This window comes from Segetibacter koreensis DSM 18137 (genome assembly GCF_000374045.1).
Taxonomy (GTDB): domain Bacteria; phylum Bacteroidota; class Bacteroidia; order Chitinophagales; family Chitinophagaceae; genus Segetibacter; species Segetibacter koreensis.
Genome location: NZ_KB893332.1, coordinates 1 through 57,671 on the forward strand (window position 1 = coordinate 1; position 57,671 = coordinate 57,671).

The following is a 57,671-nucleotide window of genomic DNA, read 5'->3' on the forward strand; positions in this document are numbered from 1 at the left end:
AATGCAGCCAATGCGATAGGGAATTTAAAAGAAACACCGCTTTCCAATTTTTTCAACCGGATCAACTACCGAAAAGGAAGAGTGTCAGCGATCAGTGCAACAGCAAGAAAGCTGGCAGTGATTATATGGAATATGGTGATAAAAAAGCAACCATATAACAACGAACACGGCTATGAATTCTTAGATCAAAAGCGCAAAAGAAAAGTGCAGGAAATGAGAAAGCTTATTCATAAGTTTGATATAAAGACTGATGAATTAGGGCTGCAATTCAACTGCTTATAAAACGTTAGTCAGAATGTATTGTGCGTAGCGCACAAATTAAAATTGTAAGCTGGCTTTTGCCGGTTGGTTTAATGAACGAAAAAGATCAAATGTTACAAATACCTCTAAAATCTTTAGTATTTCGAAACACGATTTTTTGATGATAATACGTAGTCTTCAGGAATTTCGATTATTCATTTCTGAAATGATCTTTTCCTGTATTTTAATAAATTCTTCTTTAGAGAGTGTAAGTTTATCTTTTCCCAAATTCATATCGCTTAAGTGATTTGTTGGCACCAGGTGCACATGGGCATGAGGCACTTCGAGACCGACTGTTATTATATTAACCCGGTTGCAGTTAAAAGTTTTTTCTATTGCTTTTGCAATTGGTTTAGCAAATAAAAGCAAGTCAGCCAGGTATTCATCCGGAACGTCAAAGATTTTATCTACTTCTATTTTTGGTATAACGAGTGTATGTCCTTTTTTTATAGGATAAATGTCCAGAAATGCAAAGAATTTATCGCTTTCCGCAATTTTGTAAGAAGGAATTTCACCTGCTATTATTTTTGAAAATATTGTCATTTGTTTTAGTTTTTTAGTGGAATGTGGAAAATGATTTATTTAAATAAAAAAACCAGCTATCAGAGCTGGCTCTTTTATTTAAAAATCAATAGTTTATACGGTAATATCTACCACTTTAAATTTCAAAACTCCCGTGGGGGCCTGCACTTCAGCAATTTCTCCTTTTACTTTGCCAATCAGGCCTTTGCCTATAGGTGATGATGCAGATATCTTTCCTGCCTTAAGGTCGGCTTCTTTTTCACCCACAATCTGGTAAGTGACGGTTTTTTTCGTAGCCATATTTGTAATGGTTACTCGAGTTAAGATAGTAACCTTACTTGTATCAATCGTTGATGTATCAACAATCTTAGCAGTGGCAATTGCACCTTCCAGTTGTTTTATTTTAGCTTCCAGCATTCCTTGCGATTCCTTTGCGGCATCATATTCTGCATTCTCCTTAAGGTCGCCTTTTTCACGGGCTTCTGCAATAGCACGAGATGCTGCAGGTCTTTCAACACTTTTAAGGTGATGAAGTTCATGCTTCATAGATTCAAAAGTCTCCATGGTCACGTAATTGATCTCACTCATATTCATTTTGTTTTTAACAGATCACAAAAAAATACAACGCTACAGAGATTTTGCAGCGTTGCATTTAACAAAATTAAGAAATTCTATAAATATATTCTTTTTTTGTAAATTCTTATACAAATAATAATTTATATAACATTGCTAAAAGATTTAACATTGTTTTTTATACATTGGCGCATTAATTGAAATGAAACGGGCAAATATTCTCACATGATAACCTTTACAAGCCCCTCAAAAAGCCGGGCTTCAGTTATTGCATTTGGCTTTAAAGAAATTGGTCCATACTATTGGGTTGGCAATTGCAAAAACGTTGATTACTATGCCGGTCAAACTTTTCGTGCTCCGGCTCATGGTATTTTAAAAAGCATTAAACTATTTTCATCTGTAGTGTCTGGCTCAGCCGATGCCACATTAAGTTTATACGAATTTGATGAAATAAATTTTACATGGAAGGAAAAGCGGGCGGAGACTACAAAGTATATTACGAAAGAACAGGAGAGCCAATGGATAGAGTTCGATTTTCCTGATGTAGAAGTTAAAAAAGACGGATATTATGCCTTTAAAGTTTCCTGTAAAGGAGGCGGAATGGTAGCTATAGCCGAATGTCCATGGAACATAACAAACCCTTACCCTGAAGGAGTAGAATGGGTTGGAACCTCTTTTTTAAAGGAAGGAAACTTTCATAAAGACTTCGACCTTGCCTTTGAAGGTGAAATTGAAGAATTATCTAATGCCAAGTTTATCTAATAATATTTTTGCCATCTTATAAAAAGCCTCCTCGGAATAGCCGGCTATGTGCGGCGTTATTATAACATTAGTTCTGGCTAACAGATTACTTAATTGTTGCTGCTCTTCCTTCGTATAGGTATGAAGTTTTTCATTTTCTAAAACGTCAAGAGCAGCGCCTTTTATGTAACCTGCATCTAACGCATTAATTACAGCTTGTGTGTCTGTAACCTTTCCACGACAACAGGTTATAAAATAGGGTTTGTTTGTAAGCGACTGAAAAAAACTGTCATTTGCAAAATGGTATGTTTCTTCAGTAAGGGGAATGTTTAAACTCACTACATCACTGTATTTGCAAACCTGCTCGAGGCTTGCCTCCCTTACATAATCCTTTGCAAAATCAAACTTGTATTTATCATACGCAAGCACTGTAACACCAAACGATTGAAGAAGTTTCGCAAACGCGCTTCCGGTATTTCCATAACCTATAATACCGACTGTTTTACCCGATAGCTCGATACCCCTGTTTTCATTGCGCAAATAAATATAGCGCTTAATTTCATCAAAACTTTTACTGATGTTATTCATAAGATTCAGCAAAAGACCAAGCGAATGTTCTGCAACAGCATTTCGGTTTCCTTCAGGACTACTTACGCACTTAATTCCTTTGCTTTCTGCATACGCTACATCTATCAGTTCCATTCCGCTGCCAAGCCTTCCTATCCACCGAAGTTTAGGAGCAGCATCAATAATAGTTTTGTCTATCTTTAGTCTTGTAGTTACAATTATACCTTCAACCTTGGTAACGGTAATTTCTAATTCGTCATATGTAATAGCGGGAAGGTTTAAAATCATATAACCCTTTCTCACTAAAGTCTCCTCAATATAAGGATGACATGGCGCTGTGATTAATACTAATGGATTCAATTCTTTTTTTATTAATGTTACTTAATGGATTAAGGTTAGGTAAAATTTATGCCATTCTAAAAGTTAGAGCGGCGAACTCTTCAACACTTAAAACTTCAGCTCTTTTATTAAATAGTTCATCTTTTAATTCATCTGCTGAAAATAAAGATTTCACTGCATTTCTCAAGGTTTTTCTTCTTTGGTTAAAAGCAGTTTTTACAAGGTTAAAAAATGCTTTTTCACTTTTCATTTCAGGTACATCTTGTCGCCTCGTTAGCCTTATTACGCCACTCATTACTTTTGGAGGAGGGGTGAAACTTGAAGGTTCTACATCAAACAGGTAAGTTACCGTATAAAACGCTTGTACCAGTACGCTTAAAACACCATACACCTTACTGCCTTCTTTTGATGCGGCCCGTTGCGCTACTTCTTTCTGAAACATTCCTACAGATACGGGAACCTGTTGTTTCCATTCTAATACCTTAAATAAAATTTGTGTTGAAATATTATATGGAAAATTTCCGACCAAAGTAAATTCTCCTTCGAAAGGGGGATTAATATCTAAAAAGCTTTCATGAATGATTTTATCCTTTATAGCAGGGTAAGTTTTTTCAAGAAAAGCGACTTTTTCCGCATCCAGTTCCACTGCTTTAAATTCAATTCCCGGAATTTTTAAAAGATATTTTGTCAGTGCGCCTCCTCCCGGACCAACCTCTAAAAGTTGACTAAACTTATGTTGTTGCAACTCGTCAATAATTCTTTTGCAAATATTTTCATCTTTTAAAAAATGCTGCCCCAGGGATTTTTTTAATCTGTATTCCATGCAGCACCAAAAGTAAATTGAATTGGTTAATGATTGGTATTCATTTAAAAGAAGGTCAGAATATTCTTATAAAGTCACGCTTCCATTTATAACTCACTCAATAGATTGCTTACTTTTACTTTTTTAAACAAATAGAAAATAATGAGTACCGAATTGCAAAAACCTATAATTGGATTTAGTTGTGGAGACTTAAATGGAATTGGTACAGAGCTAATCATAAAAACGCTCGCAGACTCCCGTATCCTCGATTTTTGCACGCCTGTAGTTTTTGCAAGCAACAAAAGCATAAACTTTTACAGGAAATCTTCAACTGCTGCTAATTTTGCCTTTACAGTTATTAAAGATCTATCGAAGCCCAATATAAAGCAGGTAAATGTATATAATTGCTGGGAAGAAGAAATTACGATTACACCAGGGCAGTTAAACGAAACAGGTGGTAAATATGCATTCAAATCACTAAAGGCGTCAGTAGAAGCGCTACAAAATAACCACATACAGGGGCTAATAACAGCACCGATACATAAAAAAAACATTCAATCAGAGGAGTTTAATTATAGTGGGCACACACCATACTTAAAAGCAACATTTGGTGTCAACGATGTTGTAATGTTAATGGTAGCCAGTAATATGCGCGTAGGGCTGGTAACGGAGCATGTGTCGGTTGCTGAAGTTGCAAACCTTATAACAGCCGAAGCAATTGTAAGCAAGCTGCAAATAATTAACAGCAGCCTTGTAAAAGATTTTGGAATTGATAAACCCAAAATTGCTGTGTTAGGTTTAAACCCTCATGCCGGTGACGAAGGTTTAATTGGAAAAGAAGAAGAAACCATTATTAAACCAGCAATTAAAGAAGCAAAAAATAAAGATATTCTTGCCTTTGGACCTTTTAGTGCCGATGCTTTTTTTGCGCGCGGCCAACATGAGAAGTTCGATGCTGTTCTTGCTATGTACCACGATCAGGGACTCATACCTTTTAAATCTTTGGCCAAAGGCGAAGGCGTAAATTATACAGCCGGGCTTCCTGTTGTGCGCACCAGTCCCGATCATGGTACAGCATTCGACATTGCAGGCAAAGGCATTGCAGACGAGGCATCATTTATTGCAGCTACTTTTGAATGTATTGATATTATTAAACGCAGGGGTTTTTATGAAGACAACAGAAAAAATCCGTTGCGCAGAATTAGTGCCCGTGTATTTGCAAATGTGGTAGACGAAAGAATTGAAGAATAACCTGAATGACAATCTTTGCTTATACCGAAAATCATCAATCTATTATGCATTCAATTTCCAACGAAACCATATCAATTAAAGTTGCAGATAAGGGCGCAGAACTTCAAAGCATTTACAACAAGCAATCAGAGTTAGAATACATGTGGAGTGGCGACCCTGCTTTTTGGGCAAAGAAAAGTCCTGTATTATTCCCTATTGTAGGAGGGCTGAAAAAAAATACTTATAACTACAAAGGAAAATATTACCAATTGGGCCGACATGGTTTTGCCCGTGATAATACGTTTGATCTTGTTGAAAAAACAAATTCTTCTCTTACATTTTCTCTTAAAAGTAACGAACAAACAAAAGAGTGTTATCCTTTTGATTTTGTATTTAGTGTAAAATATGCGGTGCAGGAAAATAAGTTGCAGGTAACTTTTATAGTTGAAAATACCGGTTCTGACAATTTGCTGTTTTCTGTTGGCGCACATCCTGCCTTTGCCGTTCCTTTGGTAAAGGGAACAACTTACGAAGATTACTATTTACAGTTCAACAAAGCCGAAGATGCAGGCCGGTGGCCTTTATCTTTAGATGGTCTTATAGAAACAACTGCAACTCCCTGCTTAAAAAATGAGAACAGGTTGCCTTTAAAAAAGGAATTGTTTCATAAGGACGCCATTGTTTTCAAGCATCTTACATCAGATTCCATATCTATTGTTAGTGATAAAACACCTCATGGTGCCAAAGTTCACTTTCCGGGTTTTCCATATATGGGTATTTGGGCAGCCAGAGATGCAGACTTCGTTTGTATAGAACCATGGAGCGGTATTGCAGACAGTGTAGATGCCTCAGGAAATTTAGAAGAAAAAGAAGGGATAAATAGCCTGGCAGCGAATGGCAGATTTGAAATTGCCTATAGTATTGAGGTTTTTTAAAATACAGAAGCAAAGCTACCTCCCTCAACCTTTCAATTCAATAATACAAGTTGTAATTACTTCATTAACTGCATCAGATAAGAAATAGAGTTGTATATATATTCTTAAAATAATATCTTTAAATCTAATATTTAATTCAACAATTAATTTTAACATTAATATGAATTTTATTAGGAAGACATATATACTTCTGAGATCTGCCTTTTACGATGTGAGGGCTTTCTTAAGTTACGTGAAAAACACCTCCGCCAACGATAGAGCCCGTTCAAAGGGCCTTTCAGCTATTGTTAATCTTGACCATATGTTACTCAATTATGATTTTGGAAGGTATTCATACATCATTTGTCTTTATTTAAATTATTTTGGCTTTAATATAATTGTAAAAACCAATTACAAATTTTTTAAATCACTTGAACCTTTTAAAAAACTTTTCATTAAACAGCAATATCGGTTAATTAGAAATTCATCCACTCCCATCAATACTATTACTCTTAATGGTGAACAATATGTAGGCAAACTGATTAATATCAATTACGGTTATAGCAGTATCAAAAACAAAGCTTTTGACTGTATTGCACCGTACCCAATGTTTCCGCTAGATATTCAGTTTTTTTGTAACTCCGAATATCTTTTGAGACTTAGAGAAGCTAAAAGAACAATTAAAATCTTTTTTAGTGGTAATGTAAACAGAAGTTTATTTAGCCAGGAGCACATGAGAAAAGAATTCGACGTACTTCCAAGATGGGATGTAATAAACTTTATTAAAACCACTTTTGAAGCAAAGAGTAAAATTCAAGTTATTAAAGACAAATCTTTTTTATATGAGCTATTTGATGCTGACAGCTATACTAATTCAATTATAATCTCTGAAGCTAGAACAGCAAAAATAGATTGGTTGAAAATGCTTAGTAAAACTGATTTTTTTATCTGTCCTCCAGGTGTTTCTGCACCTTGGTGTCATAATAGTATAGAAGCCATGTCAGTAGGAACTATACCAATTTTACAATATGCTGACTTATTCACTCCGGTCTTGGAAGATAAGAAAAACTGTTTAGTTTTTAAAAATTATAATGAACTTCAAAAGGTTATGGATGATGTTTTAGAAATGAAGAAAGAAGAAATAGAGATTATGAGACACAATGTAATAGATTATTATCAAAAATATTTGTCCATAGAAAGTATAGGTAGAAAACTCCACCAGTTTATTACTTCAAACAAACAAGAAACAAATTTAGTTATTCCATTCATAAGGTCATTTGACGACAAATAGTGATTACTACATCTTATTTAAAGGTGTTCTATGATTTAACTACTTAAACTCCATATCCGATATGTTTTTATTAATAACATAGGAAGAATAGATTATTTCGACTCTTCCTTTTTTATTCTTTACACTGTGCTTTGGTGTATCATCCGTGTCAAACTCAAGTGTTACACCTTTAGGTAATTTGTACTCTTTGGTATTAAAAGCAAAAATTACTCTATCAGGTAACCCATATGAAGCATATTTACCGTAACTCATCTCCATTTCAAATGTGCCGTTTTCGCGTGTTGTAGTATTGGCTTTTTTTATAAGTAGGTTTGCTTCATCTATGTATAAGGTAGTTAATACTACATCACTATTATCATCGTTTGGCAATAGTTTTACCAGTTTTACTTTATCTCCGCCTACCGTACTTTCTCCTGAAGGAATCGCAGTGTAATTATCGCCTGACAAAACAGAACTCATGTTAAAGGAAACACCACTTTTAGGTAAAATTGAAATGCCTTTATCTCTTTTAACTGTAAATTTATCCGGCCGTTTATAAAACACTTTCACTTTACCTACCGGTGCTTTTATAAAAGCAACATCGGTTTTCATTTTACCTTCGGCGATATAATCATTTACCTTATCAAGCTTTGATCTTACTTTCTTTATAAGGCTATTTACATCCTGGGCAGATGTTGAGAAATGACAAATGAGGGATGACAGAAATACAAATATTATTTTTTTCATTTTAAATGTTCACTAGGTGATTTTAAATATTAACGAACCATAAAAAGACAAACTTCGCAAACCATAAAAAGTGCTTACATCTTTGCTTTCTTATGGCAATTTTCAGAAAATGATTTTGCTTTATTAAAGCGGATGAAAAACCGAAAGTTGCAGTGTGCGACGCAACGATGTTTAATAGCTTTTCTATGCCCGGTACAAAAAAAACTCTTAAATAGCTTTACATAAAAATTATCGAAATAAGGCTTTAACTCAAAATATCTTTTTTTCTAAATACCAGTACGGAAGCAAGCAGCAAACCAAAGATGTGTAAAGCAAGTATTCCTGCGGCTTGCAGTACTTTATCCAAATTCTGTACCGAGCCAATTATGGCTTCATTGTCATTATTTACTTTAACATCGAAAAAACCTTTCCACCCAATCATATGAGTTGTAAAGAGATAAGGCTTTATTGCATTGAAAATAGGTATATCGAGGGTGCTTAAAATAGTAAATACGACAATGACACTCATGGTGGCTACGATAGGGCCAATAGAATTTTCGGCAAAGAGTGATAAAAAGAAACCCAGTGATGCAACCGTTAGCATTGCCAGTGCTGCAAAACAAAAGGCACAAATATACCTCCAGAAAATATCGTTACTTTTTAATTGTACAACATAGCCACTTTTAAGATTAAGCATATCATCTGTACCAAAAATGGCCATGGACACAAACAAAGCAAGTATAGCCATAAATATGAGCAACAGAAAAGTATAAATAGCGGCTGCAAGAAACTTTGCCAAAATAACCTCGGTACGACTTACAGGTTTTGTAAGAAGTAACCGCAAGGTTCCCATGTTTGCTTCGCCTGAAATAAGGTCCGCTGCAATAAGGGTTATAAGCAGTGGCACATGCACCAGCAACAGTTGAAGAATAATGTAGCAAACAAGGTAACCATTCAATACATTCCCTTCGATATTGAACGAAGCTGATAAGTCTCGTAACATAAAATCAACGTACATTTTTCCATCGACTTTTAATCCGAACTGAATGATACTGACGAGGGCGGCCACAGCAACAAAGCTGATGTAGGTTCGCGGTCGTTTAAATATTTTAAATAACTCAATTTGTAAAAGCTTCCACATGTTGATTGCCTGTTGTTACCTGTAAAAAATAATCTTCCAGCGAGTTTCTTGGTTGTAAAGACAAAATCGGAATTTGCATTTGTGCGAGAGACTGATGAAAAGCCGGAATTTCATTTTTATCCATTTTTAAAACAATTGTCTTTTCTCTTGCAGGCTGCAATTTTGCTGACCATCGACTTTGTTGTAATTGGTAAAATGCCTTTTTATTGTCTAACGTTTCGAGCTCTACAAGAGTTTGTGAAGGATCAAATAATGCCAACGTGTCACCTTCCGCCATTTTTTTGCCCTTATCTATAATTAACAGGCGATTTGCTATTAATTGTATTTCGCTTAATAAATGAGAAGAAACCAAAATTGTTTTATTTCGCTCTTTGCTGAGATGCAGCATAAGGTTTCGAATATCTGCAATGCCTTGAGGATCGAGTCCATTGGTTGGCTCGTCTAACACAATAAGTTGTGGATTGTGCACCAAAGCAATCGCAATTCCTAAACGTTGTTTCATGCCCTGGCTGTATGTTTTTACTTTGCTAAATGCCCTTTCCTGTAAGCCTACCATTGCTAATTGGTCTAATAGTTGAGCCCGAGTCAGCTTCGGGCCGCCACTGATTTTCGAAAAAAGCTGTACATTCTCAAAAGCTGATAAGTATTTGTAAACATCTGGTTTTTCTATAACCGCGCCGGTTTGTCGTAGTATTTCTTTTCTATGTGTAGAAAGATGCATCCCAAACATTTCAATTTCTCCATGACTAGGCTCAATTAACGTCAACAACATTCTAATAGTGGTTGATTTACCGGCACCGTTTTGACCCAAAAAACCGTAAATATCGCCCTGGTTTACAGTAAACGAAAGATTATTAACTGCTACTATTTCATTGAAATGCTTCGAAAGATTAGATACCTTAATAACAGGCTGCATAATAAGATAACAATAAAGGGTAAAGTTAGTTGAAAGAAAACCTGTTTAATTCCTGATAACTTTAACGGTAATAATATGGGGTAGAATATTCAGTTGCTATAACAAAAAGGATGGTTTTAAAAAGAGAACATATTTCATCAATAAAAAAGGGAAATGCGTTTTGAGCATTTCCCAATAGTTTTCATAAATACCAATCCCCCAATCGATACTTATGAAAAATAAAATTAATGCTTTAAGTAATACTGCAATATTAAAAAATGTTAAATTTTTTTAATATTGTTGCTCCTTCCTGAAGTCTTCAAAAGGCAGAGGGGTTTCTTTGTAAAAACTTGCAGGGGTATTACCCGCAAACTCTTTAAATTCTCTTATAAAATGCATTTGGTCGTAATACCCGCAATCGTTCGAAATATCGATCCAGGTTTTAAATGGATTCTTCATTTTAACCATTAACGCGTAATTGAAACGAACAATTCTGGCAAATAATTTTGGCGAAATTCCAACCTGTTCCTTAAATTTCATCTCAAAGCTTTTTAAACTCATGTTAGCTTCATAAGCCAGGTTTTTAATATTTGTATTGCCTTTAGTTTTGCAAATAACTGATGCTGCAGAAGTAATATTATCGTAAGCATTTGTTTCATAGTTTGTTAGTTGAGACAATAGAAATTTATCAGCTAGTTTTTTCATTTCGAATAAGTCTTTTGCGGCACTTAATCGCTCATTAAAAACTTCAATTCCTTTAGTAACAAGATCAGACGCCTCGAAAATATTGTTGATGATCAGGGGCATGGGAATGCCAAATATTCTATGAAATCCCGTTGGTTTAAATTGTATTGCAAACAATTTTACATCACCGTTCGAAATGACAATTCCTTTCGATTCTGTCTGTAACCCGATTATGTGGGTGGTAGTTCCCTGCTCAATACGACTATTTGTTATTTTATTAGTATTCACAGAACCACTTAAAACAAATGCTATCGAACTTTCGTGATTGGCAGGTAGTGGTTTTGCCAAATCAGTACCAAATGTATTAAATTCACGAAGTGTATAACAACGAACAAATGATTGCAATACGTTACATGGTAAAATTTCAGTCGTAACGACCATAATTTTTTTTGTTTCTTATGAAAATAAGAAGTTTGTTTTAGATTAAATTTATTTTTTATGCCTGCAATTACTTTTAATTAATTTATCTCATTTTTCTTGTACATTGTAATGCGTTGCAGGTTTTCTGCTTCAATGAAACCAGGTGTTATTAGTTTAAATATTCATAATGCTTTATTCCATTAGTAACCCTTTATTTTTGCACTTTTAATTAATATTTTAAGCTCGCAGTAGAAGTTATATGAAATTATTTCCAGATTCGGCATTGGTGCAGTTAGAGTTTGATAAAATAAAAGAGTTACTTGTCGAACACTGTAAAAGTGAATTTGCTAAAAAAAAGGCCGATGATCTTCGTATACACACAAAAAAAGAGTTTATCCAGACCGAGCTTCAGCAAACGTATGAGTATAAATTGTTGCAACAGAACGGTCAATATTTTCCTAACGACTATGTTCTAAATCTTAGCAAAGACCTTCGTCTGCTATCCATACCAGGTGCCGTACTGACAGGCGAGCAATTCGTTCAAATAAGAAAACTGGCTGTGGGAATTCAGTCGGTCTTCCGTTGGTTTGATAATGAGAGAAGAACTGCATATCCGGCATTAACGAAAGTTATAGCAGACAGTTATTATGAAAAAGCGATCCTTGCAATGCTGGATGAAGTACTTGATGAACATGGAAATGTAAAAGACAATGCCTCAGAAGACCTTCAAAAGATCAGGCTTAGTTTATGTAAAAAAAGGAATGAGCTGCGAAGGGTATTCGAAAGAGTGATAAGTCGATTAAATAAAGCCGGTTACGCCGCAGATATTGAAGAAGGCTTTAGCAATGGGCGAAGGGTAGTAGCTGTTTTTTCTGAGTATAAAAGGCAAATCAAAGGAATACTGCATGGAGAAAGTGATACCAGGAAAACTGCTTACATAGAACCTGAAGAAACAATTGAGCTCAACAATGATATTTTTAGCCTGGAAAATGAGGAGAGCAGGGAAATTCAACGTATCTTAAGAAAACTAACGTCCGATTTATCAGTGTACGCAGATCTTCTGAAAACGTACCATACTATTGTCGGTGAGTATGATTTTATAAGGGGAAAGGCGAGACTGGCTATTGATATGAATGGCGAGTTTCCTGCAATAGTTGATGCAGCACATATAGAATTAATAAATGCTTATCATCCTCTTCTTTATTTGTACAATAAAAAATCCGGGAAAAATACGATTTCCCTGTCTTTAACCCTTAATGATAAAAACCGTATACTCGTAATCAGCGGTCCAAATGCAGGAGGTAAAACAGTTACCCTTAAAACAATCGGCCTTCTACAGATTATGATGCAGAGTGGACTCCTTGTACCGGCGAGCGCAGACTCACGAATGGGCATATTTAAACAATTGATGATTCATATAGGAGACACACAAAGTATAGAGTTTGAATTAAGCACCTACAGCAGCCACCTAAAAAACATGAAGCATTTTATGGAAGTGGCAAACGGAAAAACTCTGTTTTTTATAGATGAGTTAGGCAGTGGGAGTGATCCAAATTTAGGCGGTGCATTTGCTGAAGTGATTATGGAGGAGCTTGCCCGTAAACATTCTTTTGGTGTGGTAACCACTCACTATCTTAATCTGAAAGTGATGGCTAACAAAGTGCCGGGAATAATAAACGGGGCCATGGCTTTTGACGAGCAAAGTCTTATGCCTTTGTACAAACTGATTATTGGCAAACCCGGAAGTTCATATACTTTTTCGATTGCTGAAAGAATTGGCCTTTCAGGAGATTTAATAAAAAAAGCCCGGCAGTTGGTAGATGAAGATCATTTTAGGTTGGATAAACTGCTAAATGCGACAGAACAAGATCTGAGACAGGTTGAAAAAAAGGAGCAGGATCTGCACAAACTGTTAAAAGAAAATGAGCGGCTAAAAAAAGAAATGACACGTGTCATTGACCAGGAAAGGCACAGGCAGGAGGTAGAATTGCTTAAGCAGCAAAACAAGATAACCGAAGACCGGATTGCCTATTTGAAAGATATGGAGCGCAAGATGAAACAAATACTGCTCGAATGGAGAAAAGCCGAAGACAAGAGTGAGCCGCTTAAACAAATGCACAATCTTTTATTTAAAAAGAAGGACCAGGTGGTAACAAACAAACTGGCAAAAAAGGTGGAAGGAAAATACCAGGAAGTAACCTCTGAAATAGTGGTGGGTGCAAAAGTAAAATTGAAAAAAAATTACCAGGTCGGATCGGTAAAAGAGATAAGAGGGAAACGCGCTATTGTACAGGTAGGTTTACTGCCCATGAGTGTAGATTTGAGCGACCTTGTTGTAGTTGAAGAAAGATCTGCAGAAGATTAGATTGTTGCCGAATTTGCCAGCTTAAATAGGTTGACAACTGTCGGCTGTTTGTGATTTACACTTATATTTGTTATCATTCTTCACAAGGGTCGAAGCCTAAATTTGCTTGAAATTGATTGTAATGAAATAAGAATTTATATTAGCATAATAAAGGTTATTTCTTACTGTTTTTTTGCTTGTAAAAAGAATTATTTAGGGCAAAGACATGTGTAAAAAAAAAGAAAGGAAATCCGCAAAAAAAGTTCTTGCAACATTTATAGGGTTTAATGCACATGCAGATTAAACTTTGAACTGATAAATACGTCGGTTAAAAGCTTAAATTAAAGAAACACAAAAAGAAGTGTTTATAGATTTATAGATTAGATATTGTTTAAAGTTTAAAAAATTAGATGGCAAAATTTACAGATGTACTTTTAGTGGAAGACGACCCAATCACGATAATGGTATGTGAGAGGATAATGAAAATGACTTTTTTTGCAGAAAAAGTTACTTCCTGCCTAAATGGAAAAATTGCTATTGATTACTTATTGTCTAAGCCTGAAAATGAAAATTTGCCAAAAATCATTTTTCTCGATATCAATATGCCTGTAATGAATGGATGGGATTTTCTCGTGGAATTAGATAAAGTAAAATCTCATTTTAAACAGTTACCTGATATTTACCTGCTTTCTTCAACAGTTGATCCGGAAGATTTTACAAAGGCAAAAGATTTTAGGTTGGTAAAAGATTTTATCTCAAAACCTTTAAGCAAAGAAGCCCTCGACAAAATTTTATAAAATCAACTATTTGTTGTAATTCGCGTTTTGCAAAACTCCTGAAAAGTAGAGTTAATAATCTTATATTCCTGAAAAGTTATGCAAATAAAAATTGAACCTGTAAAAAGTACTGAGGTTCAAATTCTTTCTGACATTAGTATTAAATGTTTTTATGATACTTTTCATCAACAGAATACTGAAGAAGATATGCAGTTTTTTCTAAAGGAAAACTTTACTATCGATAGAATTACTTCTGAAATGGGTGAAAGTTCTAACTACTTCTTTTTTGCAAAAGTAAAAGATGAGATCGCGGGATATATAAAGTTATCGGTATCGAAACCTCCATTGGAAATCGAAGAAACTGATGCACTGGAAATTGCAAGAATTTATGTGCTGAAAGATAAAATTGGGTCAGGAGTTGGAAAAAGCTTAATGAATTTTGCTATTTCTTTTGCAAAAAGTAACAACAAAAAAACGATCTGGTTAGGCGTTTGGGAACATAACCAACGGGCGATTCATTTTTATGAAAAGTATTGTTTTAAAAAATTTAGTGAGCATATATTCCTGCTAGGCAAAGATCGGCAGATTGACTGGCTGATGAAGAAAGAACTGGGCGAATAAATACGTTTTTCCCTAATGATTTTAAAAGTTTTGACCAATCATGCTTTCAATGGACCATTCTAGTTTTCTCAATATCAAAAAATTTGTTCTGTGGAGGTTATAAGCTAAACCTCTTCTATCCATTCCTTATTCCTGCTACATCTTTTTGTACTTATAGTAGAACTATTTTAAATATTATGCAGCAAATTCATATTGTAATTTGTCTGTCGAAAGTGCTCTTTATCCTGGGGAAACCTAATGATGAAATTGAAATTTTTTTGATAAAATTCAATTTTCTATAAAAGTTTCAATTTTCTCTAAAGCGATGTGTTGTTATTACTTAGTTAATATCAATAAATTATAAAATCGTTTGCCATGAGATCAAAAATTAAACGAAATGCACTGTACATCTTTTTAGCTCTTTTTTCTTTTCTAATTACTGTTACTGCTATTGCTCAGCAAAGAAGAATTTCCGGTAAGATATTGGGGTCAGATGGGAAGCCTGTTGCCGGAGCATCTATTACAGTTAACGGAACGACAACGGGTACTCAAACGGACGCAAGCGGTAACTTTACGCTGGTCGCTCCTCAGGGAAAAAACAGTATCACTATTTCATCGGTCGGTTTTGAAACGCAAAACCTTACCATACCTCCGGGCAACACCATTACTGCTACACTTAAGACATCAACTACTAACTTAAATGAGATAGTAGTGACTGGGTATACGGCACAGAGAAAAAAAGACATAACAGGTTCCGTTTCCGTAGTTAGCGTACGTGATATGAAATCGATACCATCGGGAAGTTCGGAGCAGTTGCTGCAGGGGCAGGCCTCAGGAGTAAGTGTGATTACCTCTGGTGCGCCGGGTGGCCCTTCCAATGTTTTTATCAGGGGTATTTCGTCATTTGGTAATTCCGACCCATTGGTTATAATAGATGGAATTCAATCAAGCATGCACGATATAAATGCAAACGATATTGAGTCAGTTCAGGTTTTGAAAGACGCCGGAGCTGCGTCACAGTATGGCGTAAGAGGTTCTAATGGTGTTATTGTTATAACTACCAAGAGAGGCAGCAGGGGTAAAACTGTTGTGAACTATGATGCATACTATGGTACTCAAAGAACTTTGAGTGGAAATCCATTTCATTTACTTAATTCGCAGGAACTTGCTAATGCCTTATGGATAGCCAGCAAAAATGCAAAACAGGTCGGCTCTAATGGAAACCCTCAATCAGCTCAATATGGTAACGGCGCAACACCGGTATTGCCTGATTATATAACTCCCGGAGGGGCACGTGAAGGTGATGCTTCAGTAGATCCTTCATTATACAATACTGATTATACAGCTGGAAATATCTACCAAATAACCAAAGCTAATAAAGTGGGAACTGATTGGTTTCATGAAGTGTTTAAACCTGCTCCAATACAAAGCCACACTCTTTCCGTAAGCGGGGGAAGTGATAAAGCAACATTTTTGTTTTCAACGGGGTACTTCAATCAACAAGGAACTTTAATTAATACTTATCTGCACCGGTATGATGTCAGATTGAATTCTACATTTAATGTAAGCAGCAGAATACGTGTGGGCGAGAATGCATACATGTTTCACAAAGACAATCCACAAATTGGATACCTGGGAGAGAACGTTATAAATATGGTATATCGTGAACAGCCGATTATACCTGTATATGATATAAAAGGAAATTACGCAGGCTCAAACGGACCAGAATTAGGTAATGCCCAAAATCCGGTAGCGAACCAAAGACGTACAGCTAATAATAAAGGTTATAACTGGGATGTTATAGGAAATGGATGGGCAGAAGTAGATATTCTTAATCATTTGACTGCCCGTACAAGTTTTGGCGGCACGATTGATAACGGATATTATTATTATTATGGCTATCATACATATGAAAACGCCGAAAATAACAGTAACAACAGTTTTAGCGAAAATAGTTTTTATAACAGCTCCTGGACATGGACCAACTCTTTAACGTATAATAATGTTATTGCGCAGAAGCATAACCTTAAAGTGTTTGTTGCGACAGAGGCAATAAATTATTATGGGCGAACTGTTGGCGGTACAAGGTTAGGTTATTTTAATGATGATCCATCACTACAGGTACTTAACGCCGGCGGCGCTACAGGGCAGACCAATTATAGTACCGTCAACAGAAATACGTTATTTTCATTAATTGGCAGAGCCGATTATGCCTTCAATGATAAATATTTATTAAGTGCTACTGTTCGCAGAGACGGTTCATCTGTATTTGGTTCAAATAAGCGTTATGGTGTATTTCCTGCCTTTTCTGCCGGTTGGAGAATTTCGCAGGAAGGATTTTTAAGAAATGTGGGATGGTTAAGTGATTTAAAATTAAGAGGTAGCTGGGGTATTTTAGGTTCTCAAAACAATGTAGATCCCACAAACGCTTATACGCAATACTTAAGTACCCCCGGAAATTCTAACTATGATATAACTGGTACCAGTACAAGTACAGCAACAGGTTTTTATCTTTCCCGTTTCGGTAACCTCAGTACAGGATGGGAGCAGGATAAAGTTATCAATGTAGGTCTTGATGGTGCAGTATTACACAGCAAGATAGATTTTTCAATAGAATATTATAGAAAAAGTATCACTGGCCTGTTATTTACCGACCAGACTACGGCCACTGCGGGTGGTGCTACAAGACCTTCAGTTAATATTGGTGATGTTCAGAATAAAGGTGTTGACGTTTCTGTTAACTACCATGCAGCTCCAAGTAACAATTTCAAATTCAATATTGGTGCAAATGTTACAGCTTACAAAAGTTCTGTTGTAAGTATTCCCGGCAATTATTTCGATGCCGGCAGCACCCGCATAGGAAACTTTGTACGCAACCAGGTTGATCATCCGGTAAGCGCCTTTTTTGGTTATAAAGTAATAGGATTGTTTAAAGATACAAGTGAAGTTGCAAAAGCTCCTACACAGACCGATGCTGCCCCCGGCCGCTTTAGGTATTTGGATGCTGACCATGACGGCACAATTACAGACGCCGACAGGGTATTTTTTGGTAATCCTAATCCTAAATTTACTTATGGAATTAATTTAAATACCAATTATAAAGATTTTGATCTCACAATGATCTTATACGGTTCCCAGGGAAATGATCTTATTAATTATGTTCGCTACTGGACTGATTTCTGGGCATCTTTCCAGGGAAATAAAAGCAAAGACTTATTATACAATTCTTGGACACCACAAAACACAGGGGCAAAAGTTCCTATTTTAGAAAATGCATCCACATTTAGCACTAACTCAGTCCCTAATTCTTATTATTTAGAAAATGGATCTTTCTTAAAATGTAAATCTCTTATAATAGGCTATAGCATACCTCCATCCACGTTCAAGAAAATCGGAATTACCAGGTTAAGGGCATATTTACAAGCTTCTAATTTGTTTACCATTACAAAATACACTGGTTTAGATCCGGAAGTATTCGGAACCGCACAGGCGTTTGGAATCGATTATGGCAATTATCCTAATAACCAGAGAATGTATATCGTAGGAGTTAATCTGACATTTTAAATTAAAAAAGAGTCTAAAAAATAAATATTATGAGAAGCTCTAATTCAAAATATGTATTGATGGCTGCTTCAATTATTATATTGGCCGGTGTATATGCATGCAAAAAAAATTTTTTAGATAAACCCCCTGTTGGTTCTTATGGACAGTCTACCCTGGCTAATTCTGCAGGTGTTCAGGGGCTTTTAATAGGTGCCTATTCTTTGCTGGATGGTAATGGAGGTGCGGGTGGATCGTGGCAATCAGCTGCTTCTAACTGGGTATATGGAGGTGTTGTTTCTGACGACGCTCATAAAGGCTCAGACCCGGGAGATCAGGCCGACATACTTACGTTAGAACAATATAAAGTTAACCCAAGTAATAGCTTTTTAGAGGCAAAATGGTCATGGGCATATGATGGGGTGCAAAGGGCTAATGAAGCTATACGTATGATGAGACTTGCAACAAATATTAAGCCTTCTGACACTGCTGAAATTGTCGCCGAAGCCAGATTTCTTCGTGGTCATTATCATTTTGAGGTAAAAAGAATGTTTAATAATATTCCCTATATAGATGAAAGTGTAACTTATCAGGACAAAAACTTTAATATCCCAAATGATAAGGATATTTGGCCTAATATTGAAGCCGACTTTCAATATGCTATTACAAATTTGCCAGAAACACAGGCGCAAATTGGCCGGGCAAACAAATATGCTGCAGAGGCTTACCTTGCAAAAGTTTATATGTATGAGCACAAGTACGCCGAGGCCAAGCGTTTGTTTGATGATGTGATTGCTAATGGTAAGACCTCAGGTGGCCTTCCGTATGCTTTGGTTCCTAAGTTTCATGACAATTTTGATGCGGCTACAAAAAATAATTCCGAAACTGTTTTTGCTGCTCAAATGTCTGTAAATGATGGATCAGGAGCTGCAAATGCTAATCCTGGTGATGTTCTTAATTTTCCATACAACTCAAAATATCCCGTTGCCTGTTGTGGTTTTTACCAGCCGTCCTTTACTCTGGTAAATGCATTTAAAACAACTACTGCAGGCTTGCCCGATGTAGAGCATTACAATGATGTAGATGTTACTAATGATTATGGCCTTAAAGATGGTGATCCCTTTACACCCTATACTGGTAATTTAGATCCCCGTGTAGACTGGACGGTTGGGAGAAGAGCAATCCCATTTCTTGATTGGGGTATAATGACCGGGTATAGCTGGATACGTAACCAGTCAAGCGGAGGACCATATCTTCCCATTAAAGATGCTCCCCTTAAGAGCCAGGTTGGAAAATTTACAGATAATACATCTTGGACCGCTGGGTACACAGCTATAAATTATAATATAATTCGCTTTGCAGATGTGTTATTAATGGCTGCTGAAGCGGAAGTAGAGATTGGATCACTTGATAAAGCTGAAACATATGTAAATATGGTAAGAAACAGGGCCGCTAATCCTGCAGGAATGGTGCATACATATATAGATCCGAACGACCCTACTAAAGGTTTTACGAATAAACCTGCTGCCAACTACGTTATAAATCCTTACCCAACCGGATATTTTGCCTCTCAGGGTCAGGCAATGGCTCGAACATTAGTTCAGTTTGAAAGAAGATTGGAATTGGCAATGGAAGGGCACCGGTTTTTTGACCTGGTGAGATATGGAATTGCTGACCAGGTGTTAAATGCATATATAGCTCATGAGGTGAAATCAGGTTACAACTTGCTTAGTACTGCACATTTTACGAAAGGAAAAAATGAATATTTTCCAATACCCCAACAGGAAATTGATTTAAGCCATGGAGTATTGAAGCAGAACCAGTAAAAATTCTGATTAAAGTATGAACTGGAGGAAAGTGTTTAAGCGTCTCCCCCCAGTTTTTTTTAATGGACCAACACTAATGTAGACAATTTTACAGGAGACTTAAAAAACGCATATAATATAATAGTAATTTTAAAAGAAGGTTCATTTTTTTTATTAAAAAAATGAAAAAAACATGCAGCTAATAGTAAATATTCATTGTCTGCATAATTGATAAAACATTTTCTAACATTAAACGATTTAATTACTCATGCATATTTAGGTTTTGCCCAAAATTTTCAACTAAATGCTAACTGCTTTTTTTAACTTCTTTCTTATCCAACTTTAGAAAAATTAAAAAAAAACTTTGAATTGTAAAGAATTTATATAATTTGCTAAAACTTTCATAAAAACTTATAAAACGCTCGCCATGGGATTAAAAATTAAACGAACTGCATTCCAGTTCTGTTTAGGTCTGCTTTCTTTTCTAATCACTTTCACAGCTATTGCTCAGCAAAGGAGAATTACAGGTAGGGTATTGGGTTCTGACGGTAGTCCCGTTGCAGGCGCATCCATTACTGTAAATGGTACTACAACCGGTACGCAGACAGATCCGTCCGGTAATTTTACAATATCAATTCCCTCAGGGAAAAAAAGCCTTACTATTTCATCAGTGGGATTTGAAACACAAAATGTTACACCTTCAGGTGCCAACGTTTCTGTAACGCTTAAAACAGCTACTTCCAATTTAAACGAAATAGTTGTGACTGGCTACGGAAGCCAAAGGAAGAAAGATATTACCGGGTCAGTTTCAGTTGTAAACGTAAACAATCTTAAACAACAACCAGTTGGCACAGGCGAAGAGGCCTTGCAAGGGCAAGCTGCCGGTGTTACTATTATTACTTCTGGTCAGCCCGGAGCAGGAAGCGATATCCGTATTAGAGGTATTACCGCATTTGGTAATAATTCACCCCTTATTATTGTTGATGGTGTAAGAGGTGATTTGCACAATATCAATCCTAATGATATTGAATCAATGCAAGTGTTGAAAGACGCCTCTGCAGCTATTTATGGCATTGCAGGTTCCAACGGCGTAATTATTATTACCACTAAAAGAGGAAAAACCGGAAAGGCCAGAGTTAGTTATGATGGATACTACGGGGTAACAACTCAGGGAAAGGGATATGACATGGCTAACACTCAGCAGGAAGCTAATGCTATCTGGTTACAACAGCGAAATTCCGGGATTACAACTCCGGAACATGCACAATTTGGAAGTGGCGCCAGTCCTGTTATTCCTGATTATATTACACCTAAAGGGTTCACAGGAACAGTTGATCCTTCAACTTATGACATTAATTCTAACCAGATTACACGCGCTAATAAGATAGGGACAAACTGGTATAAAGAGATTACCCGTAATGCACCTAAACAAAGCCATAATATTTCTGTAAGCGCAGGTTCAGATAAAAGTTCTTATTACTTTTCCCTTGGGTATTTAGATAACCAGGGTATTGGAAAGTTCCAGTATCAAAAAAGATATGCTTTAAGGGCTAATACACAATTCGCTATCGGTGATCATATTCGCGTTGGTGAAAATGCCTACCTGTATTACAGCCAAAACCCGCGTTTTGGTAACCAAGGGGAGGGAAGTCCTTTTTCAGTTGCTTTTCGTGAAGATGCTATTATCCCGGTTTATGACATTATGGGAAATTTCGCAGGTACGAAGTCTCAAGGCTTAGGTAATGCTCAAAATCCATATGCAAATATTTATCGCAGCAAGGATAATAGGGGTAACGATTGGAATATGAATGGTAGCGTTTTTGCTGAAGTTGATTTATTAAAGCACCTTACTTATCATACCAATTTTGGTGGTACATTAGGGAATTCTTATTATTATTATTTCCAATACGTGGGTTACGAAAATGCTGAAGGTAATACAGGTTCTAACTCTTTTCACGAAGGTGCCAGTTACAATACCCAATGGACTTACAACAATACTTTAACTTACAGCAATAGCTTTGGTGAACATAATGTAAAGCTATTAGTTGGTACTGAGGCTGTAAAATACTATGGACGCAATTTGGAAGCAGGTAGGAGTAATTATTTCTCCGAAAATCCAAATTTTTGGACATTAAATTCAGGATCTCCCGGAGGACAATCAAATACAGGTAATGCTTACCAAAATAATTTATGGTCACAATTCACACGTTTGGAGTATGGTTACGCAGGAAAGTATTTGTTAAATGCTACCGTTCGTAGAGATGGTGCTTCGGTGTTTGTTGGAGATAAAAGACATGCTATTTTCCCAGGTGGATCAATAGCGTGGAGAATATCGCAGGAAAACTTTCTTAAAAATGTCTCCTGGATTAGTGATCTAAAGTTGCGTTACAGTTGGGCTAAGTTAGGTAATGCAGGAAGTGTAACTGCCACCAATCCCTATAATTTGTATCGTTCAAGTGCCGGTCGTTCTTTCTATGACATCGCAGGTACCAGCAATTCGCCCGCTTCTGGTTTCTTTAGAAGTAATATAGGTAACCCTCAAACTACTTTCGAAGGCGATATTATTTCAAACGTAGGTTTTGATGCCAGTTTGTTTAAAAACAAGCTTGACTTCACTATTGACTGGTATAAAAAGAAAATCAGCGGTTTGTTATTTGCTGCTTCAGGAACACAATATGACAGGGTATTTATCGGAGATGCAGATGTTCCACAAGTAAATATAGGCGATATGCAAAATACTGGTATAGACGCCAATGCTACTTATCATGGTTCACTTAACCGGGATTTTAAATTTGATATCACAGGTACATTTACTTCGTATAATAATAAGATTGTTAAGCTTCCTGGACTGCCCTATTTTTATTCTAATGGTATCAGAAATGTAGTGGTATCACGTAATGAAGTCGGACATCCGGTCGGAGCTTTCTACGGTTACGAAGTTGTTGGCCTTTTCCAATCGCAGGAGGATGTAAATAAATCTCCAAAACAACAAGGTGATGAGGCTCCCGGGTTATTTAAGTATAAGGATGTAAATGGCGATGGTGTAGTAGATGATAAAGACAGAACGTACATTGGTAATCCAAACCCGGATTTTACTTATGGTTTAAACATTGGATTCACATATAAAAACTTCGACTTTTCAACTTTCTTTTTCGGATCAGTGGGTAATGATATTTATGACGCTACAAAATATTACACTGATTTCCCTGATTTCTTTAAAGGTGGTATGAGAAGGGAAGTAGCACTTAACTCATGGACACCACAGAACACCAATACCAATATACCTAAACTACGTACTGTTGGAGGATTTAGTACGGATCTGGTAACCAACAGTTACTTTATAAGCAAAGGTTCTTATTTACGCAATAAGCAAATGCAAATAGGCTACGCCGTTCCATCAAAAGCTTTGACAAGATTTGGAATTGAGCGCTTAAGAGTTTATGTACAAGCTACTAACCTTTTTACCGTGACAAAATATAAAGGGCTTGATCCTGAGTTGCAAAGTAGCGATCTTAATTCAAATACTGGATTCGGTATAGACCAGGGTAATTATCCTCATACTGCGGCTTATCTTGTTGGTGTTAATCTTAATTTTTAATTCTTCTAATTGACTTCATATATGAAACGGATAAAAAAATATAAATTTTTAATTGCTTCGAGTCTTGTAGCAGTGGTGGTCTTTGCTGCATGTAAAAAAGATTTTCTTGAGAAACCTCCTATAGGAACATTGAGCCCTGAGATCGTGGCAAATGAAAAAGGGGTGCAGGGTTTGTTAATTGGTGCTTATTCTTTGTTGGATGGTAATGGTTCGGCAGGAGATGGAAACTACGGATCAGCTGCATCTAATTGGGGGTACGGCGGTGTGGCGAGTGATGATGCATATAAAGGTTCTGACCCTTCTGACGTAGCAGACTTCGCTCCTTTTGAGCAATTTGTATCCTTAACTCCCGTTAATGGTGCAATACCTCAAAAATGGAATCTTTGCTACAACGGAATTCAGCGTAGTAATGATGTTATTAGAACGTTAGCTATTTCTACGGGAATACCAGCAGAGACAAGAACCGGTATAACTGCACAGGCTCGTTTTTTAAGAGCATTTTACCACATGGAATTAAAGAAAATCTTTAATAACATTATTTATGCAGATGAAACTGTTGACAATACCAATATAAATGTTACCAATTCTGTAGATGTATGGCCAAGAATTGAAGAGGACCTGAAATTTGCAGTAGATAGTTTACCCGAGACATGGAGTGAAGTTGGAAGAGTTAATAAGTGGGCAGCTATGGCATTTTTGGCTAAAGCGTATATGTTTGAAAAGAAATTACCGGAGGCTTATACTCTTCTTAAAGATATCATTGCTAATGGAAAAACAACAAACGGACTTAAATATGATTTAAATCCTCACTTCTATTCTAATTTTAATCCAGCTCAAAAGAATAGTCCGGAATCTGTTTTTGCGGTTCAAACTTCAGTTCAGGATGGTTCATCAGTAGATTGGGGTGGAAGTCCTAATGGCAACTACGGCGATATTTTGAATTTTCCATACAATGGTGGTCCTGGTGCGTGCTGCGGTTTTTACAACCCGTCGCAAGACCTCGCAAATGCTTATAAGACAGATGCAAATGGTCTTCCTTTATTAGACGAATCTTATGCTTCAGGTTTAAAAGTAAGTGACCCTGCTGCACCTTACACAGGTACTTTAGATCCCAGAATCGACTTGACTGCTGGTAGAAAGGGAATACCTTATCTTGACTGGGGTCCACATCCTGGTGATGATTGGATTAGAAATGTTCAGAATGACGGTCATTTTAGTCCAAAGAAAAATGTATATGCTCTTTCTCAAAAAGGTACCTATACGGATGTTGGTAGTGCCTACTGGGGACCTACTGAGTTAGTAGCTAATAATGTAAACCTTATTCGCTTTGCTGATGTGTTGTTATGGGCTGCAGAATGTGCAGTTACAGCTGGAGATATACCAACAGCAATGGGGTATGTAAACAGGGTTAGGGCAAGAGCAGCAGATAAAACAGGATGGGTTTATAAGAACAGCGATTATAATGCTGCAAGTGCGACCTACACTACACAAACAACACCAGCTGATAATTATAAGATAGGCTTATATACTGCTGCAACTTTTACAGCGGCAAATGCATTACAGGCCGTAATATTTGAAAGAAGGTTGGAACTTGCAATGGAAGGTCACCGTTTCTTTGATCTTGTTCGATGGGGAATTGCCGGTCCTGTTATTAATAGATATATTAGCAGGGAAAAAGCTCAGCGCCCGCTAAAGCAAAATGCAGTTTTTACAGTAGGTAAAAATGAATATTTTCCTATACCGCAGGGTGAAATCGACAACATGAATGGTGACAAGACCATTAGGTTAACACAAAATCCCGGTTACTAAAAAGTAATTGATTATAAAAATGTTAATGTATAGAGGTAGAGCTAAAACTCTACCTTTTTTTTTGATGGTATTTTCTGATATTTACTTCGTATAAAAAGTGTAAATGAAATTGATAAACAAGCTGTTTGGGTTTTTATTTATTTTACTATTGACATCCTGTAGTAGCAAGCGTTCTTTATTTCACCTGGTTTCTTCAGATCACTCTGGCATTCATTTTAATAACCACATAGTCGAAAATGACTCTATCAACCCAATAGATGTAACAAATGTGTACAACGGTGGGGGAGTGGGTATGGGCGATTTTAATAATGATGGATTGGAAGATGTTTACTTTACCGGCAATCTCGTTTCAAATAAATTATACTTAAATAAGGGAAAATTTAAGTTTGAAGATATAACAAAACAAGCCGGAGTTGAGGGTGAAGGGAGGTGGTGCAGGGGAGTTTCCGTTGTAGATATTAATAATGATGGCTGGCTGGATATGTATGTTAGTGCAACACTGTTACATAAGCCGGAAGAACGGGAAAACCTTCTTTATATTAACCAGGGCGCTGACAAAAATGGAGTTCCGCATTTTAAGGAACTTGGAGCAGAGTACGGCTTAAATGACACAACTCATTCGACCATGGCTGCTTTTTTTGATTACGATAATGATGGTGATCTGGATATGTACCTTGTGGTTAACCAGATCGTTAAGGGTGATAACCCAGCTGTTTATCGGCCAAAGTTAACAAAAGGAGAACATCCGAGTACAGGTCGATTGTACCGTAATGACTGGAATGCATCCTTGAAACACCCCTTATTTACAAATGTAACAAAAGAGGCGGGTGTAACTATTGAGGGATTTGGCCATGGTGTAAACATTGCTGATTTTAATAAAGACGGATGGAAGGATATTTTTGTAACAAATGATTTTAACTCAAATGACCTCCTTTACATAAATAATCATGATGGAACCTTTACAGATAAGGCGTCAGAATATTTTAAACATACTTCTGCAAATGGCATGGGGCAGGACGTCATTGATATAAACAATGATGGATTATCTGATGTAGTAGAGCTCGATATGGATCCGGAGGATAACTATCGCAAAAAAATGATGATGAACGCGAATAGTTATCAAAATTATCAGAATAGCGAATATTATAAGTACCAGTACCAATATGTCCGAAACTCACTTCAACTTAACCAGGGACCCCGAGTAACACAAAATGATTCCATCGGTGATCCTGTGTTCAGCGATGTTGGCTTTTTTTCTGGTATTGCGGAAACTGACTGGAGTTGGACACCCCTTGTTTCTGATTTTGATAATGATGGTTTCAGAGATATTATAATCTCTAATGGTTTCCCTAAAGATATTACAGATCACGATTTTGTAAACTTCAGAAGTCACTCGTTTAATGTAGCGTCTAAAGATTTTACATTATCTCAGATACCACAGGTAAAGCTGCACAATTATGCTTTTCATAATAAGGGCGATGTCACCTTCGACAATGTTACAACCACATGGGGACTTACAACTCCTTCTTTCTCCAATGGAGCTGCTTATGCAGACTTAGACAACGATGGAGACATGGACATGATTGTAAATAATATTAACGATGAAGCCTTTGTATATGAGAATACGTTGATGAATAAGAATGATTCTAATCAACATTTTTTAAGTATCAATTTAGTAGGAGATTCGCTGAATAGAAATGGTTTAGGAACATGGATAGAGGTATACTATGGAGGTAAACAACAGGCGTATGAACAATCTCCTTACCGGGGTTATCTATCGTCTATTGATATTCGCCCTCACTTTGGCTTGGGAAATGTATCCAAAGTTGATTCAGTTGTAATAAAATGGCCGGGTAATAAAGAACAGGTACTTAGAAATGTAGCGGCAAACCAAACATTAACTGTTAATATTAAGTCTGCCACAAAAGAATATAATTGGAACCGACCTCTTTTTGCACCTAATACGTTATTTACAGAAATAACAGACTCGCTGGGTATTCATTACCAGCATCAGCAAAAAGATTTTGTTGATTTCAACATTCAAAAATTATTACCTCATAAATTCTCAGAATATAGCCCCGCACTTGCTGTTGGAGATGTAGATGGAAACGGTCTTGATGATATCATTGCAGGAGGAGCTATTTCAAACAGCCCTGTTGCGCTATTACAAAAGAAAGACGGGTCTTTTTTGCAGAAAAATATTTTATCTAATGCAGATTACTCATTAAAGCAAGGTGACGACCGGGGAGTTACGTTGTTTGACGCGGATGGAGATGGAGACCTGGATATGTATGTAGCAAGCGGAGGCTATGAAATGAACCCAAATAGCAACCGTTACCATGATGTGTTGTATGTAAATAATGGCATAGGAGATTTTTCAATTGATACTGCAGCTTTGCCCAAAAACCTAACAAGTAAGTCATGTGTTAGGGTTGCAGATTACGACAATGATGGGGACCTGGATTTGTTTGTGGCCGGCAGGGTAGAGCCGGGGCATTATCCTAAGCCAGTATCAAGTTTTATTTACAGGAATGATACAAAAAACGGAATAATTAAATTCACTGATGTTTCTGCTTCCGCGGCAAACCCATTAAATAATATTGGCCTTGTTTGCGATGCTGTCTGGACTGATTTTAATAATGACGGATGGCCAGACCTTGTATTGGCCGGGGAATGGATGCCAATTACTTTCATAAAGAATAACAAGGGAAGTTTTGAAAATATAACTCCTGCAACAAACGTTGCTAATAAAAAAGGGTGGTGGACTAGTATTGTACCGGGTGATTTTGATAATGACGGAGATGTAGATTTTATAGCAGGAAATTTAGGCTTAAATTCTTTTTTTAAGGCTACTGATCAATATCCTGCCAGCATTTACGCTAAAGATTTTGATAAAAACGGAAGTTATGATGCGATACCGACTTTATATCTTCCCTCATCTCAACAAGATACCACAAGGCGGGAATACCCGGTACATACAAGGGACGATATGACCAAACAGTTGATTTTTTTCAAATCAAAATTTCAAAACTATAAATCGTATGCGACAACTCCTTTTTCTAAAATGTTTACTGCAGAAGAAATGAAAGGAGCATTGAAGTTGCAGGCAAACTATTTTAGCAATAGCTATATTAGGAATGATGGCAATGGAAAATTTACAATTACTCCACTTCCTTTAAATACTCAGTATTCGTGCATGAATGGTATGATATCAGAGGATTTTGACCAGGATGGAAACTTGGATGTATTAATGGTCGGCAACGATTATGGAACTGATGTTTCTGTAGGCCGTTATGATGCTTGCAACGGCTTGATGCTTAGAGGAGATGGCAAGGGCGGATTTTCGTCATTATCAATTGTTCAAAGCGGGTGGTTTGTGCCAGGCGATGCTAAGGCACTTGTAAAATTGAGAAGTACAAATGGAAAATGTTTGTTGGCCGCAAGTCAGAACAAAAGCAAAATGAAAGTATTTGAGCTAAAAAAAGATGTTAGCTATATACCGCTAGAACCTTTGGATGTAAAAGCGATAATAACTTATAAAAATGGAAAGAAGCAAAAGCGTGAGCTTTACTACGGCTCGTCATTTTTATCTCAGTCCGGCAGATTTATAAACATTGATAAAAACATAAGCAGTGTAGATATTACAGACAGTAAAGGGAAGCGACGACTCATTTCTTTTTGATAAACGCTTTACAAAGATGCATTATCGATCAACCTTAACTTAATTAAAAACCGCTCTATAAAAGATGGCTGCATTTGAACTTTAAAGTGTTGTTGTTCTAACAAAATGAAATGTGTAAAATCGAAAGAATTTGTGTTCTCAATAGAATTTTTTTTCTGGTAACATGTTATATTTTACTCCTGTTTAGTTCTTGCAAGAATGAGTATACCAGAAATAAATCTCATGCTGAGGTACCACTTGAAAGTATTAAAAAAGGTAAAGAATTAGCTGTAAAATACTGCCAGGCTTGTCATTTGTTACCCGATCCTTCTTTAGTAGATTCGAAATCGTGGGAAAAAGGTGTATTGCCTCAAATGGGGCCCAGGTTAGGAATATTTCACTTTAATTTTGTAGGTTATCCATCCAGCAAGTATGATCGTGATGTAGATAGAAATTTTTATCCTTCTCAGCCGCTTTTGAAAGATGAGGATTGGAAGAATATTGTTAATTATTATTCAGCCACTTCTCCTGACACAATAATAATTAGAAAAGATGCTGCTCAAAAAATAAAGACGGATTTGTCATTGTTTTCTGCCATAGTACCTCCGTTCGCTTATTCTACTCCCGCTACCTCGTTTGTGAAGATAGATGAATCAGATCACCAGCACCGGCTTATAATAAATGATGTTACAAAACAAACCACTTATGTCTTAAATGAGAATCTTGAAAAAATAGATTCAATCCATACTATGGGACCTGTAGTTGATATTGAAATGAACAAAAACGAATGGTTAGCATGTAATATAGGTATTTTAAATCCTCATAATGGAAAGTATGGGAAAGCCCAGTATATACGCGTCAATCAAAGCGGTAAATTGCAGGAAGATACTGCCGCTTTGTTTTCTAATTTGGCAAGACCTGTTCAGGTTACCACTGCTGACTTAAATAACGATGGAAAACCCGATTACATCATTTGTGAGTTCGGTTACTTACAGGGATCATTATCATGGATGGAAAATCTGGGTAATGGTAAGTTTAATAAGCACGTGCTTAGACCTTTTCCCGGTGCAATAAAATTATACGTTCAGGATTATAACCATGATGGTTTGCCTGATATCTGGGCGTTATTTTCACAAGGTGAAGAAGGTGTGTTTTTATTTACAAACAAAGGAAAAGGCCAATTTGACCAGAGAGAAGTACTTCGCTTTCCCCCGGTTTATGGTTCTTCTTATTTTGAATTTAATGATTTCAATAAAGATGGTTATCCCGATATTGTGTACACATGCGGAGACAATGCTGATTTTTCTACTGTTTTAAAACCTTATCACGGGGTGTATATTTTTATGAATGACGGTAAAAATAATTTTAAGCAAAGGTATTTTTACCATATAAATGGTTGTTATAAAGCAATAGCAAGGGATTATGATAACGACGGAGATATTGATATTGCAACAATTTCTTACTTTGCTGACTATAAAACGCAACCTGAAGAAGGTTTTGTCTATCTTGAAAATAAAGGTAGGTTAACATTTTCTGCCTCCAGTTTGCCTCAAACCCAATTGGGAAGATGGCTTACAATGGACGCCGGAGATTTAGACGGAGATGGAAAAATTGATTTGGTATTGGGAAATTTTATTATTGCTCCCACCATGCTGAAATCGAGCACTGACTGGAGAAAAGGACCTCCTTTTCTTCTATTGAAGAACATTCGGAGATAATTTTATAAATTAAGTTGTACTGAAAATAATAATTAATAAAAATAAAAGTTGAAATGAGGAAATTGATTGCTTGTTTATTGATACCTTTTCTATTTGTGGCCTGTGCAAGGAATGAACGTAAAGCTGATCCAAAGCTTTTGACTGATACAAATCTTCTTCACAACAATATTAAGCAGATAACAGAAGTTATTGTACATGATGTGTTCTCTCCGCCAGTCGCCAGCCGTATTTATGCTTACACAAATTTAGCTTCTTACGAGGCTATCCGTTTTGCGAGGCCAGGTTATGTTTCTATTGCTGCACAATTAAATGGTGTCGAAAAATTGCCTGAGCCCGAAAAGAATAAGAAGTATAATTATCTGTTGGCAGCTACTAAGGCCGCTTTTACTGTAGCTGAAAAAATTACTTTTTCTGCAGATACTTTGGCTAATTACCAAAACAATGTGTACGAAGATTTTAAGTCGTTATTAGATAAAGACACCTACAACCGCTCTATAGCTTTTGGGGAAGAAATAGGAAAGAAGATTTTGAAAAGAACTACGATCGATAATTACAAGGAAACAAGGGCAATGGAGAAATTTTTGGGTAGCGATGAACCGGGAAAGTGGCGACCTACCCCCCCCGATTACGCTGATGGCGCAGAGCCTTACTGGGCAATGATTAAACCGCTAAAGCTCGATTCTGCAACTCAATTTCAGTGCGCTCCGCCGTATCCTTATAGTGTAGATAGCAGCAGCAACTTTTTTAAGCAGGCAAAAGAAGTATATAATATAGGAAGAAACCTGTCTGATTCTGAGAAAACGATTGCAAGGTACTGGGATGATAATCCCTTTGTAACTGAACATTCAGGGCACTTGATGTATGGTAATAAAAAGATTACGCCTGTTGGTCATTGGATGGGAATAACAGGTATTGCGTGTAAAATGAAAAATCTTAACGAAGTGGAAACTGCACAAACATATTTACTTACATCTCTGGCTATTTTTGATGGTTTTATTTCTTGCTGGAAAGTGAAGTACGATACGCAGGTTGTGCGTCCGGTAACCGTGGTAAATGAATTAATCGATCGCACCTGGCAGCCATTTTTACAAACACCTCCTTTTCCTGAGCATGTCAGCGCTCATAGCGTAATATCGGCAGCAGCGGCCACAATACTTTCCAAAAGATTTGGTGAGAATTTTCCTTTTCATGACACAAGCGAAATGGAATACATTGGAATGCAACGCAATTTTTCCTCTTTTATGAATGCATCGTTAGAAGCATCTGTAAGCAGAGTATATGGGGGTATCCATTACATGCATAGCGTAAATGAAGGGGTGGTGTTTGGTAAGAAGATCGGAGACTATTATAATAACAACTTCAACCTTAAAAATAAGCTTTAGTAGTTTTAAGTGTAATCATTTTATAAGCTTTGTAAGGTAATTTTCAGAGCTTATAACCTCTCTCATTGCCATAAAAATAAATATAACTGTAGTAGTAAAAGTTTATATCTTTTATATTTCAATGGTAGTAAAGCCTTTATAAATGGTATGCAACTAAATTAAATTTCCGGCAAATTTTATTTTTTAATTACGGTGTTGCAACATTATTTTGCGGCTTTATAACCAAATTTTTATCTATGCCATTGAAAATTAAACAGTCTGCAGTGCAGTTATGTTTAGCTATTTTCCTTCTATTTATTACTTCTTTCGCGTTTTCACAAACAAGAACAATAACAGGTAAAGTTGTGGGTCCTGACAATGCTCCTGTTGTAGGTGCATCAGTAACAGTAAACGGTACTAACTCTGGTACTTCAACTGATGCTAATGGAAGCTTTTCTATTTCGGTTCCAACCGGGAAGAATGCTCTGACTGTTTCATCTGTCGGGTTCGAAACTCAAACCCTGCCATTGAGCAGCAGCAATACAGTTACGGCGGCCTTAAAAACAGCTGCTTCTAACCTAAATGAAATTGTGGTAACAGGATATACTTCTCAAAGAAAGAAAGATGTAACAGGTTCTGTTTCTGTAGTGAATGTAGAAGAAATGAACAAACAACCAACAGGTCAGGTTGCCAACCAACTGCAAGGTCAGGCAGCCGGGGTAACGGTAATTGGTTCGGGTCAGCCGGGTGAAGAACCTCAAATTCGTATTCGGGGCATTAACACATTTGGAAACAACACGCCTTTATTTGTAATTGATGGTGTGCCTACTCAAAATATCTCAACGCTTAACCCGAATGATATTGCGTCTATGCAGGTATTGAAGGATGCGGGTGCGTCGTCGATTTATGGTTCAAGAGCATCAAACGGAGTGGTAATAATCACAACCAAAACGGGCAAGTCGGGTAAAACGGTCGTTACCTACGATGGCTACTATGGTACGCAAGTGCCTAAAAGCGGAAATGTTTATAATATACTCACACCGCAGGAAATGGCGCAACTTAAATTTAATGCGCTTGCAAATTCAGGAACTCCCGTAACTACTGTTAAGCCTGACGCTTTGTATGGTGGAGGAGCAACTCCTGTTTTGCCTGATTATATTTATCCTACCGGCGCTATGGAAGGTGATCCTAGTGTTGATCTGTCTAAGTATAATGTTAATCCAAACTATAGTACTCCTGCTGAACTTAATAATTTTTACCGTATTGTAAGAGCTAATAAAACTGGGACTGATTATTTTCACGAGATTTTTAAATCAGCACCCACACAAAGTCATAACATAGCTGTAAGCGGTGGGAACGAAAAAGGCAGATACCTGATGTCTTTAAATTACACTAATCAGCAAGGTACTTTGATAAATACTTATTTTAAAAGATATACCCTTCGGGCAAATACACAATTTACTATTGCAAAAGGTATTAAAGTAGGTGAAAATCTTGCTTATTCTATTGTAGATAATCCAAGAATTGGTGCATTGTCAGAAGGAAGTGCAATAGGCATGGCTTTTCGTCAACAACCAATTATTCCTGTTTATGATATAATGGGAAATTATGCAGGTAGTTCAGGGCCCGGCCTTGGTAACGCCAGAAATCCTGTTGCAATTGAGCAACGTATGCGTGACAACAAAGGGTATGGCAATCGCTTATTTGGTAATGTATATGCTGATGTAGACTTTTTAAGAAACTTTACCTTCCATACTTCTTTTGGAGGTGAAAGTTATTCAGGCTTCTCCCGTTCTTTTACATATCCTGAGTACGAGAATTCTGAGAATAATTCAGTAAACGCTTATACTGAGAATACTAATTACGGTTTCAACTGGACCTGGACAAATACCTTAAATTTTCGCAAGACATTCAATTCTATCCATACTGTTTCTGTTTTGGTTGGTACAGAGGCTTACAATGCTAATGGGTATAATAACAGTGCGAACACCCAGGGATATTTTTCGTTTGATCCCAACTACACCACTCTTAATACCGGTTCCGGTACAATGAGTCATACCAGTGGAAGATCAACGCAGGGATTGTGGTCACAGTTCGGCAGGTTGGATTATAGCTTCAAAGACAGGTACTTATTAAGCGGTACCATTCGTCGCGACGGCTCTTCTTTATTTGTAGATAACCAGTATGGAATATTTCCTGCTGTAACTGCTGCGTGGCGTATTTCTGAAGAAGAATTTATGAAAGATATATCATGGATAAAAGATTTAAAAATCCGTGCTGGTTGGGGTGTAATGGGAAATCAACTGAATGTAAATCCTACTAATGGATTTTACACTTATGTATCTGACAGAAGTTCTTCCTATTATGATATTGCAGGCACTAATAATAGTTTGCAATCAGGTTTACAGGTTGGTCAAATTCCTAATCCCAGCGCAAAATGGGAAAAAGATGTCAATTCAAATATTGGTATAGATGCAACTTTGTTTAAAGGTGTAGTTGATATAACTGCCGATTACTATAAAAAGGATATCCAGGATTTGCTTTTCAATCCTACTTATCCTGGTACTGCCGGTACAGGAACAGTGCCTTTTTCAAACGTAGCACAAGTTAAAAACCATGGAATTGATTTGGCTTTAGGTCTTCATACCAATATTACCCATGACCTTAAATTAAATGCTACTGCTACCTTTACTAATTATCATAATGAGGTCACCAAAGTTGCAGATAACCAAAGCTTTTTCTTCTCAGGAGGTCAAAGACGTTTTGGAACTAACTTCGTTCGTAATGAGGTAGGACATCCAATTGGGGCTTTTTATGGTTATAAAATAATTGGTTTCTGGAATGATGAGGCAGAAATTGCAGCAGCAGACCAGGCAGCTCAAAAGTCAACAGGAAATGGCGGAACTACTTATCAGACTGCAGAGGGAGTAGGTCGTTTCCGTTATGCAGATGTAAATGGCGATGGTATAATCACTGCTGCTGACAGAACTTTTATAGGTAATCCCAATCCTAAATTTACATACGGCTTAAACATAGCACTTGATTATAAAAACTTAGATTTCAGTATGTTCCTTTATGGTTCCCAGGGAGCAGATATTTGGAATAACGTAAGGTATTGGACAGACTTTTACCCTTCTTTTGCTGGCGCTAAGAGTAAGACAGCCTTATATAATTCCTGGACTCCAACTAATCACAATGCTAAAGCTCCAATACAGGAAAATGCAGGAACTTTCAGCACAAACGGAACTGCCAGTTCATATTATATTGAAAACGGATCCTATTTACGCGCCAAAAACGTAACATTGGGATATACGTTTCCAAAAAGTCTGTTAGGAAGATATGGTTTTTCAAGTTTTAGAGTTTACGTACAGGCAGCCAACTTATTTACAATTACAAAATATAGTGGATTAGATCCCGAAATTAATGGAAATGGCGTAACAGAATTTGGTATTGATGAAGGATCTTACCCAAGTCAACGTCAGTACTTATTGGGTGTTAATCTTAAATTCTAATTTTTAATTCGACTATTTAAAAAACGATTATGAAATTTTCACGTTATATATTATTAATACTGTTACCGGTATTCATATTTCTGTCTTGCAAAAAAAGTTTCTTAGACCGAGTTCCCCAGGGAGCTTTAAAGGTATCAGATGTAACTTCTGCAAAAGGGATCAATGATTTATTAATAGGGGCTTATGCCGCATTGGATGGCCAACAAAATATAAATGGAGGCGTAAATAGCCTTGGCGGTGGTAATGCCTGGGCTAATGCTCCCACTAACTGGCTATGGGGCAGTGTTGCAGGTGCAGAGGCGCATAAAGGAAGCGATGCGGGAGACCAGTCAGCTATGGTGCCTATTGCTACTTTCACCGTAGATCCCAGTAATGCTCTTTTGAATGATAGATGGAGAGCTTTATACGAGGGAGTAAACAGGTGTAACAATGTATTGAAATATCTTCCTGCTGTTACAAATATGTCGAGTGCAAGCAAAACGAAAGCTAAGGCAGAAGCAAGTTTTTTAAGAGGCCATTTTTATTTCGAATTGAAGAAGATGTTTAATATGGTTCCTTATATAGATGAAAATACTGTTGATTTTAGTTCACTGGCTACTCTTAAGCAACCTAATACTACAGACATTTGGCCAAAGATTGAAGCAGATTTTACCTTTGCTTACGACAGCTTACCATCTATTCAAACTGATCTTGGCAGAGTTAATAAATGGGCAGCAGCAGCATACCTTGCCAAAACCTATCTTTTTGAAAAAAAGTATGCGGAGGCCAAAACGACATTTGATGTCGTTATTACACAAGGTGCTACATCTGGTGGTATCAAATATGACCTTAATCCAAACTATGAAAATAACTGGAGGCCGGAATTTGAACAATCAAATCCGGAGGCAGTTTTTGATGTTGAAATGGCTGCCAACACCGGTTCTGGATCTATAGCAAATGGCAACCAGGGCGATATGTTAAATCATCCTTACGGAGGTAGTCCCTTCGGCTGCTGCGGCTTTTACCAGCCAACGCAGGACTTGGTAAACTCCTTCCGGGTAGATGCAAACGGTCTTCCTTTTTTAGACACTTATAACCAAAATGCAGTTAAAAGCGACTTGGGAGTTAAATCTGCTGATCCGTTCACTCCAGATGCTGGTCCCTTGGATCCGAGATTGGATTGGACAGTTGGTAGAAGAGGGCTTCCTTATCACGACTGGGGTATTCATGTAGGGCAGGATTGGATACGTGACCAGAATTATTCAGGCCCTTATGCACCGAAGAAATTAATTCCATGGAAAGCTACAGCACCTGTGTATGATGACAGGACCTCCTGGGCTCCCGGAAGCGCAATTAATGTTCACATCATTCGCTTTGCAGACGTTCTGTTAATGGCTGCAGAGGCGGAAGCACAGCTTGGAAATTTGCCAAATGCACAAGCTTATGTCAACCGCGTTCGAAACAGAATTGCTGCTCATCCTGAAGCATGGTTATACCAGTATAAAGATAATTCTAACCCCGCTGCCGGATTTTCGTCTACGCTTGCAGCTAATTATAAAATATCTCCTTATCCTGCAGGATATTTTAGCAGTAAAGATGTTGCCTCAAAAGCAATTTATTTTGAACGGAAAATTGAGTTAGGTACAGAAGGTTACCGGTTTTTTGATCTTTCACGCTGGGGTATTGCTGAAAAAACTTTAAATGCAATATTTCAGTACGAATCTCAATTTACCAATGATTTCAAGGGCGCGCATTTCACCGCTAACAAGAATGAATATTTCCCTATTCCACAAAGCCAGATCGACCTGACAAGCCAAAATGGACAACAAACCTTAACACAGAATCCAGGATACTAATAGGTTTATTGTATTTTACTTACAAAAAGAGGGAGCAAAAATGCTCCCTCTTTTTGTATACTTTCGAAAGCAAGCTTTTAATGAAGTTTGTACAGGTTTAATTACTTATCTATAATAAGAAAAATGGTATGAGGCGGTGCCGTTCATTTTTAATAATTGTTATTTTTTTAATTTGTTCATTTTCTAACATACTGTTTTCTGCTTGCAATGGTACGCATGAACCAAAAACAGAAACAGAAATAATAAAAGCAAGCATAATAAAAGGTAAAGAATTAGCAACTTCATATTGCCAATCCTGTCATCAATTTCCCGACCCTTCTTTATTGGATAAAGAAAGCTGGCAAAAAGGAGTATTGCCCCACATGGGACCCTTGTTAGGAATTTATGAATCTAATTACCAACGTTATCCGGCTAATATTAATGATGTTAATTTACCCAAAGGTTTTTACCCGGCGAAGCCAGTATTAAAACCGGAAGAATGGCAAAATATTATTGATTATTATGTGGCTTCTTCGCCTGATTCTTTACGACTACTACAAAGAGAGTTACCTGTAGCAAATCATCTTTCTCTTTTCACAGCTCATATTCCTGCTATTAAATATGATAATCCTTCCACCTCTTTTGTAAAAATAATCCAAGGAAAGTCGTCGCATCAATTGATCATTTGCGATTTATTTAAGCAAAATATTTATCGTTTCAATAAGAAATTAAATATACTCGATTCGATGTTTTCCAGCGGGGCAATTGTTGATATAGATTTTCAGCACAAGGGAATGCTTACCTGCAACATCGGTACTTTTAACCCTACGAATAGTAAATATGGTGAAGGCAGATATATAAGAACAAATCCAAACGGGAAATTTAAAAAAGATACTGCGGCGTTATTTAATAATCTAACAAGGCCTGTACAAATAACAGCTTGCGATGTAGATAAAGATGGTAGGACTGACTATGTAGTTAGCGAGTTCGGTTATTTAACAGGGGCGTTATCATGGATGCACAATATTGATGGGAGATTCGAACGTCGTGTTATAAGGCCTGTTGCCGGAGCAGTAAGAACTTATATTGAAGATTATAATAAAGACGGCCTTCCGGATATCTGGGCTTTATTTGCCCAAGGCGAGGAGGGTATTTTTCTTTTTACTAACAAAGGCAACGGACAATTTGAACAAAAGCAAATTCTGCGTTTCCCACCTTCATTTGGGTCGTCTTATTTTGAATTTGCTGATATTAATAAGGATGGTCTGCCCGATATTGTGTATACCTGTGGTGATAACGCTGATTATTCCACCGTTTTAAAGCCCTATCATGGTGTTTATATATTTATTAATACGGGCAACAATCGTTTCAAACAACAGTACTTTTTCCATATTGACGGCTGTTATAAAGCAATTGCCCGGGATTATGATAATGATGGGGATGTGGATATTGCTACTATTGCGTACTTTGCCGATTACAACAAACAGCCAAGGGAAGGTTTTGTTTATCTTGAAAATGAGGGCAATTTTGTGTATAAACCGTTTACGGTAAAAGAAGCTCAACAAGGTAGGTGGATTACAATGGATGCGGGTGATTTAGACGGAGATGGTGATACAGATCTGGTGTTAGGTAACTTTGCAACAGGACCTACGATGATGAAAACACACCGTGACTGGAAGAAAGGTCCTCCCTTCATTTTATTGGAGAACACAGGCAGATCAACACGGAAACAATTGAAGTAAATTATAGAGAAAAAACATGTCTTTACAAAGTATTATATCAGAATGGAAGTCAGAAAGCTTTAAATCTATCTACTGGTTAGAGGGAGAGGAGCCGTATTTTATTGATAAAATAGTTGATTACGCCGAACATCATATTTTAAATGAAAATGAAGCTGCATTTAACCTTACTGTTTTTTATGGTCGTGACGCAGACTGGACGGCAGTAGTAAACGCATGCAGACGTTACCCGATGTTTGCAGAAAGACAGGTGGTTTTGCTTAAGGAAGCGCAGTACATGAAGGACATAGAAAAGCTGGAAGGGTACATTAATAAGCCCTTATCGTCCACTGTTTTTGTAGTGGCATATAAAGATAAAAAAGTAGACGGGCGTACTAATCTTGCAAAGCTTCTAAAGAAAAATGCAGAAGTTTTTTCTTCAAAAAAAATTTACGAAAGCCAGTTACCCGAGTGGACAAAAAATATGATTCTTGCAAAGGGATTTGAAATTACCCCACAAGCTTTGCTGCTTTTGGTCGAGAATACTGGAAACGATTTAAGCAGGCTGGAAAATGAGATAGAAAAAGTTGCAATAAACCTGGTAAAGACGAAAACAATTGATGAAAATGCTATTGAAAAGTATGTAGGTATCAGCAAAGAGTTTAATGCCTTTGAATTGCAAGCGGCCATAGCCAAGAAGGATCTGGCAAAAGCAATTAGAATTATTCAATATTTTCAGGCAAACCCCAAGGCTGCTCCTATACAATTAATATTGCCTGCAGTTTACTCATACTTTAGTAAGGTTTATACGATTTTTGGAATGAGTGATAAAAGTGAAAATGCGGTGAAAGGAATATTCAGTAATAATTTTTATGCGGCAAAAGAAGGAATTGCTGCAGCAAAAACGTACGGAATACAAGGCATTGAAAAAGTCTTATTGCTGTTGCATGAATACAATCTAAGAAGCATAGGAATAAACGACACCGGTACTAGCGACGCCGATCTTATGAAAGAAATGGTAGTGAAGATGGTAAGTTGATGAGGTGCAATTAAAAATCGTTGCAGTCTTAAGTTATTAGTAATAGTCACTTGTCTGGTGTAAGAAGCTAAAGATCCCTCAAAGATAGCTGAGCATTTATTTTGTCTTTTGCCAGTTGCTCTTTCAATTCGTTTAGTCCATCAAATTTCACTTCTCCCCTCAAATATGAAAAAATGTAAACACGGATGTACTGCCAATAAATATCTTCGTCAAAATCAAATATATTCACTTCTATAGCTCTTCGGGTTCCATCAACTGTCGGGCGCATGCCAATATTCATCATCCCTTTTAATACAGGTTTATTTTGCCCAATCGTTAATGTAACAGCATATACACCATTACCGGGCACCAGTTTTTCCTCATCCTCTATTACAAGGTTAGCAGTAGGGTAACCTATTGTTCGGCCTAACTTATTTCCTTCAACCACTTTTCCCTCAAAAAAATATTGATATCCTAAGTATGTATTAGCAGTGCCTATATCGCTTTTTAGTAATGCTTCCCGGATTTTTGTAGAACTTATCGTTATATGGTTTAGAACGTGCTCAGGTATTTCTTTTACCCGGTAATTAAATTTATCACCCATTTTCTCCAACAAGTGATAATCGCCTAAGCGATTTTTTCCAAACCTATGGTCGTAGCCGATAATTATAGTATGTGGATGAAATTTTTTTACAAGAAAATTTTCTAGGTATTCTTCAGCAGATTGATTCGCAAATTCGTCATTAAAAGCAACTACTACCAAATGCCCTACACCCTTTTTATCTAATAATTCAATTTTTTCGTTTAAGGTATTTAAAATTTTTACATCAGATTTTCCGTGTGTAACAATCTTTCTGGGGTGCGGGTAAAAAGTAATAATAATTGTTTCTCCACCAATATTGTCAGCCTCTTTTTTAAGCAATTTTATTATTTGCTGGTGTCCCAGGTGTACTCCATCAAAAGTTCCAATGGTTATAACCGCGTTTTTAAAATTTGGTAAGTGCTGTAAGTCCCTATGAACCTGTATCATAATAATTGCAACAAAGCTAAGAGATAAAATGATTAGATAGACGGCAAAACCCAGAACTCAGGCGTTGAAGGTCAAACTATAAACAACTGACATAACAACTTCTAACCTTCGGAATGATAACCTGCAGCTACAAGATGCAACTGCTTCATAAGCAAAGGCATTCTCTCCGTACATTTGCTTCAATAAATTGTTTTGTAATGTCTTTATATTCTCAACGGGGTGTTTCGGCACAAAAAGAAGAAGTGCATGCTGCTACGCGGCATTTGAACCAGGGATTGTTTCCTAATGCATTTTGTAAAATTTATAGCGATTTTTTAGGAAATGATGATAATTGGGTAAATATTATGCACGCCGATGGCGCCGGTACAAAAAGTATTCTTGCTTATTTGTACTGGAAAGAAACTGGCGATATAAGTATATGGAAAGGAATTGCACAAGATGCAGTAATAATGAATTTAGATGATCTTCTATGCGTTGGCATCTATGATAACCTGTTGTTTTCTTCAACAATTGACCGAAACAAACAACATATACCAGGGGAAGTACTTGAAGTGATTATAAACGGCACACAGGAAGTATTTAACTGGTTAAAAGACTTTGGCATTAATATCCATTACCTGGGTGGTGAAACGGCAGATGTAGGGGATGTTGTGAGAACGATTGCTGTAAACGGAACCATGACAGCAAGATGGCAAAAAAGGAAACTGGTCACTAATGACAGAATACAACCGGGTGATGTGATAGTAGGTTTAGCAAGTTCGGGCCGTGCAAACTATGAAGCGGAATATAACAGCGGCATTGGCAGCAACGGCTTAACGAGTGCTCGCCATGATGTATTGAAAAAGAAATACGCCGATGCTTTTCCGCAAACTTTTGAACCTCAACTGGATGACGAGGTTGTTTATATAGGTAATTATGATCTGCAGGATGTAATAGAAGCCGATGCAGTGGTAACAAACATTGGTAAACTTCTGCTCAGTCCTACCCGTACATATGCTCCCGTTGTTAAAACCCTGCTTGAGCAGAATTTTGAAGATTTACATGGACTTATACACTGCAGCGGTGGAGGGCAAACAAAATGTATGAAGTATCTACCGGGCAACATGCGGGTCGTGAAGGATAATTTATTTGAACCTCCCATCATTTTCGATATTATTCAACAGGAATCAAAATCGACCTTTAGTGAGATGTACCAGGTATTTAATATGGGACATCGCCTGGAAGTTTTTACAACTGAAGGCAAGGCAAATGATATTATCTCTATCGCAAAACAATTTGCCATTGATGCTAAAGTAATAGGAAGGGTTGAAGAATCAGGCAATAAAGAGTTGATTTTAAAAGGGAGTTTCGGCGAAATAAAATATTAAAGCTTTATTTTTTTAATTTGAAGATTGAAGAACCGTATTGACGTCGGGAACTCTTTTGTGCTTGAAAAATTCTTTATTAAATAATTTTTCAACATTAACAGCTTTTTTCCACACTCTAAATATTATTGTTAGGCATTGCTATCTTGAAACAATATTTTTGCCACATAAATAATCGTAATGGTTGAGTCAATTGTCTCGTTAACTAATGCAAAAATCTTTCAGGGCACAAACCTTATACTGCAAGATGTAAATATTAATGTAAATCAGGGTGAATTTGTATATCTCGTAGGGAAAACAGGAACCGGAAAGAGCAGTTTGCTGAAAACATTGTATGGAGACCTTCCGTTAAAGGAAGGAGAGGGTATGGTGGCCGGTTATGATTTACGTCAAATGACATGGAAAAAAGTTCCTTTCTTACGCCGTTCGCTGGGAGTTATTTTCCAGGATTTTCAGTTACTTACTGATCGAAATGTGCATGAAAATTTAAAATTCGTTTTAAGAGCTACCGGATGGAAAGATAATAAGCTGATGGAAGAAAAGATAAATGATGTACTAGATAAAGTGGGCTTAAAAAGCAAGGGCTTTAAGATGCCCTTTGAAATGAGCGGGGGAGAGCAGCAAAGGGTAGACATAGCACGTGCTTTATTAAATTCACCAAAATTAGTGCTTGCCGACGAGCCTACCGGCAATCTTGATCCAGAAACGAGCGATGAAATTATGCAGCTATTATTTCAAATTTCCCGAGACTTCAGCACTTCGGTAATAATGGCTACACATGATTATATTGTCATAAACCGTTATCCTGCACGAATGCTTAAAACGGAAAGAGGACAGGTCTATGACAGTGCATCGGTCGGTTCTTATTAAGATGCTTTTTGTGATGGCGCTACTTTGTCGGGTTATTAGTTTTTTGCTTTTCTAAAAAATACGCGGAAAAGTTTAGATATACTAATTGATAGTAATCAAAATTTGATAAGATCGACGATTTGTTCCAGATATTTCTGATCGGTTGTATCAAACAAGTCGTAACGTTCGCTGTCAACATCTAATACCGCTACTACTGCATCCTTCTGTATGACCGGAACAACTATTTCAGATTTTGATAAACCTGAACAGGCAATATGGCCCGGAAATTTTTCTACATCAGGTACGATTACAGTTTTTTTCTGCTGCCAGCTTGTGCCACATACTCCTCTTCCCCTTTTAATGCGTGTACACGCTATTGGGCCTTGAAACGGACCTAATACAAGTTCATCTTCTTTCACTAAATAAAAACCAACCCATAACCATTGAAACTGTTCTTTCAATGCTGCTGTTACATTTGCAAGGTTGGCTATTAAGTCACTCTCTCCCGTTAGTAAACCTTTTATTTGTGGTATCAGACCCCGGTACTGTTCTGTTTTACTTCCTTCGACTACATGTAAATCTTCAGACATTTATTGTATCTATTTTCTCGTAAATATATCAGATTTGTTTTAAAAACCTGTTGAATAATTCCAGGTTAATGGTCCCTTCAAAGTACAATCAGAGTTAGTACCGTGTGACCTATCATACAAACAACTTCTCTACAACTTTTCCAATGGTATATTAATTGTACCTATCAATATAAACATTTTTTTATGCCAAAAGATAAAAATGGGGTATTTCACCCAGGGAAAGGAAAACCTTCAGGAGCTAATAAGGAGGAGGGGCTCGGATTGCAGCCTACGCCACCGGAGAAATTAGAAGAATATCTTGAAATAACAGATAAATACACAGCCGGGGATGATAAATTGGCGGAAGGTGTACGAGAAAGACATCCTAACCGCAATACGAGCAAAGGTGAAGAAACTAAGACAGGCGAAAATAATAATCAATAAATATTGATACATCGGAAACAGAACAAAAAACAATAGCTGAAAATTTTGGACAAAAATAAAGGATAGGTTTTTGTAACATGAATGACAGCAGTCGTGCGCACTGTTATTTTTATTCTTGTAAGTTAAAAAAGTAAGATATGGCAAAACAAACAATGGGGAAAGATCAGAATGGAGTTTTTCATCCGGGAAAGGGAAAACCATCAGGGGTAAATAAGGAAGAGGGATTAGGAATACAGGGAACAGCACCTGAAAAAATGAATGAGTACATAGAGGTTTCAGAAAAATACACTAGTGAGGAAGATGAACTAGACCCGGCTGTGCCTGTAAGACATCCTAATCGCAACACCTCGAAAGGTGCGGACAATTATAAGGGTAAGGAAAATAAGGAAGAAAGCAATAAAAGCAACAATCAGACTTTTACAGAAGAACGGGCTACTGTAGCGGCAGAACAACTGCCTGGAGTACTTACAAAAGAACTTTTTACAGAGCTTTCAAACTACAGGGGCGAGTGCTGTATATCTCTGTTTATAGGTGCTCACAAGGAAGGTGTAGAAGTTAATGAACACTATGATCCTATTTATTTTAAAAAGCAGTTACAAGAAATAGCGAGAAGATTAAAAGATAAAGGTTCCGACCAGGCTTACGCAGAAAAATTATTAGAACCAGGATATGAACTCGTTCGTAATAATGATTTCTGGACTGAACAATCTCCTGGACTTGCTGTGTTTATTGCTGACGGGTTTTTTAAGTACATAAAAATGTCCAGTCCACCGGTTGAAGAACTGACAGTTATAGAGCCGACATTTTATGTAACTGCCCTAGTACCGCTAATGACAAGCAAAGAGTATTTTTATTTGCTGGTGATAAGTAAGCAATGTGCTAAGCTTTTTAAGGCTGATGCTAATGGAATGCAGATAGTGCCTCTTGAGCTTCCGCAAAGTATCGAAGAGGTAAAAAGAATATCAGGACTTGATGCTACTACTTTCAGGTCAGGAAGTTCTGGTCCCAGGGCTCCCAGGTATTCGCAGGAAGGTGCATATCATGGAGTGGGAGGAGGTAATCCCGATGGTAAAGACAATATGTTAGTGTACTTTGAAGCAGTTGATGATATATTATGGGAAAAGGTGTTAAATAAAGAAAATGTGCCTCTTGTGTTAGCAGGTGTAGAGTATGTTTTACCAATTTACAAAGGTGCATGTGATTATCACAATATTTGGCCTGAAGTATTGACTGGAAATCGTGATCAGCAGGAAACAACAAGTCTGCATAAAGATGCGATGGAATTGATGAAACCGTATTTTGAACAACGGGTAAACAGGGCGCTGGAAATTTATATGAATAATTCAGCTACCGGGCTGACCTCTTCTATAGCAGCAGATGTAATTCCTGCTACCTATTATTCGCAGGTCTCACATCTTTTTGTAACAAAAGGTGAGCATATATGGGGAACGTTTGATGAAATGGCAAACGAACTGCTATTTCATCAAACGCCTGATGAAGGCGGTGAAGACCTGATTGACAACGCTGTGGTTAAAACACTTGCAAATGGCGGAGAAGTATTTTTGTTAGAGAAAGAAAGAATGCCGGCAGAGTGTCAAATTGCAGCACTAATGAGGTTTTAATAATACTAGTATAAGCATAAATCGATACAAATTGAACACGCCACAATTGTTATAAGCAAAAGCATGTCAAGTAAAAGAAATGCGGTTTACAGCTTTTAGCAATTGTGGCATTATTTGGTGTAGTCTTCCCATAGGTGTTACGCTTTACTGGAATTAACCTAGAAAGAAAAACAGCAACTAAAACACTGATAAGGGTGCATTTAATAACGGGAAAATAAGTTTATTGCAGATAGCTAAAACAATCCTTACACGTATCTTCGATTGCTTTGTAATTACCCGATGCAAGCCAATCTTTTTTAAATAGCATTGACCCCATGCCAACAGCGTTGACACCTGCACTAAACCATGAGGAAATGCTTTCTTTAGTTGGCAACACACCGCCTGTAACCATTAGTTGTGCTGAAGGAAAAACTGCTTTTACAGCTTTTATAAAGGGCGTCCCCACTACTTCTCCAGGAAAAACTTTTATGATTTCACAGCCAGCATCCATGGCATAATTGATTTCCTTCACCGTCATGCAACCTGGCACATAAGGGATCTTGTTTTGATAACAAACATCTGAAACGCTTTCTATAAAACACGGAGAAACAATAAATGAAGCTCCTAACTCAATGAATGCTTCGGCATCGCTACCTTTCAAAACAGTTCCTGCTCCAAGAATATAACCTTCACAGTCTCCCGCAGATTGCTGAAGCAGTTTAAATGTTTCTAATGCGTTTTCGCCACGATTAGTAAATTCAAAAGCTCGAACACCACCTGCATAGCATGAGTTGAAGACTTGAACACTTACCTCAGGATTCGAATTATAAAATACAGGAACGATTGGGTAATCTAGAACTGTGCGTATCGTTAATTGTTGGCTCATGTTTACTTACTGAAGTGTATAAGAAATTAGTGGCTTTATTTTTAAGTCTCAGGTGTTATTACAAATAAAATAATTGCGATACCGGAAGCAATTCAACAAACATAACGATAAAGAAAATTAAACCCTCTGCTCCAGATCAATCGATCATGCTTCGTCTTATCCCGAACTCCAGACCTCGTAATTCAGCCAAGCCGCGTAAACGGCCAATAGCAGAATAACCTGGATTGGTTTTTTTTGAAAGATCATCCAGCATTTGATGACCATGATCTGGTCTCATTGGAATGTTCACTTTTCTATCTTTCATTGTTTTTACAACAGCTTTTACAACATCATACATATTTACATCCCCTTCCAGGTGATTATCTTCATAAAAATCTCCAAATTCATTTCGTCTTGTGCTTCTCAAATGAAGAAAATTAATTCTATCAGAAAATTCCTCTACCATTTTTGGTAAGTTATTATCAGCTCTCACGCCAAAAGAACCGGTGCAAAAACAAAGACCGTTGCTTAATGAGGGAACCGCTTCAATTAATGCATGTATATCTTCTGCGGTGCTTACTACCCGCGGCAATCCTAAAATCGGGTAGGGGGGGTCATCCGGATGAATAACCATCTTTACGCCGCATTTGTCAGCAGTGGGAATAATGCGTTTTAGAAAATATATCAAATTGTTTCGAAGCCTGTCAGCATCAATATCTTTATAAGCATTTAGAGCAGATTGAAATTGATCAAGGGTAAAACTCTCTTCACTGCCGGGTAAGCCTGCAATAATATTTCTTTGCAATAATTGTTTTTCCTGGTCAGTCATCTCTTCAAACCGGCGTTTTGCTCTTTGTAATTGTTCTGAAGAATACTCTTTTTCGGCGCCTTTTCTTTTTAATATAAAAACATCAAAAGCAACAAAAGCAGCTTTTTCAAAACGAAGAGCTTTTGAGCCGTCTTTAACTGTATACGCCAAATCAGTTCGTGTCCAATCGAGCACCGGCATGAAGTTATAGGTAATTATCTTTATGCCACAAGAAGCAAGATTTTGAATACTTGTTTTGTAATTATCAATATAACCTTCAAAACCTTCACTTTGTGTTTTAATTGCTTCATGAACGGGGACACTTTCTACAACAACCCACGCTAAACCTACTGCTTCAATCTGCTGTTTACGTTTTTGAATTTCATCAACAGTCCACACTTCTCCGTTAGGCACGTGATGTAAAGCTGTTACTACACCTGAACAACCTGCCTGCAATATATCAGCTAAACTTACGGGATCTGCCGGCCCATACCAACGCATGGTTTGTTGCATTGCATAAGTTTCAGTACTATTTTCAACTGGCATTTCTTTTCTGATTTAAACGGTAAAAATTAGAAATTACTGCACCGGCATTGTTTGGCATGACAAAAAGAGATTTATTGAAATAACCTCGTTAATGATTTAAAGTACTTAACTAACTTCAACATACATTAAATCTTTGTGGAAAGTTTCTTTTGTAAAGTATGCTGCTATCCACGATATCACCATTATAATAATTGCCGTAATGATTCCTCCTGTTATAAAACCTGTCGTTTCTCTTAACCATTTAAACAAAAGAATGATTAAAGGCAAAGAACCGCGAACCATATTAGGTACAGTTGTGGCAGCGGTTGCTCTTAAATTGGTACCAAATTGTTCCGCTGCCATAGTTACAAAAATAGCCCAAAAACCGGTTGAAAAACCAAGGCCGCAACAGAGGAGGTACATAGTAATGGCGGTGCCCCCATTCTGCATAAAGAACAAAACCATAAAAATCATGGTTAGAATATAAAATATAAAAAGCGCTTTTTTGCGGCTTTTTAATGCCTGGCTAACAAACCCAATTGCTATGTCTCCTAATGAAATACCAATGTATGCAAACATAATAGCCTTTCCAGGATCTATTGCTTCCGGTATGCCCATTCGTGTTCCAAACTGATCAGAAAAAGTAACCAGAACGCCTATAACAAACCAGGTTGGTAAACCAATCAAAATACTTTTTGAGTACTTAAAAAATCGCTCGCGATTTGTAAAAAAAGCAAAGAAATTGCCGCGACTCACGTTCATTTCCTTTACCTGTTTAAACATTCCGCTTTCAAATACACTTATTCTTAAAACCAATAACAGCAATCCCATAGCCCCGCCAATGTAGTAACAAACGCGCCAATCAAATTCTTTGGAAATAAAATACGCTACTACTGCACCGGTCAGGCCAAAGCCAGCCACCATAGAAGTACCCAGACCTCTTTTTTCTTTTGATAAAAGTTCTGACACCAGGGTTATTCCGGCACCTAGTTCGCCTGCTAATCCCACCCCGGCAATAAAACGAAGCAAAGCATACTGATTGACGGATTCCACCATTCCATTGGCAATATTAGCAAGAGAGTATAATAAAATAGAGCCGAAAAGTACGCTAAGCCTGCCTTTTTTATCACCCATTACACCCCATAAAATTCCACCCAGCAGTAAACCCACCATTTGTATACTTATAATAAATTCACCGCTGGTTAATACCATTTCTTCAGACAACCCTAAAGAACGAAGACTTGTTTTACGAATAATGCCAAAGAGAAGCAAATCATAAATATCAACAAAATAGCCAAGAGCACCTATAATAACTGGAATGGATATTATTCCATAAGTCCGTTTATCCATGTACTGTTTATTTTACCGGTTTAATCTTTGAAGTCGATCTTGAAAATAACTTAATTAAAACAGGAAGTGTAGTGATCAAAACAATTCCTAAGACTATCACTTCCAAATGATGTTTGAGATCGAACCCGAATTGATTTAAAATAAACTTTTGCAGAAAGTGCCCGGCTAATAGCATGGCGGCAACCCATGCAACACAACCTACGATATTATAGTACGTAAACTTCTTCTTATCCATATCAACAATACCGGCAATTATAGGAGCAAAAGTGCGGATGATCGGTAAAAACCTGGCAAAAATAATTGCAGTTCCCCCATGTTTTTCATAAAACTCATGAGCCTGGTTAAGATACTTTTTCTTGAAAAAGAATGAATCCTTTCGATGATACAAATACGGCCCGCTCTTACTTCCAAACCAGAACCCAACAAAATTTCCTAATATTCCTGCTACGGAGATAAGTAGCATTAATATCAGCAGGTGCAGAAATTCATTTCCTCCCGGCAAAATTTCACTGCCAAGTTTATCGCTGTAAATACCAGCGACAAACAGCAAGCTATCGCCTGGTAAAAAGAAACCTGCGAGCAGACCGGTTTCTGCAAATACAATAAATAAAAGTATCCAAAGACCGCCGTGCTCAATATAAAACTCAGGATTAAGAAGATCTTTAAAATGAATCGCAAGAAGTTGAATCATAAACAGTGTCTAATTGTTTTCTAGTGAATTTTCCCATTTGCTTACAACAGTGGTAGCTAACGCATTTCCTAAAACATTGGTACCAGTTCGAAACATATCGCAAAAGTGATCTATTGGCAATATTAGTGCAATTCCTTCAGCCGGAATCTTAAACATGGCAAGAGTAGCTGTTACTACTACAAGCGATGCTCTTGGCACACCTGCTATACCCTTACTTGTAAGCATTAAAACCAGCAACATGGTAATTTGAGTACCAATATCGAGATGAACGCCATAAGCTTGTGCGATGGCAATACTTGCAAATGTCATGTACATCATACTGCCATCGAGATTAAAAGAATAGCCTAATGGAAGCACAAACGCAACAATTTTATCTTTACAGCCAAAACGCTCCAGTTCTTCCGTCAACTTTGGAAATACTGCTTCGCTGCTGGTAGTACTAAATGCTATTAATAAAGGAGTGGAAATTCTTTTTAATAGAAACTTAAGTCTTTTACCTAATACAATAAAACCTACCGCTATCAGCAGCAGCCACAGCAAAGTAATTCCTAAAACGAACTCGCTAAAATAATAAGCGTAGAAGTTAAATATCTGAAGGCCGTTTGTCGCAATTACAGCTGATATGGCACCAAATACGCCGAGAGGTGCGAAGTTCATAACATATGATACCATTTTTAAAATTATATGCGCAACTGCGTCTAAGGCCTTAATTACTATTTTTCCATAATCACCCAGGGCTGCTGTTGCTACACCAAAAAAAATGCTGAAAATGACAAGTTGTAATATTTCGTTTGTAGCCATTGCTTCAAAAACACTTTTCGGAAATACATGCTCAACAAATTTCTGCAATGAAAATTCTTCCGTCTTTCCTATAAGATCTTTAGCCGCAGTGGTATTTTCAGAACCAAGGTGAATTCCCGAACCCGGCTTAAAAAAATTTACAAGCATCATTCCTAGTAATAAAGACGCCACTGATGCTGATACAAACCAAAGCAACGACTTTCCGCCTACCCTGCCAACTGCTTTTAGATCTCCCAACTTGGCAATACCTACCACTAATGTCGAAAATACCAACGGGGCAATAATCATTTGAACCAACCGCAAAAAAATAGTTGTAAGCAGCTTTATGTTATTGGAAAAAGTAATCCTTGTTGTTTCAGGATAATAATTGTTAATAAGGTATCCTGTACAAACCCCCAACGCCATAGCTATGAGAATGTAAAGAGTAAGACGGTTTTTAGGCGTAGGGTGAGTTGTATGCATTTAAAGCAAAAATTTATAAGCGATGCAATATAGTATTAAAACAAAAAAGGATTTTATTCAAATCAATTAAATAGGCACTAAAACAATATCCTTAATAAATAAATCCTTACTTTTCCGCCTAAATTTCTTATATACGATTTAGCTATGAGTTTATTTGTGAAGAAACCATTGGGTGCCTTAATGGCGGAAGCTGCAGATTCAGAAAAAGGTCTAAAGAAAACATTAGGTGCGGGTGCATTAGTTGCGCTAGGCATTGGCGCAATAATCGGAGCGGGATTGTTTTCTATAACCGGGCTTGCCGCAGCTAATAATGCCGGCCCTGCTATTACCATATCCTTTATAGTTGCAGCTTTTGGCTGCGCCTTTGCAGGGTTATGTTATGCAGAATTTGCTTCAATGATTCCTGTTGCCGGAAGTGCTTACACTTACTCCTACGCCACTATGGGAGAATTTATTGCCTGGATCATTGGCTGGGACCTTGTACTCGAATATGCAGTTGGTGCTGCCACGGTGGCTATAAGCTGGAGCAGGTACCTGGTAAAATTTTTAGAAGATTTTAATATTCATATTCCCGCATCCCTGGCAACTGGTCCGTGGGATGGGGGCGTTATAAATGCGCCGGCAGTATTTATTGTCGTAGCTGTTAGCTTACTATTAATAAAAGGATCACAGGAAAGTGCCATAGTAAATTCTATAATCGTAACGCTAAAAGTAGCGGTAGTACTTACCTTCATATTTCTTGGCTGGAAGTATATTAATAAAGCGAATTACGTTCCTTATATTCCTGATAATGAAGGCACTTTTGGCGAGTTTGGTTTTAGCGGTATCATAAGGGCAGCAGCCATTGTTTTCTTTGCATACATTGGGTTTGATGCTGTATCAACAGCTGCACAGGAAGCAAAAAATCCTAAAAGAGATATGCCCATCGGCATTCTTGGCTCACTTGCCGTTTGTACTATTTTATACATTCTCTTTGCACACGTTATGACCGGTGTAACCAGTTACCTGACCTTTGCAGGAAAAGATGGAATAGCTCCCGTAAAAGTTGCTATTGATCATATGGGTTCAACTACCTCAAATGGTGAGATAAAACCAGATTATCCCTGGCTTAACCGTGCAATTATTGTAGCTATTCTCGCAGGTTATTCATCCGTTATTCTTGTTATGTTAATGGGACAATCGCGTGTCTTCTTTTCGATGAGTAAAGATGGTTTATTGCCTCCGGTTTTTCACCGTGTGCATCCAAAATTCAGAACACCCGCAAAATCGAATCTGTTATTCATGATATTTGTAAGTCTGTTCGCAGCTTTTGTACCTGCAAGGGTTGTGGGAGAAATGACAAGTATAGGTACTTTGTTTGCCTTTATTTTGGTGTGTATAGGAGTTTGGGTTTTACGGGTAAAACAACCTGATATTCAAAGAGCATTCAAAACTCCTCTAGTTCCGCTAGTTCCAATTCTGGGTGTTTTTACCTGTTTATTTATGATGGTGTTTCTACCGCTTGATACATGGATACGGTTGATAGCCTGGATGCTGATTGGTTTTGATGTGTATCTATTGTATGGCATGAAGAACAGCACACTTTCTGATCACCAGGTTAGCACTCATGCCAGAAGTAACCGCATTGTTTCTTTAATAGGTCTCGGTTTAGCTGTTATGTTGGCTGTAGTTGCATTTATTCACCATTCTACAAATGAAGGTTCAGATACTGACTGGGGCTTATTTATCTTTTCACTTGCATTTGCAGCACTGCACCTCTTATTATATTTTTCAAGACTGAATAAGAAATACAATCTTCCGGCTTAATAAAAATACACCTCAAAAGAGGTGTTTTTTTTAAAAACTCGTTTGTTAGGGGATATGTGCGGTTGATAGAAAATTATTGATATTAATTATTTTATAACACTATAGATTGAGGAAAACTGGTATTTGTAAAGTAAGTAATATTAATCAACAGGAAATCCAACGAAAAAAGATGATCCTAACCCTTCAATGCTTTTTGCATATATGAAACCATTGTGATTTTCTACCACTTTGCGTGCTATCGAAAGCCCAATTCCGGTTCCTTTATATTCAGCATTTCCATGAAGGCGCTGAAAAACATTAAATATCCTTTCAGCATCTTTTTGATCAAAACCAATTCCATTATCCTTTACTTCTATTAAATAATATTGCTTGTTCAACAATTCGGGAGAGAGATTTAAACCGCTTTCCATGCCAGTGATAACCGTAGATGAAATATGAATTTGAGGTATCACATTTTGCTTACTGTACTTTAAAGCATTGCCAATCAAATTTTGAAAAAGCTGTTGCAATTGTCTTCTGTTTCCTCTGATTATTGGTAATTGCCCAATTGTTATTTGCGCTTTTTTATCTGCAATCCCCACTTCCATGTCATCCAGCACCAACTGCAACTTTTGGTTTAAATTAATTTCTTCAAAAGATAGAGGTATATTACTGGCCTGAGAATAAGCCAAAAGATCTTCCACTAATTTACGCATTCTCTCAGTAGCAACTTCAAGCCTGTCAAAATACCTGATACCTGTTTCGTCAAAGTTTTCAAGGTATTGTTCTTTTATGCGATTAGCAAAAAAGTGAACTTTACGTATAGGCTCTTGCAGATCATGAGAAGCTGCGTAAGCAAACTCTTCCAAATTTACGTTTGATTTACGCAAATCCTCTATTGACTTTTCCAGTTGTAGTTGTAAGTTCTTTGTCTCGGTTATGTCTGTGTAAGTGACGAGGAAACCATCTTCGAGCCTGACGGCTGAGATACCAAACCATTTTTGTAACGATCCAAAATAATAGTCGACAGAAGCGGGCTCTCCTGTCTCTACCACTTTTATGTACATTTCAACTATATCGGTTGCTTTTCTGATTTCATGAATTTGCCTGATCGAAAGACTCATAAAATAGTCCATGGAAAAGCCCATTAGATCTGCCGCTTGCTGATTAGCCAAAAGCGGCTTGAAATCAGTAATAGTGCCTTCTTCATCTTGTAGAGATTGACAATAAAGAAGCCCACTTGTCGAGTTATTAATAACGCTGTCTAATAATTTTTTTTGTTTTTCTATCTGCAGCGTTGCAGCTTTCTTAGCTGTTATGTCGTTAAAAGTAGCTATAATAATGTCCTCTCCACCTTTTACAGCGGAGAAATCGAACCAGGCCCTTAATCGCTCATCGTCGTAATATAATTCTGACCGTTGCGTGAACCCTGTAAGCAGTGCCTTCTTATGTACTTCGAAAAATTCCGCAGCTTGGGGGAAAAGTGAAAAGTATCTTTTTCCAATCCATTCGTTGGCTGAAATGTTCAAAATCCATTCAGCGGCCCGGTTGAAGCTCAACATTATAAAGTCGACAATTTCTCCCCTGTCATTACGAACAGCTTCCATTGACAAAATACCTGTAACGGAACCATTAATTACCGAATCTAAAAAAACATTCTGCTCTTTTTTTGGCTCAAGTGCGTTAAGTTCAGGTGTTATATTATGGCTTATGCTCAAAACTCCGTCACCTGTTTTCGTCCTTACTGTATTTATGTGTTTTTTGAGAGCTGAACTATAATAGGTAGTATCAAAAGGTTCACCTGATAAATACACTTTCAAATGCTGTTCAAAAAGCAACTTTTGAGTGGTTATATCTAGAAAACTAAAATTAGAAAGATAACTGCCAATAAGATTTTTCTCAGCGATATTGGCCATAACAGCTGAAGTAGGATTATAGTAACAAAGTTGAAAATCAATGATATCTCTATAGCCGTCTGTGCTACTCCACACAGGTTTCATCCAACTTATAGACTCTGGCCGCCCATCAAAGATTTCAGCGAGAATGAATTCATTCACTTGAGAAGCAGGCATATAGATAGATTATTTCAATTAAAGGTAAAATGAATTACAACATTACAAACAATAGCGTTTCTAAACATTTTAGGTAAAATATGGTTCAAACTGTTACTGGTCGAATAGTGTTTACTTCAGTTTTTGGACTGCATAACATATTACAATATTGTTTTTTGTGATAAATTTTACTACAACCTTTCTAGGTTTTAAAACGAGATGATAGCAGGTAACGATTGGTAACCGGAGAATTAGAGTAAGGATTTTAGAAAAAGAATATTGCGAAATATTGATAATACCAAACAGAAATCAATTTTCGTACTTTTATTATTTCCTGCATTTTTACATGCAGGAAATAATAGCTACTGAGCGTTATTTAATCCTCTGCCTGTTTTATGCTGAAGCTCATCTATTTTTTTAGAAGCTTCTGCCTTTGTAAGGTTTGCATCAAGTTCCTCACCTGCTTCATCTGATAATGTTTTTAGATAAGATTGTTGAGCCCCAGTCATCGGTTCACCGCCGGTTGTCCATTCATCCGGATCTTTTACTGTGTTCGATTTTTGTTCTGGCTGCTGTTGAGCTGTATTATTTTTTTCCATTTTATGTTTTTTCGAAATAATGCAAAAAATGAACCACCCATTTATATTTTCAAAATTATTAATTCATCTCTTAGAGTTTATTTTTCTAAACAAAACCTTGTTTTCATTCTTGATAAAAAGTCGTCAAAATGCCACAATATGCCTTGAGTGAAGAAGAAGGTATGAGATGAAGAATAGCAAAAATAAATTTGAAAATTGATGTTAACAGTGTGCGGTAAAAAAAATGTAAATTAATTATCGTTTTCCAAATACGATTTCCAATTGATCTAAAAAGTTAGTTTGTCCGGAATTTATTTTATACCTCGCTTCTTTTAAAGAAAACCATTCAGCTCTATCTACCTCAGGAAACGACTGTTTTTTTCCTGATCTCGGAGGCCATTCAATTTCAAATATGTTGCTGTGTATAGAAGATGTTTCAAAGTTTGCTTCAATTGCCCAGGCAGATATAACTTTGCCTGATTTAATTTTTACAGGTGAGAGCTGAATAAGTTTATTGTCTGGCAATACATTTCCTGTTTCTTCTTCAAATTCGCGTTTAGCTGCCATCAAAGCGTCTTCTCCCTCTAGATATTCGCCTTTTGGAATACTCCACGCGCCAGCGTCTTTATTTTTAAAAAAAGGCCCTCCCGGATGTACAAGTAAAACTTCTACTTCGCCATTTATAATTCTGTAAGCAATAATTCCCGCACTTAATTTTGACATTTATTTTTTGTTACTTTTCGGTAAGAATGAAGCAGGGACGTAAAAAAAATCAATTACAACTAAAGGTTTAAATAGCTAGTACACTTGACAAATAACAACAAGCTAGTTAACCTTGAATTTTTTCTCCTCTTAATTGAAAGATAAGAGCTTTTAAAGCTTCAAGTTGTTTTTTAACAACATCCTTTGTCATCTCATCTATCAGAATGCCATTGTCATCAAACTTTTTATTTGCCTGGTTTACAAGAACCTCAGGTTTATACACGGAGCGGATGTTTAAAAACTGAAATACGGGATGGAAGGCTACCTGCATTTTATTGGTACCCCAAAGACCGGGCGTTGCTCCCATGAGAGCGACAACTTTATTCAGGAGGGGAGAATCTGTTCCCCGTGATGCCCAGTCTATTGCATTTTTTAAACCGCCTGGTATCGAATAATTATATTCAGGGGAAACAATAACAATACCATCAGCTTTTGAAAGAATATCTCTGAATTGTTTAACAGGCAAAGGCCTTTGCTCAACAGCAGGCAAATCATTATCTGCATTATACAGCGGTAAATCTCCTATAGATGCCACTTCCATTGTTACATCTGACGGCAGCAGTGAGAAACAGGACTTTAATAACATTGTATTCCATGAATCTTTGCGGAGGCTTCCTGAAATTCCAACAAAGTGAAGATGAGCAGCCATTTAGCTTATTTTTTAAAATGGTGTTTGCAATAATTATTCCTTTGACAATAGGTTACCAGAACTTAGTATTTGTAATTAAATAAATAAAT

At 37.0% G+C, this 57,671-nt stretch carries 42 protein-coding genes and 1 pseudogene; 24 read left to right on the top strand and 19 right to left on the bottom strand.

The window, feature by feature from the left end; translation table 11 throughout:
• Positions 1 to 282, top strand: a pseudogene (locus tag B154_RS28725) (hypothetical protein); the annotation flags it as partial.
• Positions 283 to 438: 156 nt separating this feature from the next.
• On the opposite strand, the gene B154_RS0115340 reads toward B154_RS28725, so the two are convergent.
• A complete protein-coding gene (locus tag B154_RS0115340; RefSeq protein ID WP_018615140.1) occupies positions 439 to 843 on the bottom strand; it encodes an HIT family protein in 405 nt (134 codons plus the stop codon).
• A gap of 93 nt (positions 844 to 936) precedes the next feature.
• The gene (gene greA / locus B154_RS0115345) at positions 937 to 1,410 is read right to left on the bottom strand and encodes a transcription elongation factor GreA (protein WP_026260222.1); all 474 of its coding nucleotides are present in this window, start codon (positions 1,408 to 1,410) and stop codon (positions 937 to 939) included.
• 210 nt (positions 1,411 to 1,620) lie between these two features.
• Between greA and B154_RS0115350 the strand changes: the two genes are divergently transcribed.
• The gene (locus tag B154_RS0115350; RefSeq protein ID WP_018615142.1) at positions 1,621 to 2,157 is read left to right on the top strand and encodes a hypothetical protein; all 537 of its coding nucleotides are present in this window, start codon (positions 1,621 to 1,623) and stop codon (positions 2,155 to 2,157) included.
• On the opposite strand, the gene B154_RS0115355 is transcribed toward B154_RS0115350, so the two are convergent.
• The gene (locus B154_RS0115355; RefSeq protein WP_018615143.1) at positions 2,134 to 3,063 is read right to left on the bottom strand and encodes an NAD(P)-dependent oxidoreductase; all 930 of its coding nucleotides are present in this window, start codon (positions 3,061 to 3,063) and stop codon (positions 2,134 to 2,136) included. The two genes, B154_RS0115350 and B154_RS0115355, sit on opposite strands and share 24 nt — an antisense overlap.
• Before the next feature lie 46 nt (positions 3,064 to 3,109).
• Positions 3,110 to 3,865, bottom strand: a complete 756-nt coding sequence (rsmA, locus tag B154_RS0115360) for a 16S rRNA (adenine(1518)-N(6)/adenine(1519)-N(6))-dimethyltransferase RsmA (protein WP_018615144.1) — start codon at positions 3,863 to 3,865, stop codon at positions 3,110 to 3,112.
• A gap of 141 nt (positions 3,866 to 4,006) precedes the next feature.
• Here rsmA and pdxA point away from each other — a divergent pair, with 141 nt between their 5' ends.
• The 3 genes from pdxA to B154_RS0115380 all read left to right on the top strand — a co-directional run bounded on the left by pdxA (position 4,007) and on the right by B154_RS0115380 (position 7,279).
• Positions 4,007 to 5,095: a 4-hydroxythreonine-4-phosphate dehydrogenase PdxA gene (gene pdxA, locus B154_RS0115365; protein WP_018615145.1), complete on the top strand. Its 1,089-nt coding sequence runs from the start codon at positions 4,007 to 4,009 to the stop codon at positions 5,093 to 5,095.
• Between the two features lie 5 nt (positions 5,096 to 5,100).
• Positions 5,101 to 6,009, top strand: coding sequence for an aldose 1-epimerase family protein (locus B154_RS0115370; protein ID WP_018615146.1), 909 nt, complete (start codon positions 5,101 to 5,103; stop codon positions 6,007 to 6,009).
• A 232-nt stretch (positions 6,010 to 6,241) separates the two neighbouring features.
• Positions 6,242 to 7,279: a hypothetical protein gene (locus B154_RS0115380; RefSeq protein ID WP_169337674.1), complete on the top strand. Its 1,038-nt coding sequence runs from the start codon at positions 6,242 to 6,244 to the stop codon at positions 7,277 to 7,279.
• A 39-nt stretch (positions 7,280 to 7,318) separates the two neighbouring features.
• Here B154_RS0115380 and B154_RS0115385 read toward each other — a convergent pair whose 3' ends face one another.
• The 4 genes from B154_RS0115385 to B154_RS0115400 all read right to left on the bottom strand — a co-directional run bounded on the left by B154_RS0115385 (position 7,319) and on the right by B154_RS0115400 (position 11,145).
• Complete coding sequence (locus tag B154_RS0115385) at positions 7,319 to 8,005, bottom strand: LolA family protein (RefSeq protein WP_018615148.1); 687 nt, start codon at positions 8,003 to 8,005, stop codon at positions 7,319 to 7,321.
• Between the two features lie 244 nt (positions 8,006 to 8,249).
• Positions 8,250 to 9,125 (bottom strand): ABC transporter permease, encoded by an 876-nt coding sequence (locus B154_RS0115390; RefSeq protein WP_018615149.1) that lies wholly within the window; start codon positions 9,123 to 9,125, stop codon positions 8,250 to 8,252.
• Positions 9,103 to 10,041 (bottom strand): ABC transporter ATP-binding protein, encoded by a 939-nt coding sequence (locus B154_RS0115395; RefSeq protein ID WP_018615150.1) that lies wholly within the window; start codon positions 10,039 to 10,041, stop codon positions 9,103 to 9,105. Before B154_RS0115395 ends, B154_RS0115390 begins: the two co-directional genes overlap by 23 nt.
• A gap of 270 nt (positions 10,042 to 10,311) precedes the next feature.
• Positions 10,312 to 11,145: a helix-turn-helix domain-containing protein gene (locus B154_RS0115400; RefSeq protein ID WP_018615151.1), complete on the bottom strand. Its 834-nt coding sequence runs from the start codon at positions 11,143 to 11,145 to the stop codon at positions 10,312 to 10,314.
• A 238-nt stretch (positions 11,146 to 11,383) separates the two neighbouring features.
• Here B154_RS0115400 and B154_RS0115405 point away from each other — a divergent pair, with 238 nt between their 5' ends.
• The 14 genes from B154_RS0115405 (at position 11,384) to holA (ending at position 40,419) form a co-directional block, all read left to right on the top strand.
• Entirely contained in the window at positions 11,384 to 13,489 is a 2,106-nt protein-coding gene (locus tag B154_RS0115405) for an endonuclease MutS2 (RefSeq protein WP_018615152.1), read from the top strand.
• A gap of 389 nt (positions 13,490 to 13,878) precedes the next feature.
• A complete protein-coding gene (locus B154_RS0115410; RefSeq protein WP_018615153.1) occupies positions 13,879 to 14,265 on the top strand; it encodes a response regulator in 387 nt (128 codons plus the stop codon).
• A gap of 78 nt (positions 14,266 to 14,343) precedes the next feature.
• Positions 14,344 to 14,865, top strand: coding sequence for a GNAT family N-acetyltransferase (locus B154_RS0115415; RefSeq protein ID WP_018615154.1), 522 nt, complete (start codon positions 14,344 to 14,346; stop codon positions 14,863 to 14,865).
• A gap of 354 nt (positions 14,866 to 15,219) precedes the next feature.
• Positions 15,220 to 18,408 (top strand): SusC/RagA family TonB-linked outer membrane protein, encoded by a 3,189-nt coding sequence (locus B154_RS0115420; protein WP_018615155.1) that lies wholly within the window; start codon positions 15,220 to 15,222, stop codon positions 18,406 to 18,408.
• A gap of 29 nt (positions 18,409 to 18,437) precedes the next feature.
• Complete coding sequence (locus B154_RS0115425; protein ID WP_018615156.1) at positions 18,438 to 20,210, top strand: RagB/SusD family nutrient uptake outer membrane protein; 1,773 nt, start codon at positions 18,438 to 18,440, stop codon at positions 20,208 to 20,210.
• Positions 20,211 to 20,616: 406 nt separating this feature from the next.
• A complete protein-coding gene (locus B154_RS0115430) occupies positions 20,617 to 23,787 on the top strand; it encodes a SusC/RagA family TonB-linked outer membrane protein (RefSeq protein ID WP_018615157.1) in 3,171 nt (1,056 codons plus the stop codon).
• A 21-nt stretch (positions 23,788 to 23,808) separates the two neighbouring features.
• Positions 23,809 to 25,596: a RagB/SusD family nutrient uptake outer membrane protein gene (locus B154_RS0115435; protein ID WP_018615158.1), complete on the top strand. Its 1,788-nt coding sequence runs from the start codon at positions 23,809 to 23,811 to the stop codon at positions 25,594 to 25,596.
• Positions 25,597 to 25,699: 103 nt separating this feature from the next.
• A complete protein-coding gene (locus tag B154_RS0115440; protein WP_018615159.1) occupies positions 25,700 to 29,278 on the top strand; it encodes a VCBS repeat-containing protein in 3,579 nt (1,192 codons plus the stop codon).
• Between the two features lie 110 nt (positions 29,279 to 29,388).
• Positions 29,389 to 30,975, top strand: coding sequence for an FG-GAP-like repeat-containing protein (locus B154_RS0115445; protein ID WP_018615160.1), 1,587 nt, complete (start codon positions 29,389 to 29,391; stop codon positions 30,973 to 30,975).
• 53 nt (positions 30,976 to 31,028) lie between these two features.
• A complete protein-coding gene (locus B154_RS28730; RefSeq protein ID WP_018615161.1) occupies positions 31,029 to 32,357 on the top strand; it encodes a vanadium-dependent haloperoxidase in 1,329 nt (442 codons plus the stop codon).
• Positions 32,358 to 32,593: 236 nt separating this feature from the next.
• Positions 32,594 to 35,848, top strand: coding sequence for a SusC/RagA family TonB-linked outer membrane protein (locus tag B154_RS0115455; RefSeq protein WP_018615162.1), 3,255 nt, complete (start codon positions 32,594 to 32,596; stop codon positions 35,846 to 35,848).
• Positions 35,849 to 35,877: 29 nt separating this feature from the next.
• The gene (locus B154_RS0115460) at positions 35,878 to 37,683 is read left to right on the top strand and encodes a RagB/SusD family nutrient uptake outer membrane protein (RefSeq protein ID WP_018615163.1); all 1,806 of its coding nucleotides are present in this window, start codon (positions 35,878 to 35,880) and stop codon (positions 37,681 to 37,683) included.
• A 128-nt stretch (positions 37,684 to 37,811) separates the two neighbouring features.
• Positions 37,812 to 39,404, top strand: coding sequence for an FG-GAP-like repeat-containing protein (locus B154_RS28735; RefSeq protein ID WP_018615164.1), 1,593 nt, complete (start codon positions 37,812 to 37,814; stop codon positions 39,402 to 39,404).
• A 16-nt stretch (positions 39,405 to 39,420) separates the two neighbouring features.
• Positions 39,421 to 40,419, top strand: a complete 999-nt coding sequence (gene holA / locus B154_RS0115470; RefSeq protein WP_018615165.1) for a DNA polymerase III subunit delta — start codon at positions 39,421 to 39,423, stop codon at positions 40,417 to 40,419.
• A 67-nt stretch (positions 40,420 to 40,486) separates the two neighbouring features.
• Here holA and B154_RS0115475 read toward each other — a convergent pair whose 3' ends face one another.
• A complete protein-coding gene (locus B154_RS0115475; RefSeq protein WP_018615166.1) occupies positions 40,487 to 41,428 on the bottom strand; it encodes a bifunctional riboflavin kinase/FAD synthetase in 942 nt (313 codons plus the stop codon).
• A gap of 197 nt (positions 41,429 to 41,625) precedes the next feature.
• On the opposite strand from B154_RS0115475, the gene B154_RS0115480 reads away from it, so the two are divergent.
• Together B154_RS0115480 and B154_RS0115485 are read left to right on the top strand one after the other, a co-directional pair.
• Positions 41,626 to 42,795, top strand: a complete 1,170-nt coding sequence (locus tag B154_RS0115480; protein ID WP_026260226.1) for an AIR synthase related protein — start codon at positions 41,626 to 41,628, stop codon at positions 42,793 to 42,795.
• A 177-nt stretch (positions 42,796 to 42,972) separates the two neighbouring features.
• Positions 42,973 to 43,662: a cell division ATP-binding protein FtsE gene (locus B154_RS0115485; RefSeq protein WP_018615168.1), complete on the top strand. Its 690-nt coding sequence runs from the start codon at positions 42,973 to 42,975 to the stop codon at positions 43,660 to 43,662.
• Between the two features lie 95 nt (positions 43,663 to 43,757).
• Here the strand turns inward: B154_RS0115485 and B154_RS0115490 are convergent, their stop codons facing one another.
• Positions 43,758 to 44,231, bottom strand: a complete 474-nt coding sequence (locus B154_RS0115490) for a GAF domain-containing protein (RefSeq protein ID WP_018615169.1) — start codon at positions 44,229 to 44,231, stop codon at positions 43,758 to 43,760.
• A 183-nt stretch (positions 44,232 to 44,414) separates the two neighbouring features.
• Between B154_RS0115490 and B154_RS0115495 the strand changes: the two genes are divergently transcribed.
• The gene (locus B154_RS0115495; RefSeq protein WP_018615170.1) at positions 44,415 to 44,654 is read left to right on the top strand and encodes a hypothetical protein; all 240 of its coding nucleotides are present in this window, start codon (positions 44,415 to 44,417) and stop codon (positions 44,652 to 44,654) included.
• Between the two features lie 137 nt (positions 44,655 to 44,791).
• Positions 44,792 to 46,276: a baeRF7 domain-containing protein gene (locus tag B154_RS0115500; RefSeq protein ID WP_018615171.1), complete on the top strand. Its 1,485-nt coding sequence runs from the start codon at positions 44,792 to 44,794 to the stop codon at positions 46,274 to 46,276.
• A 220-nt stretch (positions 46,277 to 46,496) separates the two neighbouring features.
• Here the strand turns inward: B154_RS0115500 and B154_RS0115505 are convergent, their stop codons facing one another.
• The 5 genes from B154_RS0115505 to B154_RS0115525 all read right to left on the bottom strand — a co-directional run bounded on the left by B154_RS0115505 (position 46,497) and on the right by B154_RS0115525 (position 51,757).
• On the bottom strand, positions 46,497 to 47,141 hold the full coding sequence (locus B154_RS0115505; RefSeq protein WP_018615172.1) for a beta/alpha barrel domain-containing protein: 645 nt from the start codon (positions 47,139 to 47,141) through the stop codon (positions 46,497 to 46,499).
• A gap of 136 nt (positions 47,142 to 47,277) precedes the next feature.
• Positions 47,278 to 48,474: a mannonate dehydratase gene (gene uxuA, locus B154_RS0115510; RefSeq protein ID WP_018615173.1), complete on the bottom strand. Its 1,197-nt coding sequence runs from the start codon at positions 48,472 to 48,474 to the stop codon at positions 47,278 to 47,280.
• 105 nt (positions 48,475 to 48,579) lie between these two features.
• Positions 48,580 to 49,803: an MFS transporter gene (locus tag B154_RS0115515; RefSeq protein ID WP_018615174.1), complete on the bottom strand. Its 1,224-nt coding sequence runs from the start codon at positions 49,801 to 49,803 to the stop codon at positions 48,580 to 48,582.
• A gap of 7 nt (positions 49,804 to 49,810) precedes the next feature.
• Positions 49,811 to 50,494, bottom strand: coding sequence for a DedA family protein (locus B154_RS0115520; protein WP_018615175.1), 684 nt, complete (start codon positions 50,492 to 50,494; stop codon positions 49,811 to 49,813).
• A gap of 9 nt (positions 50,495 to 50,503) precedes the next feature.
• Positions 50,504 to 51,757 (bottom strand): dicarboxylate/amino acid:cation symporter, encoded by a 1,254-nt coding sequence (locus tag B154_RS0115525; RefSeq protein ID WP_026260229.1) that lies wholly within the window; start codon positions 51,755 to 51,757, stop codon positions 50,504 to 50,506.
• A gap of 144 nt (positions 51,758 to 51,901) precedes the next feature.
• Here B154_RS0115525 and B154_RS0115530 point away from each other — a divergent pair, with 144 nt between their 5' ends.
• Positions 51,902 to 53,563, top strand: coding sequence for an amino acid permease (locus B154_RS0115530; RefSeq protein WP_026260230.1), 1,662 nt, complete (start codon positions 51,902 to 51,904; stop codon positions 53,561 to 53,563).
• A 140-nt stretch (positions 53,564 to 53,703) separates the two neighbouring features.
• On the opposite strand, the gene B154_RS0115535 is transcribed toward B154_RS0115530, so the two are convergent.
• From B154_RS0115535 to B154_RS0115550, 4 genes are all read right to left on the bottom strand, one after another.
• The gene (locus tag B154_RS0115535) at positions 53,704 to 55,614 is read right to left on the bottom strand and encodes a sensor histidine kinase (protein WP_018615178.1); all 1,911 of its coding nucleotides are present in this window, start codon (positions 55,612 to 55,614) and stop codon (positions 53,704 to 53,706) included.
• 341 nt (positions 55,615 to 55,955) lie between these two features.
• On the bottom strand, positions 55,956 to 56,192 hold the full coding sequence (locus tag B154_RS0115540; RefSeq protein ID WP_018615179.1) for a DUF3072 domain-containing protein: 237 nt from the start codon (positions 56,190 to 56,192) through the stop codon (positions 55,956 to 55,958).
• Between the two features lie 234 nt (positions 56,193 to 56,426).
• The gene (locus B154_RS0115545) at positions 56,427 to 56,894 is read right to left on the bottom strand and encodes an NUDIX hydrolase (RefSeq protein ID WP_018615180.1); all 468 of its coding nucleotides are present in this window, start codon (positions 56,892 to 56,894) and stop codon (positions 56,427 to 56,429) included.
• A gap of 106 nt (positions 56,895 to 57,000) precedes the next feature.
• Entirely contained in the window at positions 57,001 to 57,582 is a 582-nt protein-coding gene (locus tag B154_RS0115550) for an NADPH-dependent FMN reductase (protein WP_018615181.1), read from the bottom strand.
• Positions 57,583 to 57,671 lie beyond the last annotated feature (89 nt).

What these genes read in the sequence shown, in the direction of transcription:
- B154_RS0115340 (WP_018615140.1), bottom strand. Translation starts at nt 843, where the DNA reads ATGACAATATTTTCAAAAATAATAGCAGGTGAAATTCCTTCTTACAAA.
- greA (WP_026260222.1), bottom strand. Translation starts at nt 1,410, where the DNA reads ATGAGTGAGATCAATTACGTGACCATGGAGACTTTTGAATCTATGAAG.
- B154_RS0115350 (WP_018615142.1), top strand. Translation starts at nt 1,621, where the DNA reads ATGATAACCTTTACAAGCCCCTCAAAAAGCCGGGCTTCAGTTATTGCA.
- rsmA (WP_018615144.1), bottom strand. Translation starts at nt 3,865, where the DNA reads ATGGAATACAGATTAAAAAAATCCCTGGGGCAGCATTTTTTAAAAGAT.
- pdxA (WP_018615145.1), top strand. Translation starts at nt 4,007, where the DNA reads ATGAGTACCGAATTGCAAAAACCTATAATTGGATTTAGTTGTGGAGAC.
- B154_RS0115370 (WP_018615146.1), top strand. Translation starts at nt 5,101, where the DNA reads ATGACAATCTTTGCTTATACCGAAAATCATCAATCTATTATGCATTCA.
- B154_RS0115385 (WP_018615148.1), bottom strand. Translation starts at nt 8,005, where the DNA reads ATGAAAAAAATAATATTTGTATTTCTGTCATCCCTCATTTGTCATTTC.
- B154_RS0115390 (WP_018615149.1), bottom strand. Translation starts at nt 9,125, where the DNA reads ATGTGGAAGCTTTTACAAATTGAGTTATTTAAAATATTTAAACGACCG.
- B154_RS0115395 (WP_018615150.1), bottom strand. Translation starts at nt 10,041, where the DNA reads ATGCAGCCTGTTATTAAGGTATCTAATCTTTCGAAGCATTTCAATGAA.
- B154_RS0115400 (WP_018615151.1), bottom strand. Translation starts at nt 11,145, where the DNA reads ATGGTCGTTACGACTGAAATTTTACCATGTAACGTATTGCAATCATTT.
- B154_RS0115405 (WP_018615152.1), top strand. Translation starts at nt 11,384, where the DNA reads ATGAAATTATTTCCAGATTCGGCATTGGTGCAGTTAGAGTTTGATAAA.
- B154_RS0115410 (WP_018615153.1), top strand. Translation starts at nt 13,879, where the DNA reads ATGGCAAAATTTACAGATGTACTTTTAGTGGAAGACGACCCAATCACG.
- B154_RS0115415 (WP_018615154.1), top strand. Translation starts at nt 14,344, where the DNA reads ATGCAAATAAAAATTGAACCTGTAAAAAGTACTGAGGTTCAAATTCTT.
- B154_RS0115420 (WP_018615155.1), top strand. Translation starts at nt 15,220, where the DNA reads ATGAGATCAAAAATTAAACGAAATGCACTGTACATCTTTTTAGCTCTT.
- B154_RS0115425 (WP_018615156.1), top strand. Translation starts at nt 18,438, where the DNA reads ATGAGAAGCTCTAATTCAAAATATGTATTGATGGCTGCTTCAATTATT.
- B154_RS0115430 (WP_018615157.1), top strand. Translation starts at nt 20,617, where the DNA reads ATGGGATTAAAAATTAAACGAACTGCATTCCAGTTCTGTTTAGGTCTG.
- B154_RS0115435 (WP_018615158.1), top strand. Translation starts at nt 23,809, where the DNA reads ATGAAACGGATAAAAAAATATAAATTTTTAATTGCTTCGAGTCTTGTA.
- B154_RS0115440 (WP_018615159.1), top strand. Translation starts at nt 25,700, where the DNA reads ATGAAATTGATAAACAAGCTGTTTGGGTTTTTATTTATTTTACTATTG.
- B154_RS0115445 (WP_018615160.1), top strand. Translation starts at nt 29,389, where the DNA reads ATGTGTAAAATCGAAAGAATTTGTGTTCTCAATAGAATTTTTTTTCTG.
- B154_RS28730 (WP_018615161.1), top strand. Translation starts at nt 31,029, where the DNA reads ATGAGGAAATTGATTGCTTGTTTATTGATACCTTTTCTATTTGTGGCC.
- B154_RS0115455 (WP_018615162.1), top strand. Translation starts at nt 32,594, where the DNA reads ATGCCATTGAAAATTAAACAGTCTGCAGTGCAGTTATGTTTAGCTATT.
- B154_RS0115460 (WP_018615163.1), top strand. Translation starts at nt 35,878, where the DNA reads ATGAAATTTTCACGTTATATATTATTAATACTGTTACCGGTATTCATA.
- B154_RS28735 (WP_018615164.1), top strand. Translation starts at nt 37,812, where the DNA reads ATGAGGCGGTGCCGTTCATTTTTAATAATTGTTATTTTTTTAATTTGT.
- holA (WP_018615165.1), top strand. Translation starts at nt 39,421, where the DNA reads ATGTCTTTACAAAGTATTATATCAGAATGGAAGTCAGAAAGCTTTAAA.
- B154_RS0115475 (WP_018615166.1), bottom strand. Translation starts at nt 41,428, where the DNA reads ATGATACAGGTTCATAGGGACTTACAGCACTTACCAAATTTTAAAAAC.
- B154_RS0115480 (WP_026260226.1), top strand. Translation starts at nt 41,626, where the DNA reads ATGTCTTTATATTCTCAACGGGGTGTTTCGGCACAAAAAGAAGAAGTG.
- B154_RS0115485 (WP_018615168.1), top strand. Translation starts at nt 42,973, where the DNA reads ATGGTTGAGTCAATTGTCTCGTTAACTAATGCAAAAATCTTTCAGGGC.
- B154_RS0115490 (WP_018615169.1), bottom strand. Translation starts at nt 44,231, where the DNA reads ATGTCTGAAGATTTACATGTAGTCGAAGGAAGTAAAACAGAACAGTAC.
- B154_RS0115495 (WP_018615170.1), top strand. Translation starts at nt 44,415, where the DNA reads ATGCCAAAAGATAAAAATGGGGTATTTCACCCAGGGAAAGGAAAACCT.
- B154_RS0115500 (WP_018615171.1), top strand. Translation starts at nt 44,792, where the DNA reads ATGGCAAAACAAACAATGGGGAAAGATCAGAATGGAGTTTTTCATCCG.
- B154_RS0115505 (WP_018615172.1), bottom strand. Translation starts at nt 47,141, where the DNA reads ATGAGCCAACAATTAACGATACGCACAGTTCTAGATTACCCAATCGTT.
- uxuA (WP_018615173.1), bottom strand. Translation starts at nt 48,474, where the DNA reads ATGCCAGTTGAAAATAGTACTGAAACTTATGCAATGCAACAAACCATG.
- B154_RS0115515 (WP_018615174.1), bottom strand. Translation starts at nt 49,803, where the DNA reads ATGGATAAACGGACTTATGGAATAATATCCATTCCAGTTATTATAGGT.
- B154_RS0115520 (WP_018615175.1), bottom strand. Translation starts at nt 50,494, where the DNA reads ATGATTCAACTTCTTGCGATTCATTTTAAAGATCTTCTTAATCCTGAG.
- B154_RS0115525 (WP_026260229.1), bottom strand. Translation starts at nt 51,757, where the DNA reads ATGCATACAACTCACCCTACGCCTAAAAACCGTCTTACTCTTTACATT.
- B154_RS0115530 (WP_026260230.1), top strand. Translation starts at nt 51,902, where the DNA reads ATGAGTTTATTTGTGAAGAAACCATTGGGTGCCTTAATGGCGGAAGCT.
- B154_RS0115535 (WP_018615178.1), bottom strand. Translation starts at nt 55,614, where the DNA reads ATGCCTGCTTCTCAAGTGAATGAATTCATTCTCGCTGAAATCTTTGAT.
- B154_RS0115540 (WP_018615179.1), bottom strand. Translation starts at nt 56,192, where the DNA reads ATGGAAAAAAATAATACAGCTCAACAGCAGCCAGAACAAAAATCGAAC.
- B154_RS0115545 (WP_018615180.1), bottom strand. Translation starts at nt 56,894, where the DNA reads ATGTCAAAATTAAGTGCGGGAATTATTGCTTACAGAATTATAAATGGC.
- B154_RS0115550 (WP_018615181.1), bottom strand. Translation starts at nt 57,582, where the DNA reads ATGGCTGCTCATCTTCACTTTGTTGGAATTTCAGGAAGCCTCCGCAAA.